This window comes from Vibrio sp. 9-16B-A1 (assembly GCF_056726165.1).
Window position 1 is genome coordinate 230414 of the sequence record NZ_JBSDZD010000001.1, and the last position, 57671, is coordinate 288084.

53 protein-coding genes (2 of these 53 running past the window's edge) are annotated in these 57671 nt (G+C 50.1%); 27 read left to right on the plus strand and 26 right to left on the minus strand.

All coding sequences use genetic code 11. From position 1 onward, the window contains the following. Positions 1–2055, minus strand: the 5' portion of a protein-coding gene (locus tag ACVB80_RS01100) for an ATP-binding response regulator (protein WP_481079408.1). The gene continues 3 nt to the left of window position 1, outside the view; 2055 of the gene's 2058 nt are visible here — the first part of the coding sequence; the start codon lies at positions 2053–2055; its stop codon lies off the left edge, out of view. 297 nt (positions 2056–2352) lie between these two features. After that, complete coding sequence (locus ACVB80_RS01105; protein WP_481079409.1) at positions 2353–3540, minus strand: acetate/propionate family kinase; 1188 nt, start codon at positions 3538–3540, stop codon at positions 2353–2355. 322 nt (positions 3541–3862) lie between these two features. Here ACVB80_RS01105 and ACVB80_RS01110 point away from each other — a divergent pair, with 322 nt between their 5' ends. Further along, positions 3863–5461, plus strand: coding sequence for a putative bifunctional diguanylate cyclase/phosphodiesterase (locus ACVB80_RS01110; RefSeq protein ID WP_481079410.1), 1599 nt, complete (start codon positions 3863–3865; stop codon positions 5459–5461). Here ACVB80_RS01110 and ACVB80_RS01115 read toward each other — a convergent pair. From ACVB80_RS01115 to ACVB80_RS01125, 3 genes are all read right to left on the minus strand, one after another. Beyond that, positions 5458–6099, minus strand: a complete 642-nt coding sequence (locus tag ACVB80_RS01115) for an outer membrane protein (protein ID WP_481079411.1) — start codon at positions 6097–6099, stop codon at positions 5458–5460. The genes ACVB80_RS01110 and ACVB80_RS01115 overlap by 4 nt on opposite strands. A 182-nt stretch (positions 6100–6281) precedes the next feature. Beyond that, positions 6282–7046, minus strand: a complete 765-nt coding sequence (locus ACVB80_RS01120; RefSeq protein ID WP_481079412.1) for a substrate-binding periplasmic protein — start codon at positions 7044–7046, stop codon at positions 6282–6284. Between the two features lie 97 nt (positions 7047–7143). Next, complete coding sequence (locus ACVB80_RS01125) at positions 7144–8187, minus strand: GMP reductase (protein ID WP_481079413.1); 1044 nt, start codon at positions 8185–8187, stop codon at positions 7144–7146. A 422-nt stretch (positions 8188–8609) separates the two neighbouring features. Here ACVB80_RS01125 and ACVB80_RS01130 point away from each other — a divergent pair, with 422 nt between their 5' ends. Both ACVB80_RS01130 and ACVB80_RS01135 read left to right on the plus strand, forming a co-directional pair. Then, positions 8610–9626: a 2-hydroxyacid dehydrogenase gene (locus ACVB80_RS01130; RefSeq protein ID WP_481079414.1), complete on the plus strand. Its 1017-nt coding sequence runs from the start codon at positions 8610–8612 to the stop codon at positions 9624–9626. After that, entirely contained in the window at positions 9626–10165 is a 540-nt protein-coding gene (locus tag ACVB80_RS01135; protein ID WP_481079415.1) for a hypothetical protein, read from the plus strand. The genes ACVB80_RS01130 and ACVB80_RS01135 overlap by 1 nt, the downstream gene beginning before the upstream one ends. Before the next feature lie 7 nt (positions 10166–10172). Here ACVB80_RS01135 and ACVB80_RS01140 read toward each other — a convergent pair whose 3' ends face one another. The 4 genes from ACVB80_RS01140 to ACVB80_RS01155 form a co-directional block, all read right to left on the minus strand. Further along, positions 10173–10619 carry a PAS domain-containing protein gene (locus ACVB80_RS01140; RefSeq protein WP_481079416.1) on the minus strand — a complete coding sequence of 149 codons (447 nt, stop codon included), beginning with the start codon at positions 10617–10619 and terminating at the stop codon, positions 10173–10175. After that, complete coding sequence (locus ACVB80_RS01145; RefSeq protein ID WP_481079417.1) at positions 10619–11626, minus strand: response regulator; 1008 nt, start codon at positions 11624–11626, stop codon at positions 10619–10621. Before ACVB80_RS01145 ends, ACVB80_RS01140 begins: the two co-directional genes overlap by 1 nt. 264 nt (positions 11627–11890) lie before the next feature. Further along, a complete protein-coding gene (locus ACVB80_RS01150; protein WP_481079418.1) occupies positions 11891–12124 on the minus strand; it encodes a hypothetical protein in 234 nt (77 codons plus the stop codon). A 160-nt stretch (positions 12125–12284) separates the two neighbouring features. Continuing rightward, a complete protein-coding gene (locus tag ACVB80_RS01155) occupies positions 12285–12641 on the minus strand; it encodes an NADH:ubiquinone oxidoreductase (RefSeq protein WP_481079419.1) in 357 nt (118 codons plus the stop codon). 586 nt (positions 12642–13227) lie between these two features. Between ACVB80_RS01155 and ACVB80_RS01160 the strand changes: the two genes are divergently transcribed. The 3 genes from ACVB80_RS01160 (at position 13228) to ACVB80_RS01170 (ending at position 16452) form a co-directional block, all read left to right on the plus strand. Next, positions 13228–14463, plus strand: coding sequence for an L-lactate MFS transporter (locus tag ACVB80_RS01160; protein ID WP_481079420.1), 1236 nt, complete (start codon positions 13228–13230; stop codon positions 14461–14463). A gap of 60 nt (positions 14464–14523) precedes the next feature. Then, positions 14524–16149, plus strand: a complete 1626-nt coding sequence (locus ACVB80_RS01165; RefSeq protein ID WP_481079421.1) for a VRR-NUC domain-containing protein — start codon at positions 14524–14526, stop codon at positions 16147–16149. Positions 16150–16269: 120 nt separating this feature from the next. After that, positions 16270–16452, plus strand: coding sequence for a hypothetical protein (locus tag ACVB80_RS01170; RefSeq protein ID WP_481079422.1), 183 nt, complete (start codon positions 16270–16272; stop codon positions 16450–16452). Between the two features lie 43 nt (positions 16453–16495). Here ACVB80_RS01170 and torS read toward each other — a convergent pair whose 3' ends face one another. Further along, positions 16496–19390 carry a TMAO reductase system sensor histidine kinase/response regulator TorS gene (gene torS / locus ACVB80_RS01175; protein ID WP_481079423.1) on the minus strand — a complete coding sequence of 965 codons (2895 nt, stop codon included), beginning with the start codon at positions 19388–19390 and terminating at the stop codon, positions 16496–16498. Between the two features lie 131 nt (positions 19391–19521). Between torS and torT the strand changes: the two genes are divergently transcribed. Together torT and ACVB80_RS01185 are read left to right on the plus strand one after the other, a co-directional pair. Continuing rightward, entirely contained in the window at positions 19522–20517 is a 996-nt protein-coding gene (gene torT / locus ACVB80_RS01180) for a TMAO reductase system periplasmic protein TorT (protein ID WP_481079904.1), read from the plus strand. A gap of 117 nt (positions 20518–20634) precedes the next feature. Then, complete coding sequence (locus tag ACVB80_RS01185) at positions 20635–21090, plus strand: methylglyoxal synthase (protein ID WP_481079424.1); 456 nt, start codon at positions 20635–20637, stop codon at positions 21088–21090. A gap of 73 nt (positions 21091–21163) precedes the next feature. On the opposite strand, the gene ACVB80_RS01190 is transcribed toward ACVB80_RS01185, so the two are convergent. After that, the gene (locus ACVB80_RS01190; protein ID WP_481079425.1) at positions 21164–21760 is read right to left on the minus strand and encodes a DJ-1/PfpI family protein; all 597 of its coding nucleotides are present in this window, start codon (positions 21758–21760) and stop codon (positions 21164–21166) included. Between the two features lie 18 nt (positions 21761–21778). Then, entirely contained in the window at positions 21779–23842 is a 2064-nt protein-coding gene (helD, locus tag ACVB80_RS01195) for a DNA helicase IV (protein ID WP_481079426.1), read from the minus strand. A gap of 184 nt (positions 23843–24026) precedes the next feature. Between helD and yccS the strand changes: the two genes are divergently transcribed. From yccS to ACVB80_RS01210, 3 genes are all read left to right on the plus strand, one after another. Further along, positions 24027–26198 (plus strand): YccS family putative transporter, encoded by a 2172-nt coding sequence (gene yccS, locus ACVB80_RS01200; RefSeq protein WP_481079427.1) that lies wholly within the window; start codon positions 24027–24029, stop codon positions 26196–26198. 119 nt (positions 26199–26317) lie between these two features. Then, positions 26318–26485 (plus strand): hypothetical protein, encoded by a 168-nt coding sequence (locus ACVB80_RS01205; RefSeq protein WP_481079428.1) that lies wholly within the window; start codon positions 26318–26320, stop codon positions 26483–26485. Positions 26486–26650: 165 nt separating this feature from the next. After that, positions 26651–27136, plus strand: a complete 486-nt coding sequence (locus ACVB80_RS01210; RefSeq protein WP_481079429.1) for a hypothetical protein — start codon at positions 26651–26653, stop codon at positions 27134–27136. 24 nt (positions 27137–27160) lie between these two features. On the opposite strand, the gene ACVB80_RS01215 is transcribed toward ACVB80_RS01210, so the two are convergent. From ACVB80_RS01215 to ACVB80_RS01235, 5 genes are all read right to left on the minus strand, one after another. Next, positions 27161–28279, minus strand: a complete 1119-nt coding sequence (locus tag ACVB80_RS01215; protein WP_481079430.1) for a sensor domain-containing diguanylate cyclase — start codon at positions 28277–28279, stop codon at positions 27161–27163. 57 nt (positions 28280–28336) lie between these two features. After that, entirely contained in the window at positions 28337–29305 is a 969-nt protein-coding gene (locus tag ACVB80_RS01220; RefSeq protein WP_481079431.1) for a TerC/Alx family metal homeostasis membrane protein, read from the minus strand. A 251-nt stretch (positions 29306–29556) separates the two neighbouring features. Further along, a complete protein-coding gene (locus ACVB80_RS01225; RefSeq protein ID WP_481079432.1) occupies positions 29557–30120 on the minus strand; it encodes an NnrU family protein in 564 nt (187 codons plus the stop codon). A gap of 138 nt (positions 30121–30258) precedes the next feature. Beyond that, positions 30259–31290, minus strand: coding sequence for an L-threonine 3-dehydrogenase (gene tdh / locus ACVB80_RS01230; RefSeq protein ID WP_481079433.1), 1032 nt, complete (start codon positions 31288–31290; stop codon positions 30259–30261). Next, positions 31290–32486 carry a glycine C-acetyltransferase gene (locus ACVB80_RS01235; RefSeq protein ID WP_481079434.1) on the minus strand — a complete coding sequence of 399 codons (1197 nt, stop codon included), beginning with the start codon at positions 32484–32486 and terminating at the stop codon, positions 31290–31292. Before ACVB80_RS01235 ends, tdh begins: the two co-directional genes overlap by 1 nt. Positions 32487–32692: 206 nt before the next feature. On the opposite strand from ACVB80_RS01235, the gene ACVB80_RS01240 reads away from it, so the two are divergent. Further along, entirely contained in the window at positions 32693–33619 is a 927-nt protein-coding gene (locus ACVB80_RS01240; protein WP_481079435.1) for a LysR substrate-binding domain-containing protein, read from the plus strand. Here the strand turns inward: ACVB80_RS01240 and ACVB80_RS01245 are convergent. Beyond that, positions 33594–34217, minus strand: coding sequence for a DUF488 domain-containing protein (locus ACVB80_RS01245; protein ID WP_481079436.1), 624 nt, complete (start codon positions 34215–34217; stop codon positions 33594–33596). The two genes, ACVB80_RS01240 and ACVB80_RS01245, sit on opposite strands and share 26 nt — an antisense overlap. Beyond that, entirely contained in the window at positions 34208–34666 is a 459-nt protein-coding gene (locus tag ACVB80_RS01250; RefSeq protein WP_481079437.1) for a hypothetical protein, read from the minus strand. The genes ACVB80_RS01245 and ACVB80_RS01250 overlap by 10 nt, the downstream gene beginning before the upstream one ends. A 253-nt stretch (positions 34667–34919) precedes the next feature. On the opposite strand from ACVB80_RS01250, the gene gloA2 reads away from it, so the two are divergent. Continuing rightward, positions 34920–35303, plus strand: coding sequence for an SMU1112c/YaeR family gloxylase I-like metalloprotein (gloA2, locus tag ACVB80_RS01255; protein ID WP_481079438.1), 384 nt, complete (start codon positions 34920–34922; stop codon positions 35301–35303). Positions 35304–35336: 33 nt separating this feature from the next. Here the strand turns inward: gloA2 and ACVB80_RS01260 are convergent, their stop codons facing one another. After that, a complete protein-coding gene (locus ACVB80_RS01260) occupies positions 35337–36080 on the minus strand; it encodes a PHP domain-containing protein (RefSeq protein ID WP_481079439.1) in 744 nt (247 codons plus the stop codon). A 53-nt stretch (positions 36081–36133) separates the two neighbouring features. After that, complete coding sequence (locus tag ACVB80_RS01265; protein ID WP_481079440.1) at positions 36134–37069, minus strand: DMT family transporter; 936 nt, start codon at positions 37067–37069, stop codon at positions 36134–36136. A gap of 92 nt (positions 37070–37161) precedes the next feature. Here ACVB80_RS01265 and ACVB80_RS01270 point away from each other — a divergent pair, with 92 nt between their 5' ends. The 3 genes from ACVB80_RS01270 (at position 37162) to ACVB80_RS01280 (ending at position 39155) form a co-directional block, all read left to right on the plus strand. Then, positions 37162–38091, plus strand: a complete 930-nt coding sequence (locus ACVB80_RS01270; RefSeq protein ID WP_481079441.1) for a LysR substrate-binding domain-containing protein — start codon at positions 37162–37164, stop codon at positions 38089–38091. Continuing rightward, positions 38088–38408, plus strand: coding sequence for a heavy metal-binding domain-containing protein (locus ACVB80_RS01275; RefSeq protein ID WP_481079442.1), 321 nt, complete (start codon positions 38088–38090; stop codon positions 38406–38408). The genes ACVB80_RS01270 and ACVB80_RS01275 overlap by 4 nt, the downstream gene beginning before the upstream one ends. 174 nt (positions 38409–38582) lie before the next feature. Beyond that, positions 38583–39155 (plus strand): PhnA domain-containing protein, encoded by a 573-nt coding sequence (locus ACVB80_RS01280; RefSeq protein WP_481079443.1) that lies wholly within the window; start codon positions 38583–38585, stop codon positions 39153–39155. Between the two features lie 109 nt (positions 39156–39264). On the opposite strand, the gene ACVB80_RS01285 is transcribed toward ACVB80_RS01280, so the two are convergent. Then, the gene (locus tag ACVB80_RS01285) at positions 39265–40278 is read right to left on the minus strand and encodes a LacI family DNA-binding transcriptional regulator (protein WP_481079444.1); all 1014 of its coding nucleotides are present in this window, start codon (positions 40276–40278) and stop codon (positions 39265–39267) included. A gap of 146 nt (positions 40279–40424) precedes the next feature. Between ACVB80_RS01285 and ACVB80_RS01290 the strand changes: the two genes are divergently transcribed. After that, positions 40425–41348 carry an aminoimidazole riboside kinase gene (locus tag ACVB80_RS01290; RefSeq protein ID WP_481079445.1) on the plus strand — a complete coding sequence of 308 codons (924 nt, stop codon included), beginning with the start codon at positions 40425–40427 and terminating at the stop codon, positions 41346–41348. A gap of 80 nt (positions 41349–41428) precedes the next feature. On the opposite strand, the gene ACVB80_RS01295 is transcribed toward ACVB80_RS01290, so the two are convergent. Beyond that, the gene (locus tag ACVB80_RS01295) at positions 41429–42736 is read right to left on the minus strand and encodes a dicarboxylate/amino acid:cation symporter (RefSeq protein WP_481079446.1); all 1308 of its coding nucleotides are present in this window, start codon (positions 42734–42736) and stop codon (positions 41429–41431) included. Between the two features lie 535 nt (positions 42737–43271). Further along, positions 43272–43844: a nucleoside 2-deoxyribosyltransferase gene (locus ACVB80_RS01300; protein WP_481079447.1), complete on the minus strand. Its 573-nt coding sequence runs from the start codon at positions 43842–43844 to the stop codon at positions 43272–43274. Positions 43845–44167: 323 nt separating this feature from the next. Between ACVB80_RS01300 and ACVB80_RS01305 the strand changes: the two genes are divergently transcribed. The 8 genes from ACVB80_RS01305 to ACVB80_RS01340 all read left to right on the plus strand — a co-directional run bounded on the left by ACVB80_RS01305 (position 44168) and on the right by ACVB80_RS01340 (position 54812). Continuing rightward, complete coding sequence (locus ACVB80_RS01305; RefSeq protein ID WP_481079448.1) at positions 44168–44740, plus strand: SOS response-associated peptidase; 573 nt, start codon at positions 44168–44170, stop codon at positions 44738–44740. A gap of 210 nt (positions 44741–44950) precedes the next feature. Continuing rightward, the gene (locus ACVB80_RS01310; protein ID WP_481079449.1) at positions 44951–45802 is read left to right on the plus strand and encodes a MurR/RpiR family transcriptional regulator; all 852 of its coding nucleotides are present in this window, start codon (positions 44951–44953) and stop codon (positions 45800–45802) included. 156 nt (positions 45803–45958) lie between these two features. Continuing rightward, positions 45959–47320, plus strand: coding sequence for a C4-dicarboxylate transporter DcuC (gene dcuC, locus ACVB80_RS01315; RefSeq protein ID WP_481079450.1), 1362 nt, complete (start codon positions 45959–45961; stop codon positions 47318–47320). A 9-nt stretch (positions 47321–47329) separates the two neighbouring features. After that, positions 47330–48568 (plus strand): peptidase T, encoded by a 1239-nt coding sequence (pepT, locus tag ACVB80_RS01320; RefSeq protein ID WP_481079451.1) that lies wholly within the window; start codon positions 47330–47332, stop codon positions 48566–48568. A 15-nt stretch (positions 48569–48583) separates the two neighbouring features. Then, positions 48584–49315: a dipeptidase PepE gene (gene pepE, locus ACVB80_RS01325; protein ID WP_481079452.1), complete on the plus strand. Its 732-nt coding sequence runs from the start codon at positions 48584–48586 to the stop codon at positions 49313–49315. A gap of 122 nt (positions 49316–49437) precedes the next feature. After that, positions 49438–51114 (plus strand): RluA family pseudouridine synthase, encoded by a 1677-nt coding sequence (locus tag ACVB80_RS01330; protein ID WP_481079453.1) that lies wholly within the window; start codon positions 49438–49440, stop codon positions 51112–51114. A 259-nt stretch (positions 51115–51373) separates the two neighbouring features. Then, positions 51374–53062: an amidohydrolase gene (locus tag ACVB80_RS01335; RefSeq protein WP_481079454.1), complete on the plus strand. Its 1689-nt coding sequence runs from the start codon at positions 51374–51376 to the stop codon at positions 53060–53062. 184 nt (positions 53063–53246) lie between these two features. Next, entirely contained in the window at positions 53247–54812 is a 1566-nt protein-coding gene (locus tag ACVB80_RS01340; RefSeq protein WP_481079455.1) for a methyl-accepting chemotaxis protein, read from the plus strand. Between the two features lie 93 nt (positions 54813–54905). Here the strand turns inward: ACVB80_RS01340 and ACVB80_RS01345 are convergent, their stop codons facing one another. Then, on the minus strand, positions 54906–55181 hold the full coding sequence (locus tag ACVB80_RS01345; RefSeq protein WP_481079456.1) for a hypothetical protein: 276 nt from the start codon (positions 55179–55181) through the stop codon (positions 54906–54908). A gap of 473 nt (positions 55182–55654) precedes the next feature. Between ACVB80_RS01345 and ACVB80_RS01350 the strand changes: the two genes are divergently transcribed. Together ACVB80_RS01350 and ACVB80_RS01355 are read left to right on the plus strand one after the other, a co-directional pair. Next, positions 55655–55882: a hypothetical protein gene (locus tag ACVB80_RS01350; RefSeq protein ID WP_481079457.1), complete on the plus strand. Its 228-nt coding sequence runs from the start codon at positions 55655–55657 to the stop codon at positions 55880–55882. A 246-nt stretch (positions 55883–56128) separates the two neighbouring features. Then, entirely contained in the window at positions 56129–56362 is a 234-nt protein-coding gene (locus ACVB80_RS01355; RefSeq protein WP_481079458.1) for a hypothetical protein, read from the plus strand. A gap of 33 nt (positions 56363–56395) precedes the next feature. Here ACVB80_RS01355 and ACVB80_RS01360 read toward each other — a convergent pair whose 3' ends face one another. Then, positions 56396–57671, minus strand: partial view of a DEAD/DEAH box helicase gene (locus tag ACVB80_RS01360; protein ID WP_481079459.1) — the 3' portion only. It continues 11 nt past the right edge of the window; the window shows 1276 of its 1287 coding nt (coding positions 12–1287); its start codon lies beyond the right edge, outside the window; its stop codon occupies positions 56396–56398.

The window sequence follows — 57671 nt, forward strand, 5'->3', positions numbered from 1 at the left end:
AACCCAGGTGGCTACTTTGGAAATAAGCACATCCTTGGATGCTGGTTTCAGAATATAGTCATTCATACCGCTTTCAGAGATCGCTTTCAATGTGCTTTCACATTTCTCACCGGTAAAGCAAATTATTGGAATTTCTTTCCCTTCATACTTATAGCGCTTGCTGCGGATCGCCTTGGTGGTTTCAATACCATCCATTTCTGGCATTTCCAGATCCATAAGAATAAGGCTGACCGGATTAGAGTTCAGTAACTGAAGGGCACTTCGGCCATTTTCCGCCTGCAGCACCCGGTATCCCTGCCGCTCAAGCAGGGTCGAAGAGTAGATGCGCAGCGAAGCGTTATCATCCACAATCAGCACAGTAGTCGCAGCGAGCGATTTACGCTGAGGCAGCGAAGAGGACTGGGGCGATTTCTGTGACTCCTCAAAAAACAGTTTATCCAGCTTAACCGCAAGGTTCTGACCGAATGTCGTGATCTCCATCAGTTCATACGGCAGGATCCGGTTGAGCTTGAAGCAGTCGAGAATGTTGCCTGAGTACAGGTAAACAATCTTTCCTTCAAAACTGCACAGTTTGCGTTCAAGTGAAGAAAAAAGCGATTCATGACCGGTAAACAGCTGCAAGTCAATCAGAACTACGTCCTGAGTGAACTCCATTTCCCCGACCATGCCCGGACTGGTCACACTCTCCAAATGATAACCGGAGAAAAATGCATGCGACTGCAATGCACTCAATACACCACTCTTTTCACCAATATAGGTCAGGGATTTATCTTTGATCAGCGAAGACTTGAGTTCGAAGACCGGCTCAGAGTTATAGCCCGGGAAAGTCAGAACAAACCGGGTACCCTCTCCAGGTTTACTTTCACACTGAATCGCACCATTAAACGCCGTCATCACTTTGCGACAGAACGGCAGGCCAAGACCAAAACCACCTTTCTTACCGGTGGTGTAAAAGTCATCAAAAATATGCCGCTGCGACTCCTCTTCGATACCGGGACCATTATCTTCCACGATAAGTAAGTTCTGACCCTCTTCAGCCCTGAGCGAAATATGGATCCGGAAACCTTTGGTGAACTTATAGTAGAACGCATTTTTCAGAAGATTGAATATCACATAACGAAGTAACACTTCGCTGCCAAAGAAATCTTCATCCTGAGTGTAATCCAGGTGGATCATGGTCCGGTCACTCTTGGCGCTGTAGTGGAACGATGCAATGGACTCTTCCAGTGTACGGGCCAGTGAGTGGCGGCGGAAACCAGACGTGGAAAGCTTATGCTCATCAATCGATGTCAGCAGCAGACTGATGGTCTCATTGCCTTTTTCAATCACCGATAACGAATCGTCCAGAATGGAGTTAATCTCATCCAGCTCTGTCGCGTCTATCTGATACGCATCAGACAGGTGCTGGGCATTACGCTCCGGAAGCAGGTGTTTGACCACTTCGATAGAACTGTAAACAGCACTGAGTGGATTACGCATCTCGTGAGCAATACCTGCACCAAAAGACTTGGCGAGTGACACCTTGGATTCGTGCTCGGCCTGGTTACGGTAGTGAAACAGGGTGCCGAATACATAAGTAAAAATGAAGATTGGCAAAAAGGTCCAGTCCAGCGAGAGGACGAACGAGTCGCCGGCCACCAGCACCACTGTAAGGTAAGCCAGCACGTAGGCAACCACACTCTGAATCGCGACGATACGGGTGTCATAAATAAGCAGGATTTGCAGAAAGATAGCTGACATCAGTGACATGACCCAAACCATGGACCAGTCGTTCATCAGCAACATAAAGGCAAAGAAATATGGCAGGCAGATCCCGAGCGAAACGATGTAATAGATATGCTGGAACTTTTTGAAAAACACAGGCATTCGATTGCGCAGCAGTATAGGCACCAGCAAAACACCGCATGCCAGCCTGAGCGCCAGATTCTCGTACCCGGTCGGGGTAAGCATCTGCCAAATGACGTAGTAGCTGGGAAAACCCAGTATCCCCATCAGGGCGACGATCGTCAGATTCGGCTCTGCATATTCATAGATCTTTTTTGCACGTTCAAACATCTGCAACACTAGCCAATAAATAGAATATTCTTATGTCTGCATATAAAACAGTTATAGCACAAGCGCTATTATCTGACACTTATCTCAGTGATACAATGCCGGTATCCTCATAGTTACAGTGATGAAAAAGCCTGGTATACAAACAACTTACAGATTCAGACATACATCACACCAGGAACAAGTTCGCCCGGTACAAAAAATCGGACGGGCAGCAATGCAAACCAAAATCCAGACAAAAAAAACCGCCGGCAAAAGCCGGCGGTAAAATCTAATCTAAGATGTGCTTGGAAGTTTAGATTAGAGAAGTGCAACTGATTCGTTTGCAATAACCCACTCTTCGTTAGTAGGGATTACCATTGCAACCGGAGAATCTTCAGCAGTGATCACACCTTCTGCACCGAAGCGAGCTGCTTCGTTCGCTTTTTCGTCTTCCTTGTAACCGAAAATCTTCAGGTTCTTAAGAATTTCGCGACGAATTGGCAGAGCGTTTTCACCGATGCCACCGGTAAAGATGATGCCGTCCAGGTTATCCAGAGCCACCATGTAAGAACCGATGTACTTAGATACGCGGTAAGTAAATACCTGGAATGCCAGAGTAGCGCCTTCATGGCCCTGCTCCATTGCTTCCAGAATGCCACGCGCATCGCTGGTCAGGCCGGAAACACCCAGGAAACCAGAGTTAGAGTTCAGCTCTTTAAAGATATCGTCCTGAGACCAGCCTTTCTTCAGCAGGAACTCGATGATACCTGGATCAAGGTCTCCACAACGGGTACCCATCATCAGACCCGCCAGTGGGGTGAAGCCCATGCTGGTGTCAACACTCTGGCCATCTTTGATTGCACAAACTGAAGCACCGTTACCCAGGTGAACAGAGATGAAGCTGCTTTCTTCAACTGGCTTGTTAACCATTTTCGCTGCTTCGCGTGATACGAAGTAGTGGCTGGTACCGTGGAAACCGTAACGACGGATGCCGTAGTCTTTGTACAGTTTGTTAGAAATTGCGCCAGTGTATGCTTTAGCAGGCATAGTCTGGTGGAATGCAGTATCGAATACAGCAAACTGTGGCAGAGCCGGGAATGCTTTAAGCGCAGCTTTAATGCCCAGGATGTTTGCCGGTGCGTGCAGAGGCGCCAGGTCACGTACAGAATCGATGTCTGCGATTACCTGCTCATCGATGCGAACGGTTTTAGAGAACTTCTCACCACCGTGAACTACGCGGTGACCTACAGCCACCAGGTCTTTGTCGAATCCGTATTCACCGACAAGGTCAACCAGACGGGCAATCGCCAGTTGGTGGTGATTACCTTCACCTTCGATTGCGATTTCAGATTTGTTACCTTGGAACTTCCAGCTCATACGAGCTTCAGGCATTCCAAAACACTCTCCCAGACCTGACAGAACTGCTTCGCCGTTTTTAGAGTCGATAACTGCAAACTTCAGAGAAGAGCTGCCAGAGTTAATTACAAGTACAAATGCGTTTTGCATGGGTTCGGTTCCTGTGGGTACTTTATCAATCAGCTGAACAAGAGATTCAACAAAAAGTGTAATGCCATTATTCAAGATTTTTTGAATCATTCAACTTTATTTTAGACCAAAGCACCAAAGAATGACATTTTTCTTGATCTGAAACAGAAAACGTTTTTTTTAGACCTTTGAAAAATAAAATGCTCTATACAGCGCACTTCTGGACTCAACTTTTTTTGAATGCTGTTGTTATGAAAATAGTTGAAATTCCCGCTAATCGTCAGGATTTTGCTAATCTTACAAGAAGATCGAAAACACTGTTTCCCTTATCTGAGAGCACTTTATGGTACTTTTTGCAGACATCCTGGTTGTACTTGGCATGCTGGCATTGCTTAAATCCATCAGGCCCTCTTTGTCTATCTGTATGAAGACCAGGGAGATCGGCTGGCAACTGTTGGCCACGCTTATCGGACTGTTTATCATAGGTTACTTCGCTTTCCTCCTTTACCTTCTCACTCTCTCCCGCGCAACTTATCTTGATATCGGAATGGCAACCCTGTTGTTTGGTGGCGGCCTGTTTGTCTACTTCGTATTACAGGCCTCCCAACACAGTATCCAGCGGACAGAGGAGCTGATCGAGCGTGAACGAAAGTCCTCCCTTCACGATGCACTGACAGGGTTACCCAACCGGCTCTATTGCAGGCAGAAGATTGAGCAGTATATCCGCCACGATACCCCTTTCAGTGTGATGTTGTTTGACCTGAACAACTTCAAAAATATTAATGATGCAATGGGTCATCAGAGCGGCGACATGCTTCTCAAACAAATCGCACTGCGACTGAAAGACGATCTGCCCGATAACAGTTTTTTTTCCCGGATTGGTGGCGATGAGTTCGTGATCCTGTATGAGACCAATGACATCAAACTGGTCGAGCATTACTACCGGTTGCTGATAGAAGAGCTCAGCCCGCGCTTTGAACTTCAGGAATTCTCTGTGCCCGTCTCAATCAGCGTTGGAGTCAGCCTGTTCCCCCATTTCAGTTCAACACACGATGGCCTGCTCCGCCAGGCCGATTCCGCCATGTATGAGGCTAAGCGTACCGGTCAGGGACTTTCCTTCTACTCAAATGCGCTGGAAAACCGCGCCAAAGAACAGCTGCGCATTGCTACCCGCATTACCAGTGCTCTGCACAATCAGGAATTTCGTCTTTATTACCAGCCTATCGTCAATACCCGCCAGCAAACCCTTTACGGCTACGAAGCATTGATCCGCTGGCCTCAGCCTGACGGCAGCTTTATTCCGCCGGATCTCTTCATTCCTGTGGCAGAACGCTCACACCTGATACGGGACATTACTGACTGGGTGGTGATACAGGTGATGCTCGACCTTCACCTGTTTGCCCACCATGGCATCATGGTCAGCATCCACCTTAATCTCTCTGCCCATGACCTGACCAGCCGGGCTCTGCTCGATAACCTCAGACAACTGGTCGAAAGCGAGCAGCTTGATTCATCCCGGGTGGTGCTGGAAGTGACAGAAAGTGACATGCTCAAAGATATTGAGAACACCAAGATAGTACTCGATGAACTGCGTCAGATGGGCTTTAAGATAAGTCTGGACGATTTCGGAACCGGTTACTCCTCACTAACGCTGCTGCGGGAGCTGGCTATTGATCAAATCAAAATTGATCGCTCTTTCGTTTCAAGCATGCATATCAGTGATGCTGACCACGCTATCGTTACCAGTTCGATATTCCTGGCGCATGGTCTTAACTGTACGGTGATTGCAGAAGGGGTAGAAGAAAGCGAGCTTATAGACCTGCTGGACAACGCAAATTGTGATTACGTGCAGGGCTATATAAACGGAAAAGCTCTGTCCATTGATGAAATCATCTACTGGACAGAGCAGCATCAGCTCAAAATGGCTTCAAACGAGGCTTAGAAGCGGTAACCCATTCCGACATACAGGCCATAAAGGTCTGACTTACCGGAAGCTGAAGAGTTATCAATGTTGTTGTGTGAACCACGCATTTCTCCGCTGAACTCGAATCCGTTACGAAGCTCGTAACGGGCGCCGATACCCCAGAGATAACCAAAGCCGGAGAAAACTTCACCAAACACTTTCTTATTTTGCTCGTTCTTAACGAAATCCTTCGCTTCCAGTCGCGCATAAGACAGCCCGGCGAAACCGTACAATGCGGTCTGCTGATTAATCATATAGCTGAGCTTGGGTGCCAGGCTGTACACCACACTACTTACCTCTTCAATCTGATACAGCGCCTGGGTATCTGACTTCTTCTTTGAGTTGTAATGCACATCCAGTCCGGCGGCAAAACCAAGATAAAGATCTGAGTTGCTGGTCCAGCGGTTAGACTCAGAAGTGTAGTCCAGCGAAAGTGATCGGCCATTTAACTGAAAATCTGTATCACCACTGATGTCGGTACCGAGCTTAGAAGCGCCCACTTTTACCGAAACAGCACGATGATCCCTGTACTGCTGACCGTCATCGGATGCCAGGGCACTGACAGTCCAGGTTCCCGCAATCAATGCACAGGCGAGAGACAAAACTGATTTATTCACTAGATTAATTCCAATACTGCGATGCACCGGTAAACGAAAGGCTGACCGGCACAAGTCATAACTAATAGTTATCATATTCTATACCAAGCCGGCCTGATTCCTATCTTTTCATAGTATTAGCTGCAAACCTGTCAGCATTTTTGTGCGCCGGAGCCAATTTCTCTCAAAACAACAGCCGATGACTAGTGTAAATCGTATCCACCCTGTTCAAACCTTGTCCGGGCCTGGCCATAGTCAGGCAGAGTCCTCAGCCGCCGCATGCCGTTATCAAACTCATCACGAAGCATCAGCGCCTCAGGAGCTTTTTTAGAAAAGAGTACGTGAAAGTCAGAAACAAACATGGGTTCAGACGCAACCTCAATCCGGGAGCGCTCTTCAGGGGTGAAATGCGTTTTGAGTACCTCCAGCCCGGCTTCCCGGCCAATCAGAAACAAGTCGACCCGCCCGGCGAGCAGCTTTTGCATATTTTGCTTATCACTGACAACAAACTCTGCCCTGACCTTTCCGGCATCCACGTCGGCAAGAAAACTCTCATCATAGGCGTAGCCTCTCGTCAGGCCGAACTTAAACCGTTTCAGGTCCTGATAGGTATGCCACTCACCCAACTGAGTATCCGACAGATGGAAAACATTCACTGACTCACTTTCAATCGCCTCTCGGCTGCAGTAAAAATCCAGCTGCCGCTCTTTAGTACAAAACCAAAAAATCGTGACCGGATATTGCCCTCTTGCGGCCTCCTCAAGGCTCCTTGGCCAGGGCATATAATGATATTCGACGGTGATCCCCTGCTGCTGATACGCCAGGGCTACAAGGTGTGAGATATAACCTTCATAAGGCAGGGACTTACCGCTGAATGGCGGGTATTCACCAGAAGCAACCGGCAGGAGACGCCCGGACTGGACCGGCAGACCCAACAGACAAACCAATAATAAGATAACTGTTCGCACTCCGCCTCCGCTCAAGAAACGTATCCCTGTGTTTTCAGTATATAAACGAACCGGATAACAGGCAGAAAAAAGGCCCGGAAAACCGGGCCTGCTTCAGTTATTCTTTGCCGAATACGTTGTTTTCCTGCTCCCGCACCCGGATAAAGGTGGTGCGCTTGGTCAGCTCTTTGAGTTTCGCTGCCCCAACGTAAGTACAGGTTGAACGAACGCCGCCCAGAATATCAGCAATGGTGTTTTCAACACTGCCACGGTATGGCAGCAGAACGGTTTTACCTTCTGCCGCGCGGTATTTGGCAACACCGCCGGAGTGCTTATCCATCGCAGACTGAGAAGACATGCCGTAGAACTTCATGTACAGCTTGCCATCTTTTTCCACTTTCTCACCGCCGGACTCTTCGTGACCAGCCAGCATACCACCCAGCATCACAAAATCCGCACCGCCACCGAAGGCTTTTGACACGTCCCCGGCGCAGGCACAACCGCCATCACCGATAATGCGGCCGCCCAGACCATGCGCAGCGTCGGCACACTCGATAATGGCTGACAGCTGAGGGTAACCCACACCGGTTTTAACACGGGTGGTACATACAGAACCCGGGCCGATACCAACTTTAACGATGTCTGCACCCGCGAGAATCAACTCTTCTACCATATCACCGGTCACCACGTTACCGGCTGAGATCACTTTATCCGGGAAGGCTTCACGCACGCGGCTCACGTATTCTACCAGGTGCTCAGAGTAGCCGTTGGCGATATCGATACAGATAAAGATCAGCTCATCACTCATATCCATGATCTGTTTGGTTTTCTCAAAATCAGCGTCAGAGGTACCGGTGGAAACCATCACATTGTTCAGTACAGCCGCTTCATTCGCAGCAACAAACTCTGCCCAGTCCTCAACCGTGTAATGCTTATGAATAGCGGTCATCACCGATTCTTTTGCCAGTGAGCGCGCCATCTCGAAGCTGCCCACCGAATCCATATTGGCTGCGATAACCGGAACACCCGACCATTGACGACCGCTGTGCTTGAATGTAAACTCGCGGGTTAAATTTACTTGAGAGCGGCTTTTAAGGGTAGAACGTTTCGGGCGAAACAGTACATCTTTGAAACCAAGCTTAAGTTCTTGTTCGATACGCATGGGATACAACTTCCTTCATCTTCATTGATTGAATGCCCTTGTGAACAGCCGGTTGGCAGACCAGTTGTTCAGGCGTTTCCGGTTTTGGCAAAAACCCGGATACGTTTTTCGGACACAAAAAAACCGGAGCGTTGGCAGACGCTCCGGTTTTCAGCATTATAGGCGGTAAAATTTGTCACACAAGACTGATATTTGTATTTTTTTTGTGTTACCTTTGAAAAGAATTCATACCCGAAACCCCTGCTCCACACCTATAACGGGTAACACTCTGCTAACCTCTCTCTTTCTGCACATATTAATTAGTTAATCATCAATAAGTTACAAATCAACCAATAGTTTTTGGCGAAAGATTGCGCACTTTTCTAACCTGTTTGTACAAGTTTTCATATACTTATAAAGAGGGCTAATTGTGGGCAACGAGCATGACAAAGATCGCATTTTTCAGTTCAAAGCCATTTGAACAGGAAGTCTTTGAACGACAAGATCTGGCAAACGATTTCCATTTTGAGTTTTTTGACTTCCAGTTAACCGACGAAACTGCGCAACATGCCAGCGGTTGTAAGGTGGTTTGCGCCTTTGTAAATGACGACCTGTCTGCCAGTGTTTTAAAGCAGCTCGCCAAACAGGGGACCAAACTGATCACCCTTCGCTGTACCGGACATGACAAAGTCGACCTGAAAGCCGCCCGGATCTATGGCATTCAGGTGGCCCACGTACCTGACTATTCTCCTGAGTCCATCGCGGAGCACGCTGTTGCACTGCTGCTAAATCTGATGCGTAAACTGCATAAAGCCCACGAACGCACCCGTGAAGCCGACTTTTCACTCGACGGGCTGGAAGGAGAAATTTTGCACGGAAAAACCGTAGGTATCGTCGGCACCGGTAACATCGGCGTGGCCGCAATCCGTATTCTGAAAGGATTCGGTATGACCGTATTATGCCATGACCCCTACCAGAATGAGGATGCGATCGATTTGGGCGTAACGTATTGCAGCCTGGACGAACTGCTGAGTAATTCCGATGTGATCAGCCTGCACTGCCCTTCTCACCACAGTAACCTGAAGATGCTAGACAGCGAAGCAATAGGAAAAATGAAAGACGGTACTGTATTGGTTAATACCAGCCGCGGTAACCTGATTGACAGTGAAGCCGTCATCGAAGCGCTGAACACAGGCAAAATCAAGGCGCTTGGTATCGATCTTTACAGCCATGAACAGGAAGACTTCTTCGCCCACGAAGATGAAGACAGTGATGAGCTGTTCCGTAAACTCTCCAAAGCCCACAACGTCATCTTTACCGGCCACCAGGCTTACCTGACCCAGGACGCCATCCAGACCATTGCTGCCATGACAGTAGAAAACATTGCACAGTTTCTGGAAAACGGGACCTGCGATAACCGGCTGTCATCCCACCCTGAAGAAAACAAGGATGAAGAATAATGACAAAAGCAAAACTGCCCCTTGCCACTTTGTGTCTGTGTTGGCTGCCTCTTACCGTCAGTGCCGGAGCGTATGTCTCCGGAGGGGTGACTGAAATCAATTATGACGGCAACAAAGTCCCGGCCGCTACCTCAACCGTTGGCTATTCCTATCCGGTGAACGACTTTATGCACGCAGATGTCAGCTACACTACATCCATCGGAAGCGGGACAAAATTCGAGTTTGAGAACAGCGAAGCGGAAATAATCGAATACAAAGCCTATAACCTGGGTATCAAGCTGGAATATGACACCCATTACCTTATCGTCAATGGTCGTACCGGCTTCAGCTACACCAATACCGAGCGCACCCTGTTCACCGGATCCACTCAGACATCCTCGGTCACCGACAAAAACTTTCGCCCGTACGCCAGCATCGGCGGGGAAATACCCGCTCCGGCAATGGAAGAACTGTCCATGCGTGCGGATATTGTTTACCAGCAGCTGACCTCCAGCATCCACACTATTAATGTGCTGCTGGGCGGAGAACTGAAATTCTGAATCCGGCTCAGGACTCAGCTGCCGCCGCGGCCAGCATTGCTTCCGGCGTTGCGTCCTGAATCGACAAAAACAGGGATTTCACTTCACCGGTCGGAGCACGCATCGGGTTAAGCGTAACATTCTGGTACATGAACTCGGCCTGTTGGGTGATTGGCCGCACGTTCCGGCACCGGAACAGATACGGCCGCTGTCGCCAGGTAATAAAGCTGCGGCAACCAAGGTTATAGACCGGTTTGGCCTTCACGATAAACCACTCTTTGGGGATCTCGGGAAATATCTCAAACAGCGATTTGCCAATGGCTTCGTGGGCCTGTTTACCGCTGTGGTGGGTCATAAATCCGTTCCAGACCTGTACCGTATAATCCCGGTCCAGTACCACCAGCCCCAGTTCGACATTCTGGACCATATCGACCATCCAGTGAAACTGCTCAAATTCTGCGGGTAAGCTTAGCATCAGAGTTCGTCCTCCATGAGGTAGGCAAGTTTGTTGTCGAGCAGGGGCAGTGACTCATCGACAAACATAAACAGAAGATCACAACGAATACTGGTGCCATCAATGAGATAGCTCACCTCAAACGTCATGGTTTTGCTGAAAGAACCCGTGGTTGATTTGATCACCGATTCTATCGGGATATGCTGACCAAGCAGAACCGGAGAGCTCTGGAAAAAACGAACTTCGGCCTGAGCACCAAGCCCGTTAAGGAATGAACCCACAAGAATGTTGGATACATCCATCAGAAGCTCAAGCTCTTCGTGCTCCGCGTCTGCCTCCTCAACCTTCATAAAGCTATGAAGATCGGTCACCGAAGAGTCACTGAGTAATACAAGAGCTTCACCGGCGATACCTTCACCACTGAAGCCCTGGCATACACCTGAAACCTGGTCATTTTCAGCCAGATCGCGCAGCGCCATGTGCAGCTCACTGACTTCAAAAATATTTACGTTAGGTAAAGGAAGGTGGACAAACACATCAAAGTGCCTGGCGAGGGCGTCTGCAGCACGACCAATCGCCACGTTTGCCACTTCCATATAGATATCACGCCGTTTCAGTACCGGCAGCTCTACCGGAGAAGGCGTATAAACCTGAGGGGCGGAAACCGGTTCAATCAGGTCACGAAGTACTGACTTAAGAAGCTCTTTATCCATCGGCTTTTTAATAAAAGCCTTTGCACCAAGCTCCATCACTTTCTGCTGGGCTTTGGGCTGAATATCACCCGAGACCACCACGACTTTAATGTCGATACCGCGCTTTTGGATCTGCTCCAGGGTGCCATAGCCATCGAGTTCAGGCATGGTCAGATCAAGAAACATAATATCGAAACGCTGACTTTCCAGCTGTTTCAGCGCATCCAGGCCATGTACTGCAAAACTGATGTCCGCACCTAAAGACGCAGGCAGCGAGCGTGCCATCTGCTTTCTTGCCAGTGCAGAGTCATCACATATTAAAACTGAGAGGGACATTGATTCACCATTGACCTGCTTTAAATTCAACGTGGTTTGTGCCGGTGCTTTGCATTATAAGACTCTCCTGTGCTGCCACAGTGATCATCACAAACCACACCAGCCTTGCGCCTGCTGCGCATCCAACTCCCTAAACTATAGAAGATTTTTTCTCATGCTGCGCCTACTGACTGCAAAAGTGCCACACTTTAACGTGCAACTGGTTACTATGCGTACAAAAAAAGCGGGCACAGCCCGCTAAATCGTTGACGCCAACAGGAAATATCAGGGCCAAAATGTCAAAGTAACGATTCTGAGCACCACAGCGAGAACAACCAGACCAATGCCAGCCCGGTACCATCTGTATTCGTTTATCTGCATCGGGATACGTTTATAAAACATGGTCACCACCCCCTGCCAGTCATGGCTGCGCCTGCCATACAAACTGACACTAAATACCAGGCTCACAATCCCGGCCAGCAATACGGCCTTTTCGGCCCAGATTAATGCTTCTGACACGCCTTTCTCCAAACCCACGTTAAGTTAATACAATGTTAACCCAATATATAACAAGACTCCGTTATACATTAGTCTAAGACACGTACCGAAAACTACGTTGTACCACTTCAAACAAAAAAGGCCTCCCGCGCGGGAGGCCTTTCTGGTTCAATTTTTTATATCAGGCATCGGAAAGCCTGTCAGGACGAGGAGTAATGCTGTCTCTGTAGGTAAACCAAAGATAAGTAACCACTATAGAGAAAAACAGATAAGAAAGTGCAAAAACCAGCGGAGATGTAATGAGCTCGGCATGCAACCCAAGCATCACGCCAGTGACCGTAACAATTACCTTTGACAACAGCCCGCAAATCAATAAAAACACCGCCAGTTCCGGAAAACGGCTGCTGCGAAATGCGAACCAGTAGCAGCTGCCAACGGCCAGTGCCGAGATCGACAGACCTAACATGAAAGAGTGCAAATGGTCCGCTGAAGCTACGCCGGCAGAGATGGAAGCGATAAGAATAAAGAGTAATTTCATAGTCGCGCCTCGTGAGGTTAAACGAGCATCCTTTCAATAATGGAATCTAACTTTTCAGCGCTATTATCCAATAATCCGCATAAGTTGCAAGCCCAAAAAGTAACCATCAGCAAGAATTATTCACGAAGAAAAATAAGCCAGAGAATCGACGCAACATCTGCCAACCCTTTCTGAAACTGACACCACCTAACCCACTGATACAAAGAATATTTACTATTTGTTAATTTTCCAGCCGATCATTGAAGCAAGATATTTTTATGAACTGTGATTCATTTCAAAGTGATACTTTCATCCATTTGGCGATGATTGAGAAAAGTGCCCCTCAAAACTCAATCATACTCACCTCCCCAATTAAAAACATACGGTTATATTTCATGCCCAAGCATTCAGGGAGCTTTCCCGCTCACAATGCAAATGAAACAAATAAAACAACCTATGACCAAATGTTACATTCACTTACAACTAACAGAATTTTTGCGATTTCCATCACACTGGTTTTGGATATAATCCGCGCGCTGATTCTCATTTATGTTGAGAAACCCCTATTTTTTTTGAGTCCCACGTACGGACAAAGCCGAGAATAATGATGAGCAAACTAGATAAAGCGATGCGTATCCTGCTGGCAGGTTTTTGTATCAACCTTTGCCTGGGCATCCTGTATGCCTGGAGTGTATTTAACAAAGCCCTGGTCAGTGACTTCGGCTGGAGTGCTTCAGACGCTTCACAGCCATACGCAACTGCAACCATTACTTTCTCTGTTTGTCTGCTGATCGCCGGTATCCTTCAGGACCGCATGGGTCCGCGTAAGATCCTTATTCTGGGTACTGTGCTGACCGGCCTGGGTATGATCGCTTCAAGCTTTGCCCAGTCTGTACTGATGCTGAACATCACCTTTGGTGTGATCACCGGTGCGGGTATCGGCTTTGGTTATGCGTGTCTGTCGCCGGCGGCGATGAAGTGGTTCCACTCGTCGAAGAAAGGTCTGGTTAACGGCCTGATCGCAGCAGGCTTCGGTCTGGCAGCGGTTTACCTGGCCCCTCTGACTTCAAACCTGATTGCCATCTACGGCATCAACACCAGTTTTATGATGCTGGGTGCCGGCGTACTTATTATTGCTGTGCCTCTTGCGTGCACCATCAACAACCCACCGGCACACTACCAGCCAAAAGCACCGGCTCAAAAAGCAGGTCAGGTTAAAGCTGCAGCGAAAAATGTGGACATTTCATGGCGCAACATGCTGAAAACGCCTCAGTTCTACTCTCTGTGGATCATGTATGCGTTTGCGGCATCTGCCGGCCTGATGATCATTGGTAACATCACTAACATCGCCAGCATGCAGGCAAACCTGCCAAACGCAGTTTACCTGGCCTCTATTCTGGCGGTTTTCAACTCAGGTGGCCGTGTTGCAGCGGGCATCCTGTCTGACAAAATTGGTGGCGTTCGTACCCTGCTGATCGCATTCGTTCTTCAGGGCGTGAACATGGTACTGTTCGCTACGTTTGAGACCGAGTTCACCCTTATCATCGGTACCGCTGCAGCGGCACTGGGTTACGGTACCCTGCTGGCAGTATTCCCGTCACTGACTGCTGAATACTACGGCCTGAAAAACTACGGTACTAACTACGGCGTACTGTACACCTCATGGGGTATCGGCGGCGCGATTGGTGCAGCGGTTGTTGGTTTCTCTATGGCACAGGACGGCGGTTACGGTCTGGCGTACACCATCTCAGCAGTAATGATGGGTGTATGTATCGTACTGGCTCTGATCACCAGGCCACTGAGCCAGGAAAAAGCACAGGAAATGCAGACTCAGGCAGCATAAGCCAGTCCCTGTCATTCTCATCCAAAAGAGCTTACCCTTGGGGGTAAGCTCTTTTTGTATATGCAGACTATGACTCCACCACCGCTCAGAACAGACTATTATCACGGCAACTTTCAAAAGCTTTTCGATAACGCCCTCAGCCGTTACCCTGACCTGCTTTTGCCCGGCGAAACCGCCTGGCTTAGCCGTTATGCTTCCCTGACAAAACCCGCACAATGCCTGCTCATCCGGCTTCTGACACGCCGCGGTGAACTGTTTCGTAGCGATAAACTGGACTATCCGGAAATCCCTGATCTCAGCGCTGCGATTTCAGAGCTCTGCACTACCCGCATGATCTGTAGCGGAGAGCCCCTGCCCGGCCCCGTGATTGCACAGCAGCTGATGACCAAACCTGAGCTGTTATCGGTCTGGCCCGGCCTCGATAAGCGAATTCGCAAAGCACAGTTACTGGACGAACTTCCCCATGATGAACTCTCACCGGCACAGGCCGGTTTCAACTGGCTGCGTGTGTGCGACAAGGAAATCATTACTACCCTGAGCGCGCTGTTTTTTACCAATACACATCAGGACCTGTCCCAGTTCGTGGTTACGGATCTCGGCGTACAAAAGTTTGAAAGCTATATCACAGACCCGGCTCAGCGTTATTTCACCAGTCGTGATGAACTTAATGCGGTTCTGAAGATAGCCCGCCTGGGTGAGTATTATTACCAGCAGGTAAAGCCATCACCAGAAGTGCTCGATGAAATCAAAAGCCAGCTTCCAGGCCCACTGCAACACGCCCGGACTGACCGTCAGCGTCAAAAACTGACCAACTTAATTGCGCGTGATTTTGAACGCCAGGGCATGCTGAAAACTGCCCTTGAGTTATTTGGCTCCACCGAAATGCCCCCCTCAAGGGAACGCCGGACACGGATCTGCCTCAGCCAGAATGACCTGGGTACCGCACAGGTACTGATAAACCAAATGCAGGATGACCCTTATGACCATGATGAAGCAGAAACAGCACAGCGACTGTCCGATCAGCTCAGGCGTAAACAGGGGGAGCGGGTACCAAGGCGGACAAAGCCTGTCCTTAACGAAATAAAACTCAGTCTGGACCTTTCCGGTCACAGGGTAGAACAGGCGGTGATCCACCACCTGGAAAGTGAAGGCTGGCAGGCTTTTCATCTTGAAAACGCCTTTCTCAATGGCCTGTTTGGTCTGTGTCTCTGGCCCGCTATCTTCTGCCCTGCCGAAGGTGCTTTTAACCATCCCTATCAGCATCGACCGCTCGATCTCTGGCACAAGGAATTTGCCGAAAAGCGTACTGTGCAGATCGAACAGTGCCTGGAGTCCTTCACCTCTTTGGGCTGGGAGCTGCTCAAATCGCGCTTTAAGGAGAAACACGGGCTCGCAAATCCGCTGGTCAGCTGGGCACTAATGAATGATGGCATTCTGGATCTGGCTGCCAACACCCTGCCCATCAGTACTCTGACTGAACTGTTCAGGCTGATGCTGACTGACCTGCGACATTTTCGTGCTGGTCAGCCGGATCTCGTCGCTTTCAGGGGGAAAGAACTGCGTCTTATTGAAGTCAAAGGCCCGGGCGATTCACTCCAGTCAAACCAGATCCGCTGGCTGACAATCCTGAATGATGCAGGGATTGATGCAAGAGTTTGTTTTGTCACCAATACGGAAAACCTGTGATTTTAACGCCGGGCAAAATTGGTTGAAATTTCGGCTTGCGTTTTATGAAGCTCAGCTATACTCGTGGTGAGGCAGGGCTGAAAACATCACACGGACACCGCCTTGCAGGAGGATGACAGTATGAACATTCGTGACCAAATTGAAGACCTTGAACAGCAGATTTTCATCGCCAGCTGCGAAGGTGATATGGAGCTGATGTACCTGCTGGAAAACCAGCTGGAACAACTGCGCAATCAGGCAAATCTCGATCTGGAAGAAGAAGTTCACGCGTTTGACAGTCGTCTTAATCGTGAAGAGCGCTAAGCGCCGCGACTCCTTCCGTTAACCTGGCTGACTCCCCTGGTAGTCAGCCACAAAGGTTGTTACGCGCAAAATCATCCAGTGCCTGACAGGATTCGCCCAACAGTTCCGCCATCTGTTCTTTGTTATCCATTGCCGCCTGCAACGGATTTTCAGCAGCTTCAATTTCCTGACACGCCTTTTGCAGAGCGCGCAGGCCCATACCCGCCGCAGAGCCTTTCAGTTTGTGCGCCATGGATTTTACCAGTGCGGAGTTTCCATTAAGCAAAGCGTTCTGCCACTCCTGCCAGATCTCCTCACTGCTCTGCTTAAACAGCGCGATCAGCTGCGCCAACTTTTCATCGCCCAACACATGGAGATCCTGGCGAAGTACACTCACGTCCAGCGTCTCACTTTCAACCAGCGTGCCGGCCGGGCGCGATTCAAACTGAGGCGATGGTAGCTCCCCACCCAAGTGGGCTGCCATTACAGCGGCAAGCGCTTCTTTCTCAACAGGTTTTGGTAAGAAGCCATCAAAACCGGAACGCAGATATTCGGTCACTTCTTCTGCAAACACATGGGCCGAGACTGCAATCATCGGCACCCTAGTTACAGCGTCACACTCCATTTCCCGGAGCGAACGCATTAACTCAACCCCATCACCATCCGGCAGGTTAATGTCAAGAAGCGCAAGGTCAAATGTTTCTCCGGCAAAAAGCTCTTTGGCCCGGGCGCAACTGGTCGCGGTGACCGTCGTATGACCAAGACTTTGTAGAAAACCCTCTGCCACCAGGCAGTTTACCGGATTATCTTCGACCAACAGGACTCTGGCAGCCCGGCATTTTTCCATAACAGGCAGTGGCTGACTGACTTCTTCTCCATCTTCAAGCGGCAGCGAAAACCAGAACCGGCTACCTTCGCCCGGCTCTGAACTGAGCCCTATCGTACCGCCCATGGCATCTGCGATACGTTTACAAATCGCCAGTCCGAGACCGGTTCCCCCCGGGGTGTGCCGGCCATCTGTGGCCTGAGTAAAGGCGTCAAACAGGGTTCCCTGCTCCTCCTTCGCAATACCGGTGCCGGTATCACGCACTTCAAACAAGATGTAACCAGCGTTGTCAGGATCCACACAGACATAAACGTCCACCTCCCCGTCCGGGGTAAACTTGATGGCATTTCCAACAAGATTGGTCAGCAGCTGCGCGATCCGGGTTGCGTCACCAAGTTTATAACTGCCAACCTCCGGATCCACCTGCACATACAGCGCCAGCCCTTTTTCATGAGCTTTAACCTCATGCAGGGCACAGGTCTCTTCAACCAGCTCAAGTAAATCAAACGACTCACGGCCGATTTTCAAATGACCAGCCTCAATTTTGGAGTAGTCGAGCACGTCATTGATGATTGACAACAGATGCGTACCACTGCGACCAATGATGTCCACATAGCCGGACTGGACGGTGTTCAGGCCACTCTCTTTCAGCAGCCTTGCCATACCCAGCACACCATTCATCGGAGTACGGATCTCATGGCTGATGGTGGCGAGAAAAGCCGATTTGGCGCGGTTTGCCTGCTCTGCCTGATTGCGTGCCCTGGCGTGATTAAGAACCTCCACGTTAAGTTTGTCGTTGGTTTCGCGCAGCTGATGCGTGCGTTCATCCACCAGCTCTTCCAGGTGCTCTTTATGCTGTTCCAGCTCACTTTTGGCATCCCTTTCCCGCTGGGCAACAATCTGGAGTGTTTTGGCGGTATCGCGGGCGTTTATGATCGCCCGTCCCATCGACGCCATTTCATCCTTGCCCTCCACACACACTTCGACGTCAAGATCGCCTTTGGCGATGCCCCTCAGCGCCCCTGAATACTCGCTAAGACGAGCCACTACTCTCAGGTACACAACCCGCCAGACAATGAAAATCACCGCGGCCAGACCCAGCACCGATATCACCACCAGAGTCCAGTGCGCATAAGTCAGCGTCCGGCTCACCTGCGACACCGCGATTGCGGTTCCCCGGTTAGAATCATCAATAAGGCGACTGACGATCTGGTTGAGCTCAGCAAAGTGCTGGCCTGTCTTCTCATTCAGCAGCATGGTGCTCTGCCCGTTCTCATAGCGCTGAGCCAGCCAGTCAAACAAAACACTGCGCTCCTGCAACTCACCGATAAGCGCGGTCATCTTCTCAGAGCGGGATGGATCTTCAACCGAGCGGACACGTCTTGCCATAATGGTCAGATTCCGTTCAAACTGCTGCTGCAGGGTCCGGATCCGCTCAAAGTCTGTTACGGTTTTTGCTTCTTCAATCTGGGTCAGCAACCTGAATGCGAGCAGATGCAACTCATGAAGACGTTCAGACAGGTCAAGGTCCACCTCTATCAGGCTGTCGAGGTTGTCATACACGGCTTCTTTATCGTTGCTTTCGAGCAGATCGTACATATGAGTGATATTGGCGACAGTAACGGTAGAGGCATTGAGTACCTGGGTGCGGGTCAGGCCTTCGAGCTCATTGGCTTTTTGCTGCATGCTTTCCGCAGTCGCGATAATAAGGCCGGTCAGTTTCAGGCGCTGATCAACCGACATACCCAACCCGGCAAAGTTGTCGATGATGTCCTGAACATTATTTTCCAGTTGATCGAGCAACGCCGGATCAAACGAATCGGAACCGAGAGCACGGATATGATTGAGCAGCGCATCGAGCTGACGAAACAGCTCCGTACCGGCCGCTTTACTTTCCGCTTCGGTCTGCGCTCCGGCAAAACGCTGAGAAGTACTGATGATCCGTGCACTAAGCTCAGACACCTGACGTGCCTCTATCATGGACGGGATCGCCTGATTCACCACCCGGCGTTCAGTCTTGGCGACAAAAGAAAAGCCTGCTACCCCAATCGTTGATGCCAGAATCATCAGCAGGGTAATGGCAATAAAGGAGTACAGAAGCTTGCTGCCAATGCTTCCCGGAGATAACAGCATAAGTTCCTCGCATAACGGGTGTTTTTCTCAGTACGGGTCAGGTATATTTTGCAGTGTATTGACTCAGGATGCCAATGGCGACAGCGAAAATGCGCAACCATCACTTTAATTCGTCCTCACCGAACAGGCTGATGCACCGCATCATGCTCGGTTCGCTGATGCTTTCAGCTACTCTGGCCAGCGCTACTGCACCGGCTCAGACCCGGCTGTGTGCGATCTACCCTCACCTGAAAGACTCTTACTGGCTGTCGGTTAACTACGGCATGGTGACCAAAGCCCGGGAACTCGGAGCCGAACTGAAAGTGCTCGAGTCCGGCGGTTATCCCAATATTGAAAAGCAGCGTCAGCAACTCAGTGACTGCGCTGACTGGGGCGCAGATGCCATCATTCTTGGTACGGTATCCCCAACGGCATACGATGAGCCGATCGCCGGGCTGACCGGTGACATACCGGTCTTCGCTACAGTCAACAAACTCAACGTAACTGATGCAAACACCACTGTTATTAAAGGCAAGGTCGGCGTTGACTGGTACTGGATGGGGTATCAGGCCGGTCAGTTTCTTGCCAAACGACATCCTGCCGGCAGTGGCATTACTCATATTGCATGGCTGCCCGGCCCACAGCACCGTGGCGGAACCAAACCGGTTGCTGAAGGTTTCCTTGACGCAGTCGAAGGCAGCGACATTCGCATCCGTTATTCACTGTGGGCAGATAATGACAAAGAACTGCAGCGCAACCTGATCCAGCAGGTGCTGACTGACTCCAGTGACATTTCTTATATCGTTGGCAGCGCCGTAGCCATCGAAGCGGCAATCAGTGAGCTTCGCAGTGCCGGAAAACAGCAGCAAATCGCGCTGGTCTCTACTTACCTCAGTCACGGGGTTTATCGCGGAATACGCCGTAACCGGGTACTGTTCGCCCCGACGGACAAAATGGTTTTGCAGGGCGCGCTTTCGGTCAGTCAGGCTTATCACTATCTGAATGATAAATCGGAATTTAAACCTGAATACAGCCCGGAAATTGAAGCCCTGACGCCTGACCACCTTCCGAAACAGATACTCAGGGAATCGCTGTCTCCGCCAGAATTTCGGCCTGTTTATCAGACAGGCAACACACAAACGCGTTGAAAATGATAACCCGCTAACGGTTATTAATATTAATCGCACCAAAATCTCTCAGACTTGGCAGAATAAGGCCATTCGACCAGAGCTGCGCCTCTGGTGAGTTATGTGAAGGAGCATTGAATGCAAAAAACAACAAGAACACTGCCAGCAAACAAACACATCGCGCTGGTTGCCCATGATAACTGTAAAGCTGAGCTGCTGCGCTGGGTTGAGGAAAACAAAGAGAAACTGCAGGGCCACTTCCTGTATGCCACCGGTACCACCGGCCACATGCTGAGCAAACAGACCGGCCTTGCGATCCGCAGTATGATCAGTGGCCCGATGGGCGGCGACCAGCAACTGGGTGCCAAAATCTCCGAAGGTGAAATCGATGTAATGATCTTCTTCTGGGACCCGCTCAATGCCGTACCACATGACCCGGACGTAAAAGCCCTGCTGCGTATCGCCAGCGTGTGGAACATTCCTGTAGCGACCAACCGGGCTACCGCCAACTTCATTTTTGATTCATCGCTGATTAACCAGCCGACTGAAATTGAAATTCCTGATTACCAGGCGTATCTGGCCGAGCGTACCTGATCCAGTCACATCGTCAGACAATAAAAAAGCCCCCCGGACCCAGGTTCCGGAGGGCTAATTCCCATCACTCTATTTAATAGGCGACAACGTGTTCGTCACGCCACTTCACATCAATGAGCTGCGCTGTTGTTTTCGCCAGTGCGTTTTTCGACAGACGACTAATCAACTGCAAACTCATATCGATTCCTGCTGACCCGGCGGAAGTCAGAACCTCTCCGTCTTCAACCCAACGTACATTTTTGACCACCTGAAGCGCGGGGAACTGTGCGGTCAGGGTGTCTGCGTGTTGCCAGTGCGTTGTGACACGCCGTCCTTCGAGCAGGCCGGCATTTGCCAACAGGAATGTACCACTGCTTACTGCAGCCATGACCTTAACGTGCTTCGCCTGTTCCTGAAGCCAGTCAATGACTGCCGGTTTTCTGATTTCCTGGTTAAAAGCCCCGCCAGGAATAACTAACACATCCAGAGGCGGGTGATTATTGAATGATCGGTGTGGAAGGATCTGGAAACCATGACGCGCGGTCACCGGATCACCTGTTTCACTGATCAGATAGGGGGTAAAACTGGTGTTGTATGCTCCAGCGTGTTTATTTGCTGTTGCAAACACCTCGTACGGCCCGGAAAAATCAATGGGCTCAGCGTTTTCGTACACAAAGATGCCAATATTCATGGTCTAGTCTAGCCTATTTTATTTTTTTATGACCGGGTAACCTCCCATACGCAATTCATCCACAAAGCCAGACGGATGTGCGCCATACACGACCCAGACGCGTTCCTTCGCCCGGGTAAGAGCAACATAAAACAAGCGCCGCTCTTCTGCATGGGGGAAAGACTCATCAGAACGCAGCAAGGCATCATTCAGATGCAACTGCCTTTCCACCGCAGGAAATTGCCCTTCGTCAACATTTAACACAAATACGAAGTCGGCCTCTCGGCCTTTGCTTGCATGACACGTCATGAACTTCAGAGACAAGTTACCAAAGCGCAGTTGCCACTCAGCCAACTGTGAGGGTAGATGGTAGTGGTTGCGTCCCAGCAACAAGACTTCTTTCCGTGTCTTTGCGCTGTCGTTAAGTTTCGTTAACGACTCTTCCAGTATAGACGATGAAATTAACACCACATTCTTTTGTTTAACCGTTCGGTGGCTTTTGAGCTCTTTTTGTAACTGAATTGGGTTTTGCATCACAAAGCTGGAAGCGACTTCACCAATTTTGCTGTTAAAACGATACGTAGTCGACAGACTGTGTATGGTTGCGCCCGGGAATCGCTGCTCAAATCCGGTAGTCAAACTGACATCTGCACCAGCAAAACGATAAATCGCCTGCCAGTCATCCCCTACCGCATACAGCGATGCCTGCTGGCCTTTTTTGCCGTGACAAAGTGCTTCAAGCAGTTCAAGACGGGCCGGTGATATGTCCTGATACTCATCAACCATAATGTAACGCCAGCGGCCCTGATACTTACCTTTCTTAACATAATCAACAGCTTTGAAAATCATGCTGTGGAAATCAATTTGTCCGCTCTCTTTAAGCATCGCCTGCCAGGCCTGATAGCACGGCCAGGCAAGCTGAAGCTCGCTGTTCAGTCGCGGGTACTCATCGTGATCAACGATGTTTTCCTGAATCTGCTTTTTGGTCGTATAGCAGGCGTTGAGCTGATCAAGCTGCTTCTCCAGCCAGGCGATCAACTTCGGGTTCTCTGTTTGCGAGCCAAGCTCCTCGTCACCTTTCAGATAGGCAATCGGCCATTTGGACAGGTGCTTCTGCCAGCGTTTGAAGTTATTTCCGGTCGCCCAGTGGTTTTTCAGCCACTCACTGCACCAGGCCTGGCGTGCCTTGTCGTTAGTGGCAAGCTCGGTGATCTCCACAGGCTGCGTTTCGCATTCGCGAATGATTTCAAGCCCAAGGGAATGGAAGGTTTTAACGCTGACGCCCTGAGCCGCCGCACCCAGGCGGTTATCCAGCCGCTCTTTCATTTCTGTTGCAGCATCTTTACCGAAAGCCACCATCAGCATCTCTTCCGGCTGCGCCTGATGACTCTGAAGCAAATAGCCGACTCTCGCACTCAGCACTGAGGTTTTACCACTGCCTGCACCAGCCAGGATCAGGTTGTGGTCATTGTTCAAAAGCACTGCCTGCTGCTGCGATACGTTCAGCGGACTTGATTCACATTGCTCGAACAGTACCTTCCAGTACTCTCGCTCGTTTTCCAGCCAGCACAGGTTACGCTCATACTGCTCTTCCCTGCCCGCTTCCAGCCACAGACGGATATCCTGCATATATTTCGGCATCATCTGACACGCTTCATCCAGAGTCATCTTCAGGTCAGTCAGCCCTTCAGCCACAACCTGCTGCCACTGAGTCAGCTGGGAGGAAGCCAGGTAAGAAGGCTGCTTTTGAAGCCTAATAAGCGCCTCACGCCACTGCGGGAGCAGAGTGTTGAGTTTCTCGCACTGAGAATGATGCCAGTGCTGATACTGACTCTGCACAAAACGCGCAAACGCACGACACTCCTGCCAGGGCACCCCCTGCACCAGCCAGGCCATTTGCCTGCCGTCTTTGATGTGTGAATGGAACAGCAGCTGACCCCACACCAATCCACGTGACACCGTCACACGTCCATTCCAAACAGAAAACGGGATATGTTCATCGCTTCCGGCACAGGATAACACCAGGGTGTCCTCCTCTGTTCTGACCTCATTGTATTCATTCTGAATGAAAAAGCGCGCGGTGCGGGATGCCGACAACTGCATGAAATGTCCTGATTCCGTTGACTATAATAAAGGACAAATCTTAATACACCCCGACAGCCTCAGCAACGAATCACCGTATTTACGTTTAAGAAACGAACACTTGATGAAAATATTGATTTGTGTGGCTAATGATTCGCTGCTGGTTTTGCTAAACTCTTGTTTTTATCTTGCTTGCAGAATTCCGGTGTCCCTAATTTCTGAACTGCGCCATTACTGGGCCAATAAAACCATTAACTACAGTGTCCGTGTTGCTATCGCCCTGATGGGGGTGGTTGCCGCCAGTTGGTACTTTGAACTCAATGACGCAATTATTCCGCTTATTCTCGGAGTGATCGCCGCTGCACTGGCAGAAACCGATGACAGCTTCTGGGGCCGGATGCGCGCCATAACCCTGACGTTTATCTGCTTTGCGTTTGCAGCGCTTTCCATCGAGCTGCTGTTTGATTACCCGCCCCTGTTTGCCGTGGGGCTTTTTCTGTCTTCGTTTGGCTTTATCATGCTTGGTGCAATCGGCCCCCGTTATGCAAGTATCGCGTTTGGCTCACTATTGATCGCGGTTTACACCATGCTGGGCGCCCATAACAGTCCCAATATCTGGTTCCAACCGTTAACTCTGGTCACCGGAGCCGCCTGGTATTACCTGATTTCTATGGTATGGCAGATCTTCTGGCCAATGCAGCCAGTACAGCAGAGCCTGGCGACTGTGTTCTCGCAACTGGCCAACTACCTGGATTCCAAAAGTGAGCTGTTTCACCCGGTAAATGAGCTGATCCCCCAGCCACACCGTATCCGCGACGCCAGCCTGAATGCCATTACGGTTCAGTCACTGAACGCGACCAAGCAAACCCTGCTGTCACGCTCACGCCGTGGCCAGGTTGATGGCCCGAGTGACCGTTTCCTTAATATCTATTTCCTCGCCCAGGATATCCATGAGCGGGTAAGCTCGACACACTATCGCTATCAGGATCTCGCGCAGCAGTTCTATCACAGCGATGTGCTGTTTCGCTTTAAACACCTGCTGCACACTCAGGCCAACGCCTGCCGGGCAGTCGCCAAGTCCCTGACGCTGGGCACCCAATACCAGCACCAGCCAGCCAGTGCTGCCGCGCTGAACGAAGCCCAGGATGCGGTGCGATTTTTGTCTGACCAACAACGAGCCGACTGGAATCCGCTGCTCAACCAGCTTCACTACCTGTTCCAGAATCTGGCCACGGTCGAGCAGCAGCTGTCTAATATCAGTAACCCGGATGTAAAACAGAACGAGCACGATGACATTCTTTACGACACGACCGCCCATACGCCCAAAGCGATGTGGCAGCGCATCCGGGCCAACTTCAGTCTGGAGTCCGTACTGTTCCGTCATGCTGTGCGCATGTCAGTTGCACTGACCGCGGGTTACGGCATCATTCAGGGCTTTAATATTGAGCACGGTTACTGGATTCTGCTGACAACTCTGTTTGTCTGCCAGCCAAACTACAGCGCGACCCGCCAGAAACTCACCGCCAGGGTGCTTGGTACCCTGGCCGGTTTGCTGCTTGGCGTACCGCTGCTGACCTTCTTCCCTGGCGCAGAAAGCCAGCTGGTATTGATCGTTATCTCCGGCATTCTGTTTTTTGCCTTCCGTATCAATAATTATGGCTTCGCTACTGCCTTTATTACCCTGCTGGTGCTGTTCTGCTTTGCCCAGCAGGGAGAGGGTTATGCCGTGGTGCTGCCGCGCCTGACCGATACCCTGATTGGCTGCGCCCTGGCAGTACTGGCGGTAGTGTATATCCTGCCGGACTGGCACTCATCAAGGCTGCATAAAGTGATGGCCGGCTCTGTTCAGGCAAACCAGGGTTATCTGGCACAAATCATCGGCCAGTACCGGATTGGCAAGCGTGATACCCTCGCCTACCGCATCTCACGGCGTGACGCTCATAATAAGGACGCGGAGCTCAGCTCTTCAATCAGTAACATGCTGGTTGAACCCGGTAAATACCGCGCAGCCGTAGATGAAAGCTTCCGTTTCCTGACCCTGAATCACGCCCTGCTGAGCTATATCTCAGCTCTTGGTGCGCACCGGACACGAATTGAAGACGATGCGGTTCACCACCTGATCATGAAAGCGCACAGGGTTATCCACCAGCACCTGGAAGTCCTGCACCGCCAGCTCAACGATCACTGCGAGTACTGTGAAACTGAGCTGCCAGTCGATGAAGAGATTGAACGCAGGCTGTCTGAATGGCGGGATGAAGATGAAAGCTCAGTAAAACTGATACTGCAGCAGTTGCACCTGATCTACCGGATGTTACCCGAGCTTCATCAACTGGCGGCTATGTTTGCTGATCGGGTTCATAACAAAAATCAGGTTTGATACGGTACTTTTTGCCCCATCCTTACGTACCAGACAATTTCCTGACAAAAACTGAACAAAAGTTAACGCACAAAATTATATAGTGGTTGCAGATTTACCAGTGCAGAGAGGCAGCCACTATGCCAACGCAGCAATTTGAACAGTTAAGGTCGAAAGTAGCCGAACTGTCGCCGCAGCAGCTGAAAATGTTGCTGGCAGAAATTGAAGGCAAGCTTACGCCCAAACAACCGGAAGTCGAACTGACTGACGAAGAGCTCCAGGCTCTGACCCGGCTTTTTAACAACTAATACCCGCGCTTTTCTCAGGCTCAAAGGAAGAAAGGCCGCGGGTATTTGCATTTCAATATATAACCACCACTAATAACACTTCCCCTTTCAGACAAACCCGTTATAAAGAGTTGCGCTGCAACTGTACAAATATTACTCTATTAGTAGGTGTACAGGAGAAGCAGTATGGCCGTTTCCTCAATTCAGTCAGGTAATGCGATCCTTCAGCAGTCCCAGAACCTGGCCACAAAAGCGACAGAGGAGCTTAATGAACAGGCTCGTCTCGAACGCCTGCGCACCGAAGAAGCCCGCCTTGAACGCCAGCGCATTGAAACTGCCCGCCTTGAAGAGACCCGTCTGGAAAATCAGCTCGAACGTGCCCGTGAAGAAACCGCAAGGCTTGAAGAGCTGCGCGAAGAACAGGAACGGGAAGAAAGAATGCAGGAAATGGAAGCAGCGGAAAATCAGCGTGTGGACAACCTGCCTTCAGCTCAGGAGCAGCGCGAGATAAACACCCGAAAAGAACTGGCCGAAGCCAAACGCGAAGAAGCCAAATCCATGACGGAAGCCGCCACTAAACTCAATCAGGCAAAAAGCTACAACAGTGTGGGCACCAGCGTGGTTCAGCGTAACAACGATATGATTGGCAGCATGCTCGACGTATCTGTCTGATTACGTCACTACAGATGGTCCCTGCTACAAATAGTCACTCGAAACGCAGCGGTTTTTCCCGCTGCGTTTTGCATGGTACATGGCCGAGTCTGCGTTCTCGACCAGGGTCATTTTGTCGGTCAACTGTCCTGCCTGTGTAGCGATACCGATACTCAGGGTAATACAATCTGCCACGGTTGAGTTTTTATGCTCGATAAACGCTTCCTGAACCGAGCGGCGGATCTTTTCGGCCACATACATCGCACTCACGTTATCGGTATAAGGCAGGATCACTACAAACTCTTCGCCGCCATATCGGGCCACAAAATCGGTGCTGCGCATTAGCCGTTCCTGAATTTTCTGTGCCACTCTTCGCAACACATCATCACCCTGCACATGACCATAATGATCATTGTAGAGTTTGAAATCATCAATATCGATCATCAATACAGAAAGGGGTGATTCTGAGCGCCGGGCCGCCCGGACTTCATGTTCAAACGTCCGTTCATACACCATGCGGTTAGGAATACAGGTAACGGAATCAACCTCAGAAAGCCGGCGCAAACGCCAGTTAGCAACTTTGAGCATCCGGGTTTTGCGCTCAACCAGCCTTGCCTGCTCTTCAAGGGCTTCCAGCGCCTGTTTTTGGTGGGTGATATCGAGATGCGTACCGGTCATGCGTACCACTTTATTGTTTGCATCCCACTCTACTGCTTTGCCCGTCACCAGCACCCAGACCCAGTGACCATCCCGGTGACGCATCCGGCATTCGTGAACAAACTGTTCTGTTTGCCCTTTCCAGTGCGCGATAAGCCGTTCGACTGATGCCTTGCGATCTTCCGGGTGAGTAAACTCCTCCCAAAGATTAATGCTGACAGGCTCAAAATCGTGCAACTCATGCCCCAGCATCGAAGCCCAGCGTTCATTCAGCACCAGTGTTCCCTGACTTACGTCCCAGTCCCAAATCCCTACTCCGGTGGACTCCATCACCAGGTTAAGCCGCTCTTCATTGAGTTCATGAAGCTCGGCTTTGGCCGTGATCACATCCAAAAGCAAATTGAGATCTTCAAACACCCAGCGCGAACACTCGCGCTCAAGATTGAGTTCGAGATCTTCGGTTAACTGGGCCAGTTTGGTTCTCAACTCCTGGAAATCACTCGACATAATGCAGAACAGCAAGACTATGGTTCCATACTTGAACCATAGCCTTTATCCGGCGTATTACAAGCGCGGTTGCTCTGCCAGCTTGTCCCGGTTCTGAGACTGGTAGCGAATTACTGAGGCAATGATCGCGCCGCCCATCACTACTAATAACACCGTAAGTGATACTGCCGTAGGAATCGCCCACGGGGTTTCCACCAGTGCCATTTTGATACCAATGAACACCATGATGAACGCCAGTGCCGGTCTCAGGTAAACGAACTTATCTATCATGCCCTGCAGAACAAAGAACAGTGAACGCAACCCAAGCAGCGCGAACACGTTCGCCGCCAGAACCAGGAAAGGTTCACGGGTTACCGCAAAAATCGCCGGAATAGAATCCAGAGCAAACAGCACGTCCATGGTCGCAATTACCGCAATAACCAACGCCATTGGAGTCAGCCACCAGCGGCCATCCTGCTTAACTGCAAGCGCATGACCGCGAAAATCATCCGTCACTGGTGCGATCTTACGCAACCATCTGTCAGACGCCGGACGTTCTGGTTCCTGCTCCTCTTTTTCCGGCAAGGCCAGTTTGATACCGGTCCAGACAAGAAAAGCCGCAAACAGATACAGTATCCAGTGGAAGCTTGCGAGCAACTGAGCGCCAACCGCAATCATCATTGCACGCAGGATCAGTGCACCAATTACACCCCACAACAGCGCACGCGGACGCAGATGTGACGGCACCAGATACTGGTGGAATATAATGGTGAACACAAACAGGTTATCGACACTCAGGGATTTCTCCAGCAGATAACCGGTCATAAACGCGGTTGCTGCCTGTTTGGCGGTATAGTCGCTGTGCGGCGCATACCACTCCCAGCACCACAGGATTGAGGTACCAAAAGCCACCGCCAGAATTACCCAAAAGACACTCCAGATAGCGGCTTTTTTAACTGAAACATTGCCACCACGGGTTTGCCAAATATCCAGTGCAACCAGCACCAGAGTAAACAGGCCAAATACAAAATACACAGAAGGGTTCATACGAAATCCTCAGGGCGCGGAAGTACAGGAACTGACACAGACTTCCGCAAACAAAACCACCCGCTGTATACAATATGCAGCGGGAACTGTTGCGTTGGTCTCGTCGAGGTGGCGGGTCTGCCACCTTTGCGCGCCGGATAGGCTGGGACACCTAACGGGATGACGACGTGCAAATTCTCATCAACTACTCCCCAAGACAGGGCGATATTACGCCCGATTTCAAAAGCGGTCTACTACTATTTTTTATTCCTTTAAATCAGTGGAATGCCAGATAAATAACGATGTAAATAAACCAGTGTAACCCCATAGAGGATGACACCTGCAACCACCGCAATTACATCTGCGCTGACTCCACCTGTATCCGGTTTAAGCCATTCTCCTTCCCTGCGGTTAATCAGCCAGATCTCCAGCAGCGCCCATACCCAGATGCCACCAAACAGCAATATCGAGCGATCTTCGCCGTTACTCACCAAATGAGAAAAGGCCCACAGCTGCACCGCTTTGAGCTGCGGATGGCGGATGGTGCTGCGAAGCCTGGTCGGAAGGAGTGAAGAGGTCATCAAAATGTACGCCAGCAGCATCAGTGGACCGGTCATTCTGGCCATTCCTGGAGTCGGGTAATAGAGGACACTTCCAATACCATCGCGCCAGCCAAAAACCATCAGTGCTAAAGAGATCAGTACAACCAGACTGAACAGCCCTTTGTACCCACCCTCACCCACAGCCCCAATCCAGGCCTGCCGACGCGCCGGTGCCAAAGCAGGAATGAAGTGTACTGCAGACCAAAGAAGTATCCCGAAAAACAGCATCAACATATTGGTCTCCTGTGACACCAATAATTCTCAGACGATATTCATACTGTAGCAGCTAAGCAGTTAAAAAACCGGGCAGTAAAAAAAAACGGGCAGAAAAAAACCGGGCAATGCCCGGCTTGGTATCAAAGTCAGAAAGGCTTACTGCCAGTCCAGAATCACTTTTCCTGACTGACCAGAGCGCATCACATCAAAGCCCTGCTGGAACTCATCAATCTTGTAGTGATGAGTGATGATTGGGGTCAGATCCAGACCGGACTGGATCAGGCTCGCCATCTTGTACCAGGTTTCAAACATTTCTCGACCGTAGATGCCTTTGATGATCAGACCTTTGAAGATCACCTGGTTCCAGTCGATGCCCATGTCTGATGGCGGAATACCCAGCAGTGCAATACGACCACCGTGGTTCATTGCTGTCAGCATGGTGTTGAATGCAGCCGGAACACCGGACATTTCAAGACCCACATCGAAGCCTTCGGTCATGCCCAGTTCATTCATCACGTCATCCAGGCTCTCTGTGGCAACGTTCACCGCACGGGTAACGCCCATTTTACGGGCCAGGTCCAGGCGGTATTCGTTCACATCGGTGATCACCACGTGGCGTGCGCCAACATGACGGGCAACTGCCGCAGCCATGATACCGATTGGGCCAGCACCGGTGATCAGCACATCTTCGCCTACCAGGTCAAAAGAGAGTGCTGTGTGTACTGCGTTACCGAACGGGTCAAAGATAGACGCCAGGTCATCAGAGATCTCAGCCGGGATCTTGAATGCATTGAACGCTGGAATCACCAGGTACTCAGAGAACGCACCGGTACGGTTTACGCCAACACCAATGGTGTTACGACACAGGTGAGTACGGCCGCCACGACAGTTGCGGCAGTGACCACAGGTAATATGACCCTCGCCCGATACGCGGTCACCAATCTCAAAGCCGCGAACTTCCTGGCCAATACCGACCACTTCACCCACGTACTCGTGGCCCACAACCATAGGAACAGGAATGGTCTTTTGTGACCACTCATCCCAGTTGTAGATGTGAACGTCAGTACCACAAATCGCGGTTTTCTTAATCTTGATCAGCAGATCGTTGTGGCCAAGCTCAGGCATGTCCACTTCGGTCATCCAGATGCCTTCTTCAGGCTTCAGTTTTGAAAGTGCTTTGATTTTCATTAGTCGATCAGCCCCATGTCACGGCCTACTTCGATAAAGGCGTCAATTGCACGGTCCAGTTGCTCACGGCTGTGTGCTGCAGACATCTGGGTACGGATACGCGCCTGACCTTTCGGTACAACAGGGAAAGAGAAGCCGATTACATAGATACCTTTCGCCAGAGCGCGCTCGGCAAACTCAGCCGCAACTTTCGCATCACCCAGCATAATTGGGATAATTGCGTGGTCAGCACCCGCCATGGTGAAGCCTGCTTCTGTCATACGGGTACGGAAGTGCGCCGCGTTTTCCCACAGACGGTCACGCAGTTCACCGCTCTCTTTAAGCAGGTCCAGAACGCGGATAGAAGCGTTAACGATCGCTGGTGCCACTGAGTTAGAGAACAGGTATGGACGCGAACGCTGACGCAGCCAGTCGATCACTTCTTTCTTACCTGAGGTGTAACCGCCTGATGCGCCGCCCATCGCTTTACCAAGCGTGCCGGTAATGATATCGATACGGTCGATAACGTCGTGGTATTCGTGAGTGCCTGCGCCGGTTTTGCCCATAAAGCCAACTGCGTGAGAGTCATCGACCATCACCAGTGCGCCATACTTGTCAGCCAGGTCACAGATAGCCGGCAGGTTTGCAACCACACCGTCCATTGAGAACACGCCATCGGTCACGATAAGAGTGTTACGCGCGCCCGCTTCTTTTGCTTCGATCAGTCGCTCTTCCAGCTCAGCCATGTTGTTGTTGGAGTAGCGGAAACGCATCGCTTTACACAGACGCACGCCGTCGATAATAGAAGCGTGGTTCAGTGCGTCAGAGATGATCGCATCTTCTTTACCAAGAATGGTTTCGAACAGACCTGCGTTCGCATCAAAACATGAGGTGTACAGAATAGTGTCTTCTTTACCCAGGAACTCAGACAGCTTCTTCTCAAGCTCTTTGTGGATGTCCTGAGTACCACAGATAAAGCGTACAGACGCCATACCAAAACCGTGAGTTTCCATGCCCTCTTTACCCGCTTCAATAAGCGCAGGATGGTTCGCAAGACCAAGGTAGTTATTGGCACAGAAGTTCAGAACTTCTTCACCGGTTGAAATCGCAACCTGAGCCTGCTGCTGAGAGGTAATTATGCGCTCAGACTTGTACAGACCTTCGTTTTTTACTTCTTCTAATTGATTTTGGATTTGCTGGTAAAAGGCAGAAGACATGCTCTTGTTCCTTTTTAATTGGATTGTCTATTGTTTGGGCGGAGCCCTTGATTTATCTTGATTGTAATCGATTCCCGACCGGTGAATTAGGCGTTACTGCGGAAAAACATTAGTGAACCTCAGGCACAAATAAAGCAAAAAGGCGCATCCAGTTCACAAATTTGAGTTATGATGTTGACTCATTGTCTCACTGCGGGTCGTATTCCATGATCAATACCAAGCTGATCACCCTTCTGCCTGATCTGGCGTCTTTTATCATAGTCGTGAATGAGGGCAGTTTTACCGCTGCGGCAAAAAAACTGGGCGTTACACCTTCAGCGCTGAGTAAACTCATCACCCGTCTTGAGCAGGCGCTGTCAGTCAAATTGTTTGAGCGCACTACCCGGACGCTGCAAATCACTCATACCGGCCAGAAGATTTACGACCAGAGCCTTGTCATGGTTAACGCTGCCCAGCAGGCCATTGATGTTTCCACCATGGACCACGAATCCCCCTCCGGCTCCCTGACCGTCGCGGCACCGGAAGCATTCCTTCATTCCGTACTGCAGCCCCATGTAGTGCCTTTTCTGACCCGCTACCCGGATATCCGCCTTAAATTACGAGCGGTTGATGGCGATATTGACCTGTTTCGCCAGAACATCGATATTGCGTTCAAACTGACCGATAAGCCCGATGAAAACCTGGTGATGAAGGAGATCAGCAAAACCAATCTGGTACTCTGCGCTTCGCCGGATTACCTGAACAAAAACGGGACACCTGTTCATCCAACCGAGCTTGGCAGTCACCAGTGCCTCTACCTCGGCGAGACCACCAGGGATAATGTCTGGAACTTTATGAAAGGTGATGAGTTTCTAACGGTAAAAGTGAGCGGACGATACGCAGTAAACCAGTCTCAGATGCGTCTTCACGGTGTCAAACAGGGACTGGGGATCGGCATCTTCCATGACTTTGTGGTCAAAGATGCCCTGCAGCACGGGGAAGTCAGGCAGGTGCTTGGAGACTGGACGATCAAAAGCAACTACTATGGTGCGGTTGCGATGCAGTATGCCCAGACCAACTATATGCCCGCACGGCTACGGGCATTTATTGACTATTTCAGCGATAAACTCAGCGTTGCCGCTGACGCATTTTAGCGTAACTTTTCAGCCCCTCCCGCGCGACTTTATCTGCCGTGCAATGGTAAGCCCAGTCGAGAATCTCTTCCGGCAATGCCATCTCCGGCGGGGGCGAAAGTGTCCTTCTTTTCACCCGGTTAAGGCAGCGCTGAATCATCGCTTTTTCAAACTCACAGGTGCTTCCGGCCTGCCTGCCATCATGATGGCTCACTTCGAGCTGATGCATTCTCAGCAGGCGACTGAGTACAATAAAGCGATGACAACTCAATGGATCCGCTTTCGATGACATAAGAATGCCACCCGGTGAAAGCCGTTTAAGCTCTTCGATTCCCTGCTGGTATCGCTCCCGCTTCAGCACTTCCTCATACTTCACCTCTCCCCGGTGCAGCGGAGCCTTTTCATCGTGGTTTCTTGGTCCCAGCAGATGACCAAGATAGTGATACTCCCAACCAAGGGATTCGAGGTTATGACACAGGCGGCTGCGGTTAAACTGCGGAAACATCCGGCTGCCGGGAAAGCTGCGAATATCTATCAGCACTTTGCTGGTTTGTGTGCCACTTATCAGCGAGAAAAAGTGGTCAAACGAGTGATTCGAGTGTCCAATTGTTACCCACATGTGCCCCTCCTTTGTACCGGCGCAAAGTCCGGCATGCTGTAGCTCTTAAACACCACCCAATGACTAAACGGCACCACAAGATAAGCGACGACAATCCCAACCGGCACACCCGCCAACATTGCTTTAAGCAGGATCACTATATCGAAGCCCACCCGAGGGATCAGGGCAAACGGCACCATGATAATGCTCATCACAACAGACATCAGTACACAGAACGCAAAGTCTTTAAGTGGTTTTGCAAGCCCGGGGGCATAGCGTGCAAGCAGAAGTGAAACAGAGATGCCGACAATCGCTCCCGCCGGAATGGTCAGGGGCAACTGCATCATCCAGTTAAGCAGGTTGAAAGGCTGGTTATATGCGGTAAGAAAGACGAGGTTCATCACCAGCGAAAAGGTGACCGAAACCAGAAGACCGAATTTACGGCGTTGTTTGTTGTTATTGTCAGACATAAAAAAAACTCCCAATCAGATTAGATCGGGAGCAAACTTATACTAACAAAAACAAAATTATCAGTCTGGTATTTTTTTGAATAATTCCTATTAGCAACCAGCTTTTTTATAGTAACAGGCTGATAAATAACAAATACCAACAATTGCCCCTGCATTTATCATGGAATTATATTGTGATCTTGATCAAATTTTAATTTACCCGACATCAGCCAGGTTGAGTACAATCTGCAGTACTCAACCAATGGGAGTCACCATGCTTAAGAGAGTCCACCACGTTGCCATCATCGCCTCTGACTATCAGCGTTCAAAACGTTTCTATACTGAGATCCTTGGCCTTGCCATTGTGGCTGAAACCTTCCGCAGCGAGAGAAACTCATACAAGCTCGACCTCGCCCTGCCCGATGGCAGCCAGATTGAGCTGTTTTCATTTCCCTCCCCGCCTCCAAGACCAAACAGTCCGGAAGCTCAGGGGCTTCGTCACCTGGCTTTTGCGGTCGATGACGTTCAGGCCTGTAAGCACGAACTGGAAAGCAAAGGGATCGCAGTAGAGCCAATACGGGTTGATGAACTGACGGGCAAAGCATTCACCTTCTTCAAAGACCCGGATCAATTGCCACTTGAGCTGTATGAAGTATAAAAAAGCCAGCTAATTTGCTGGCTTCATTCTGAATTAAAGTTCTGCGTACTCCGCTATCGCTTCCCTTCTGCGGCGCTCCAAAAAATCCAGGAACTGACGCGGCGTGTGGGTGATCACCTGCTCCGGCGGCATGGCGATTTTATCCAGCATATCGGATACCAGTGGCAGTTTGCCGATATCCTGACAGAAATGCGCATCTGAGCCGGTAGTAATGTATGCGCCGTGCTTTTTGGCGGCCAGGGCAATCTGCTCACAGCGGCTGATACTGCCAACACGGCTGGTGCCGGTCAGTGAGGTATTGTTGATTTCAACCGCCACGTTGTGCGCTTTTGCCTCTGCCACTACGGCGTCAAAATCAAAATCGAAGTTAGGGTTACCCAGGTGGCCAAGCGCGTCAACGCGCCCGGAGCGGATAACGTTGATCAGGGCTTCAGTATGCGTTTCCCTGTTTGCCGGATGAAAAACCGGCTCATGGAAGCTGGCAATAACCCAGTCCAGGTTGCGGTCTACCGAGGGGTGAAGGTCAATCTCTCCTTCAACATTCAGGATATTGGTCTCTGCCCCACGGATCACCGCCACCCCTTCAAGAAAACGTGGCAGCACGCGCTGGTTACTGAAAAACCAGTAGTGAGGAGCGCCAGGCATGGATTCGGTATGGTCGGTGGTACAAAACATCTTCAGCCCGTTCTCTGCAGCCGCCCTGGCGTTTTCAATCAGGGTGCTGTAAGCGTGACCGCTCGCGTATGTATGGGTATGGGTATCGACCAACAACTTCATAATCTCTGCCTTGTTCTCATGCTGTCTGCTTCATCTGGTTGCGCATTATAGCATTACTGTGTGGCAGATGAATGATTGTTATAGCTTCCGCTAAACCAGACTTTAATCCGGGGATAAAAGGTATTAATCACGCTTGCTGCCACAATCAGCCCCAGTCCGAAATACTTGTCCGGGCTCAGCAGTTCATCAAACAGCAGCCACTGCCACAACAAGCTGAACACCAGATTGGTATAAATCAGGGGGGCCAGTGAAGAGCCGCTTTCCGCCAGTCGGTAGGCTTTGGAGCGAAACATCTGGGTATTAATGATAAGCAGGCTCATTGCAAACAATCCCCAGATTACCCAGCTGCTCTCTGAGGCCGGCGTAAACACGGCAATATCAGTCGCAGGCATCCCATATAGCATCAACACAGGAAACAGCAGCATCGCAGCTACCAGAAAGCACCAGAAATTAACGCTGACGGCGCTGACTTTGTACTGGCTGGCGCGATAGAGACTCAGCTGCGACCCAGCATTGAACAGCCCGGCCGCCAGGCCAAACGCCACTTCTGGTTTTAGGGTAATTGACCCCGGATTACCGGCCAGCATCAGCACACCAGCAAAGGTCAGGCAGAGACACACCATCGTGACAGCTTTTATCCGAACCTGAAACAACAGTTTTTCTAACAGCGGAATAAACAATGGTCCGGTACCAAAAAGCACAACGGTCTCCACCAGTGACAGCACGGAAATCGCGTGTATAAAACAGATCTGGCTTCCCGCCAGGCACACACCCCGGACAAGAAAACTGCGCCAGAGCGCCTTCTCAGGAAGCCGGATCTTACCGGCAATCATGGGCAGGACAAGCAACAGTGCAGGAATAAAAAATCGCGCAAAAGCGTGCAGTTGGGTACTGATTTCTGTGCTGATGAACTTAGCGAACACGCCGGTAAGGGAAAGACTGAGAGTGGACGCCAGCATAAACAGCGTGGCGGAAAAACTTTTGGACATACTGCGCTCCTGTTGTTGTTTTCTATTCTGGATCGCATTCCGCTAAATTAAAATCGACTATATTTAACCTGTCTTGTTAAAAATACTTACACATGAATATACCACTCAAATCTCTGTATGCTTTTGTGGCCGTTGCTGAATCCGGCAGCATGACTGAAGCCGCAAAGTGGCTTAATGTCAGCCACTCTGCCATCAGCCAGGCAATCAAAAACCTGGAGCAGTATCTCGGTCAGCCTCTGCTGATCAGAAACGGACGAAAAGTCAGCCTGTCTGCAAAAGGTCAGGTCTATTACCGTAAGATTGCCCCAGCTCTGGAGCAGATTTCCGACGCCACAGCAGCGATACGTAAACAGCACACCAGCAACCGCCTGACTCTCAATATGATCACATCGCTGGCCATGCACTGGTGGATCCCGAGAATGAATGAGTTTCAGGCCATGGCACCCGATGTGGATGTGCGCGTATCAAACCTGGTAGGCAGTTTCGATATGGAGATGCAGGGCGTGGATGCTGCGATTATTCACGGCCACCCGGATGACTGGCAGGACTACTACTGCGAGAAACTCAGTGATGACGAAGTCGTACTGGTTGCCAGCCCCGACCTTGTAGACCGGCGAATAGGTCTGACCGATATTCTGCGCCGTTTCCCGGCTATCTATGTCAGTAACGACAGGCGAAAAAACGACTGGGAAATCTGGTGTAGCGCCCAGAACCAGCCCATCCCAAGACAGCAAAAGAGTCTGAGTTTCAGCACCTCCGTTCAGGGAGTCCACGCAGCTATCCGTAAACTGGGCATTTTGGTGACCCACCGCCAGTTTGTCCGGGATGACATCAGCAGTGGCCTGCTGCTGGAGCTCGGTAAACCGGTTCTCAACCCTTTACACAGTTTCTATTTTGCCTGCCCGCCAAGGGCACTCAAATCAGAAGCTGTTCTCACATTACGAACCTGGCTGCGGAACGAATTTAATCCCCATCAGTCTGATTCTGATAATCACCAACAATCAAAGCAGGAGCAGCTATGATAGTCACTACCACACAAAGCGTCGACGGTAAGCGAATCACTCAGTACAAAGGCGTCATCGCAGGCGAAGCCATACTCGGCGCAAACCTGTTTAAAGATATGTTTGCCGGAATACGCGACCTGGTCGGAGGCCGCTCGGCAACCTACGAAGCAGAACTGCAAAAAGCCCGCGAAATCGCACTCAGGGAGCTCGAGCAAAAAGCACTGGAACTGGGTGCCAATGCCGTAGTTGGCGTAGATATCGATTACGAAGTGCTCGGACAGAACAACGGCATGCTGATGGTCAGTGCCAGCGGCACTGCGGTTGTGGTCTCCTGACAACCAGGAGGCTCCGGCCTCCTCTCCCCAGCAATCCAGCAACCCAGCATATACCGTACACCCATCCATAACATGGAATCTATTATTCCACGCCAAAATAACCGCCAGCCCTTTTATTCCGTGCAATAAAGTGGATAATACACGCCATTCATACACGTACAGGTGACTTTATCTATGTCTGTAGAAGCTACTATGCTTGAACGCTGCGGTTCTAAATGTGAACTTTGTGGCGCTGAATCTCCACTTAAACCTTATGCTGTTGCACCTCACTCTCAGGTGACGGTTGACCACGCAATCATGCTGTGTGACACCTGCCAGGATCAGGTTGAAAACCCGGACAAGATGGACGTGAACCACTGGCGCTGCCTGAACGACAGCATGTGGAGCCAGGTTCAGCCGGTACAGGTTACAGCATGGCGTCAACTGACCCGCCTGACTAAGAAAGGCGAAACCTGGGCTCAGGATCTTCTGGATATGATGTACCTGGAAGAAGAGACCATGAAATGGGCCGAGACCGGCATGGATGAAGACGGTGCAAAACACGTTGACTGCAACGGCGCTGAACTTCAGGCTGGCGACAACGTAACCATCATCAAAGATCTGCCGGTAAAAGGCTCAAGCATGGTGGTTAAGCAGGGCACTATGGTTCGCGGGATCAGCCTGAGCAAAGACGACGTTGAACTGTTCTCAGGTAAAGTTGAAGGCCAGTCCATGTGGCTGCGCTGCGAGTTCTGCCGTAAGAAGTAACTCAGCACAACTGACATAAAGATGAAAGGCGCCCATTGGGCGCCTTTCGTTTATCCGGGCTGAAAAAGAGTTTGCGGATAGCTGCAAACGTTCCGAAAACCTGCTGTTATCAGCCCGGATCCGCAGCACTTGCCCGCCGTATATGTAACCTTGCGGGTACCCGGTGGCGTTGCTGCGTATCTGAATTAGACAACTTCCCGCTCAGACAATCAAATACCAATTGGGCGATCTGCTCACAATCCTGCTCAATTGAGTCAATTTTGTACGGCAGACAGTCCAGAATCGAATAATTATCAAACGTTGCGATACGTGTTTTACTTACATCCAGTTCCGGATTCTGGGCCAGATACTTCAATACCCCCTCCAGCAGCGAGTAAGATGCGGTAAACAGGCATTCGGGAGCGCGGCCAAGCCGGTTAACACACAGCTCCATCATCTGGTATCCGGATTCTGGCTGATAATCCCGCTGCAACACCCACTCAGGGTCCACAGAGAGGCCAAGCTCAGACAATGCCCTGCTGTAACCGGCAAGGCGCTCCCGACTCGGGGACAGCGCATTCTGACCCCCAATAAAAACGCACTCTTTCGTGCCACTCATCAGCCCGGTTAACAAACAGCATACCGACTGCTCAGCATCCGACACCACAAAGCTTGCTTCAGGGTAGTCAAACTCACGGTCAAAAAAAACAACAGGAACAGAGATATTAAGCGAGCGATAAAACTCAGCACTGGTATGGCAGCTTGCTGCCATCAGGCCATCTACCTGACGGTCAAGCAGATTCTTAACTGCTTTTTCTTCAATACCCTGGTCATCTTCGGTGGACGCAATCAAAAGCTGGTAGCCCTGTTGCACACAGAGTTTCTCCAGCTTACGGGCAATTGTGGCAAAACCCATATTGGTCAAATCCGGAATAACCAGACCAAAAGTAGCGGTTCGTTTGGACTTAAGTGCCCGGGCAACAGAGCTCGGTGCGTAATTATGCTCATTTACCACAGCCATCACTTTTTCGACGGTTGACTGTGGAATTCGGTGCTTTTCGGCATGGCCGTTTAGCACAAAACTGACGGTTGATTTGGATACCTCTGCCAGCGCAGCGATATCAGCGAGTTTTAGTTTCTTCACTTATCGGACTCTGATCCCTGATGTACCTGGATCCTGCTCAGGATCACAATTTTGCAGCTTTGCATCATACTCTAACTTGAATGCGATTGCTTTGCTAAACCGGTTTAGTAAACTGCGATCAGGATTAAATACGAGAGGTTTTTCACATGAGCAAAGTTTGGGTAACCGGAGACGCGGTTGTTGACCTGATCCCTGATACAGATTCAACCTACCTGAAATGCCCGGGCGGCGCGCCGGCAAACGTAGCCGTTTCCATCGCCCGTCTCGGTGGGGAGAGCGGTTTTTTTGGCCGTGTGGGCCACGATCCTTTGGGGCGTTTTATGAAGCGGACCCTTGGCAGCGAAAATGTGGATACTACCGCGATGCTGCTTGATGAGGATCAGCGCACCTCAACCGTCATCGTCGACCTGGATGACAATGGCGAACGCAGCTTCACCTTTATGGTAAAGCCAAGTGCCGACCAGTTTATGCAGGTCAGCGACATTCCTGAGTTTAAAGCAGGTGAATGGCTGCACGTCTGCTCTATTGCACTGGCAAACGAGCCGAGCCGCTCTTCAACACTGGAAGCGATGAAACGCATCAGACAGGCGGGCGGTCAGGTAAGCTTTGACCCTAACCTGCGAGACGAAGTTTGGGCCAATCCGGAGGAGATTATCCCGGTCGTGCGCCAGGCAGTTGCCCTTGCCGACGTAGTCAAGTTCTCAGACGATGAACTGATGTTCCTGACCGAAGCCCAAAGCCTTGAACAGGGCATCGCAGCCCTGTCTGAATTCGATAATCAGCTGATACTGATCACGCAGGGGGCCAAAGGCGCGCTGGTGATTACAGATGAAGGTCAGAAGCTTGTATCCGGAATAGCAGTGAAGCCGGTGGATACCACTGGTGCGGGCGATGCCTTTGTTGGCGGTCTTCTGACCCGTCTGGCACAGAGTGAAAACTGGACCAGCAAAGAGGAAATCCATGAGGCGGTTCGCTGGGCTAATGGTTGCGGCGCACTGGCGACAACCCAAAAAGGGGCAATGACCGCCCTGCCCGGCCGGGACGAACTGACCCACTATATCGGACTGTAACTTACATATATAAAAACACCCGCCGGTTTTGGCGGGTGTCTTTATTTTGCTGAACGGAACAGATTATCTGTTAACGCTGTTTAGTTCTGATGGCTGTAAGAAAGATGGACTTCTTCTTCCTTCTCGCCTGCTTTCGGGTCAGCAAAGCGGGATTCGTCCAGATCACCTTCAGATTTCGCGACAATCACACTCACTGCACTGTCACCGGTGATGTTAACTGCAGTACGGATCATATCCAGCAGACGGTCAACACCCATAATCAGAGCGATACCCTCAAGTGGCAGACCCACCTGGTTCAGAACCATCGCCAGCATAACCAGGCCTACACCAGGAACACCTGCAGTACCGATAGACGCCAGTGTCGCGGTGAAGATCACCGTCAGGTAGTCACCCATGGTCAGATCGATGTTATAAGCCTGAGCAATAAACGCCGTTGCCACACCCTGCATGATCGCAGTGCCGTCCATGTTAATGGTCGCACCCAGTGGAACCGTAAACGACGCTACGCGGTTCTTCACGCCAAGACGGTTCTTCACAGTTTCAAGGGTAACCGGAATAGTCGCGTTAGAAGATGCAGTAGAAAATGCGAACATAACAGCATCTTCCATCTTACGCAGGAACACCAGCGGGCTCAGACCGGTAAACGTCTTCAGCATTAAACTGTAAGTCACCAGACCGTGAATAATCAACGTTGCCGCCAGCACCAGGAAGTATTCCGCCAGGTTAATGATCGCATCCAGACCCAGGCCGGTAAACAGCTTAGCCATCAGACAGAACACACCGTATGGTGCAAGGTTCATCAGAAGCGCAACCAGCTTCATGATCACTTCATTCAGGTCTTCAAAAATCGCCGCAATACGCTCGCCTGGCTTACCCGCCGCACTAATAGCAATACCAAACAGCACCGCGAATACGATCACCTGCAGGGTTTTACCTTCTGCCATCGCGCTGATTGGGTTAGTCGGGAACATACCGATGATCACTTCACCCAGAGACGGCGCTTCAGCAGATTTGAAGCTGCTCGCTGCAGTCAGGTCAGCACCAGCGCCTGGCTGGAACAGGTTACCCATTGTCAGTGCAAGGGTGATAGCTACGGCTGTGGTCACCAGATAAAAGGCAAGAGTTTTGCCACCCAGGCGGCCAAGGGTTGTAATGTCTTTAAGAGAGCTGGTGCCACACACCAGAGAAACAAATACCAGAGGAACCACCAGCATCTTCAGGCTGGCAATAAAAATCTTGCCTCCGACATCCAGTAAACCGTTGACGATATAGGCATCAACAAATCCGTTTTCAGCAAACAGGGCGCGGATTGCAAACCCCGTCAATATGCCGGCAACCATACCCAGAATCACGCGTCCGGTCAGCGACATTGGCTTGGTATTCTTCATGAACACTCCTTATTTTGTATACTTCGACATCATTCAAAGCGACAGGGAGATTAGCAGCCACAGCAAATTTTTCTGAAACAAAATTTCTTTTGCGAATCATTAACGTGATCAAAATCACTATCGGCACGCCGACCACATACAAAAACACAACAGAAAAACCACCAAAAAAACGAAAACCAGCATTAGTTGTAACTCATGATTAAATGTGCGATATATTTCACTGATCACCGGCAACATACGGAACCGTGTGCATAGTAATTAAATTACAGGATCTTGCGCACGCTGTTTATACCGAAAATGGTTATAGAACAAGCAGAGTGTCTGATAGGAGATTCTGGAAAAGAGATAAGAGAACAGAGAACAGAGAACAGAGAACAGAGAACAGAGAACAAAGAACAAAGAACAAAGAACAAAGAACAAAGAACAAAGAACAAAGAACAAAGAACAAAGAACAAACAAAAGATACAAAAGAAACAAAAGAAACAAAAGAAAAACAGCGGCATGAGTGGAGCCCACAATGCCGCTCAATGGTTCATCAGGCCGCTTGTTCGTTCAGATGGTCACGGATCTGTTTCAGGCACTGCTCAAAGCCAAGCAGTTCACTGTATAGCGCATCTTCTTCAACCAGGTTATGGATGACAATCCCCTCTTCGACCGCATGATCCAGCATCAGGTTATCCACCAAACCAAAGTTCTCAATCGTCATTCCATTGTTGTCTTTATAATGCTGTTTACCATCATTGCTGCTCCCCTCAAGAGTGGCCAGACTGCGCTGCAAAAACAGACGATTGTCATTGGTATAAGCGAAAACCGGCTTGCCCATTCCGCGAGCCAGTCCCATCTCATACGCTGTACCCACATCACAGCTGGCACTCCGGAAAGGCGTCATATTGGCAATGACCACATCAGCCTTTTCAATCAGCTTCTCATTACCAAAGGCGATTTCCATACCACACTGCTGTGGCGTTTTGCCATCAAAGCAAACGTGATTGTCCAGAGGGAACAATCCTTCAAATCCGTACAGTTCACACAGCTTGCGTTTCATCTCCCCCATTTCAAACGCGTTTTCCAGAAAGACTTCCGGACCAGCTAAGTAGATTTTCATCATTATCGGGCCTTGTACCTGTAGTGTCCGACATACCCACATAAATCCAGTGTCAAAAGGCGTTACCCATTCAACGGAAATGGCCTTCTCATGCAAGCATAAATGTGCATTATGTCAATAAGTTAGATCGAAGCCGGATTACACCACAACATTCTGCAGGCCAAAGTCAATTTTATGTCAAACGTTTGCACAACAGACTCAGCACTCACAAGAGGAGACGTTTGCACGCCATTTGCTAACTGCTTTTTATTTTCTGTTCAGAACGGACATTTTTTTGTCAGGCCTGAATGACAAGCGGCTACACTGTTTAATAAGCGGAGGAAATTATGTGCGGACGACTCAATATCATTCAGGATCCGGTAAACCAGTTTTTGTCAGACTTACTGGGTGTAACCCTGCCCGTGGCAAAAAGGGGGGAAGTGTTCCCTTGTGAGCCGGTTTCCTCACTCACCTACCGCTTCAAACAGCCCGGATGGGTCAACCTGTTATGGGGAATACATCCGCCCTGGGCGAAAAAGCTGATCATCAATGCCCGGGCCGAAACCGTGTCGTCCAAGGCCACTTTCCGTCAGGCATTTTCTTCTCACCGGGTACTGGTTCCCTGCTCAGGCTGGTACGAGTGGGTGACCGACAATAACGGCCTCAAAACCAAGTACCTGATAACATCTGAAACCCCGCTACTGATGGCCGGTATTCAGATTGATCAAAACCTGGTAACCCTGACGGTGGAGTCCGATCCTGATTACGCACCATATCATTCCCGTAAACCCCTGCTTATTTCACCGGACGACCTCGAAGCCTGGTATTCCACCCCCGCCGCTTCGCTGCTTAAATCTCCCTGGCAGCCGGAGCTCATCATCACCCCGGAATCAAAAAAACCATTAACAGGCTTGTTTTAATAACAGCTTAAAATGTGTCGTTAAAACACTTCATTAACAATAATATTAACTCTTATTTACCTTGCTGGAGTCTGTTCAGAGAAAAACTTTTTCCCGTTATATTTATTTATCCCGATCACAGTTTAAATATGGGAAAAATATATTCCCTTGTTAATCTCACTCACTTTATTGGAAAATTCTCCCATAAGAACACAGGAGTGGGAAAAGACGATGAACAAACAGGAATTTATCGACAGCGTCAATAGCATTGATAACCTGACCGCGACGGATAAAGTCATCGTCAGCTATTTTATTAAGCACTATCCTATGCTCCCCTTTGCCCGGATTGATGAACTGTGCAAACAGATAGGTGTGGGTAAAGCCACCCTCGGGCGTTTTCTCCAGCGACTTGGTTTCAAAGGCTTCATTGCATTTAAAAAAGCCGTTTCTGACGATCTTGTTCAGGAACTGACAACCCCGATTGACCGCTGCCGTCAGGATCGATCGGGCTCGGATAACAACGCCCTTCTGGCCACTCACTATCAGGAAATCATGGCCAATATGCAGGCCACCTGGGAAGCGATTTCCCACGCCGACTTCGACCAGGCGATTGACTGCATGCAGAACAACAAAGGCAAACTTTACGTGATGGGCAGTGCCTCTGCGGAAGCCCTGTCCAACTACTTCTATCTGCTTGCCCGATATCTGAGAAAAGACGTAGTGTTACTGCGTGCCGATGCGTCCACCCTTCCCCACCAACTGGTAGATGTCACCGAAGACGATACCCTGCTGGCTATCTCTTATCACCGTTTTTCCAGCATTACCGTAAGACTGGTTCGCTGGTTTTCTGAAAACGGCGGAAAAATTGTGATGGTGACGGACCAGCAGGTAAATCCTTTTGTCGGCTATGCCGATATAGAGTTTTGCGTAGAAAGCGCCAGTGATGGAATATTTAATAACCGCACTGCGGGCTTTTCCCTGATTGAAGCTTTTATTAAAGGCATGTCCGGCAAACCGGATAAAGATCCCCGTTTTTCCCGAATCGAAGGAATCTTTTCAGAATTCGATATATTTAAAAACTAACTTTTTAATTTGCTTGCTATTTGACCGTCCCGGATTTTCCCGGCGACACCTTATTTTTATTGAGAGCCATACTTTTTATTCCATTATTGTTATTCAGTTCTGATTTTCAGAACGAAATGGAACTAAAGGTGTAACAGTTTATTTCAGAGGTTTAAGATGGTTACATATTTAGCGATACCTATTATCTTCTTTGTCGGTTACTTTATCGTCAAGAAATACAATACCCAATCCGTTCTGCTGCTGGCCGGTCTGCTGATGATTGCCCTTGGGGTACTCAGTGGCAACGAGGAGTTTATGCCCAAAGGTGGTAAACCAACCGGCTCGGTGATCGTGGACTTCTTTGAAGTGATCAAAGTTATCGCCTCTTCAACACTGGCCAAACTGGGTCTTATCATTATGGCCGTTGGTGGTTTCTCCAAGTACATGAGTCATATTGGCGCGGCTAACGCCATGGTAAAGATCGCTACCAAACCACTTTCACACATCAAAAATCCTTACCTGGTTCTGGCGATGGCTTACATTATTGGTCAGCTGATCAATATATTCATTCCAAGTGCCACCGGTCTTGCGCTGCTGTTACTGGTTGCCATGTACCCGGTACTGGTCGGTGTAGGCTGTAATCCTGCTGCTGCCGCGGCAGTAGTAGCAACCACCGGCTGTCTTGACCTTGGTCCTGCCTCTTCCGCTGCTAACAAAGCAGCTGAAGTAGCTGGGATCGATGTGGCGACCTACTTTGTCAGCTACCAGCTGATGGTTGCCGGTATCTCGATGCTGGTTATTGCTGCACTGCACTTTGTCTGCCAGCGCTACTTTGACCGCAAAGATGAGGAAAACGGCGTTAAACACGAGTTCAGCCTGGACGAAACTGCCCAGCGTAACGCACCTAAGTGGTTCGCCATTCTGCCGGTTCTGCCACTGCTCCTGCTGCTGACTTTCAGTAAGTTCGCTATCACCAGCATCAAAATGAACGTGGTCACTGCGATGTTTATCGCCCTGTTTATCGCTATGGTATGCGACTTCATCTTCACCCGTGACGGCAAGAAAGTCGCCGCTTCGCTTAAAGTCTACCTGGATGGCATGGGTGCAGTCTTTGCCAGCGTGGTCAGCCTGATCATTTCGGCAAAAGTGTTTGTAACCGGCCTGAGCTCAATTGGCTTTATCGGCCTGCTGCTGAACTCGGCTTCAAGCTTTGGTTTTGGCTACCTGGCGATGGTTCTGGTACTGGTTCTGATCATTACTGTGGTTACCCTTCTGTCTGGTTCTGGTAACGCCTCATTCTTCAGCTTCTCTAACCTGGCTCCGGATGTGGCCGCTCAGGTTGGTGCCTCTGCTGCTGCCGTTGCCCTGCCAATGCAGCTTGCATCAGGCCTGATGCGCTCCGCTTCACCGGTTGCGGGTGTGGTGATTGCCTGTGCAGGTGTTGCCAATGTATCGCCTATCGAGCTTGCCAAACGTACCGCTATTCCAATGCTGGGCGGCCTGGCAACCGTACTTGTCTGCTCTCAGCTGCTTATCTAAGGAGGAATCATGGATATCGTCAGTCGCTTTCTGAGTTACACCAAAGTCAACACTACCACCGACCGTGCTAAGGGTGCGGCGGGAGTAATGCCCTCTTCACCGGGCCAGATGGAGCTGGCCCGTAAACTGGAGCAGGAGCTCCGCGGACTGGGGCTGGACGATATCCACCTTTCTGACAAGGCCATACTTACGGCCACCCTGCCATCCAACCGTGACAGGTCGCTGCCCACGGTTGCCTTTTTCGCCCACCTGGATACCAGTGCGGAGCAAAGTGGTGATACCCACGCACAGATCCTGACCCATAACAAAGAGTCACTCTGCCTGAATGAGGATCTCGATATCTGGCTGCGCGAAAGTGAGTTCATTGAGCTGGCTGACTACAGGGGCCAGGACATTATCGCCACCGATGGCACCAGTTTGCTTGGTGCCGATGATAAAGCCGCAATTGCAGCAATCATGGATGCACTGCAATACTTCATTCAAAATCCGGACGTTGAGCACGGTGAAGTCAAAGTTGCTTTTTTACCCGATGAAGAGCAGGGACTGCGCGGTGCCAAAGCGTTCAATGTTGACAGCTTTGGTGCCGATTTTGGCTACACGCTGGATTGCTGCGGTATTGGTGAATTCGTATGTGAGAACTGGAACGCCGGTAACGCAGAAATCACCTTTACCGGTCAGTCGGCCCACCCCATGTCGGCCAAAGGCAAACTGAAAAACTCACTGTTAATGGCCCACAAGTTCATCTCTATGCTGCCAGCCGGTGAAGCGCCCGAATACACCGAAGGTCGCGAGGGTTATTACTGGGTTAAAGAGCTCAGTGGTAACAGTGCCAGGACTGTACTGAAACTCGATATCCGCGATTTTTGCCAGCAGGGCTACCGAAACCGGATGAACTTTCTTAAGCAACTGGCTGAAAACTGCAACCAGCTCTGGAAAGGGGTAAGCATCGAGCTCAGCGACCGTTATGAAAACGTAGCAAACAGCCTGGAAGGAGAAAATGCCTACCCGATCACAATTGCGCAGCAGGCCTACAGGCAAAATGACATTGCCATGAGCCGCGTGCCAATGCGCGGTGGTTATGATGGCGCAGTACTGTCTCAGAAAGGTCTGCCATGCCCCAACCTGTTTACCGGGGCGCACAATTTTCATTCGATTTACGAGTACCTGCCGGTTGAGTCACTCAAAGCGGCAGGCAACGTAGTGCGGGACATTATCCGCATTACAACTGACTATCCCAAAGCCAAGTAGTTGGAGCTTTAATTTATGAACATCATGCTATTCAGTAACGGCAAACTGCCGGGCAATTCTCTGGTTCTTGAATATGGTCTGGACTGGATCAAAGCCGCCGTTGAGCGCACCGGTGCAAAGAAACTGTTGTTTATCCCATACGCTGTGATCCGCGGCAGCTATGACGAGCGTACCGCTATGGTGCAGGAGTCCCTGGGGCAGTTGGGCTGTGAAGTCACCGGTATTCATCAGGCCGAAGACCCGGTTAAAGCCATCGGGGAAGCGGACGGTATTCTGGTCAGCGGTGGCAACACCTGGGTTCTGAACAAGATGCTGCATGATAACGGCCTTGTTCGCCCGCTGCGTAAAGCAGTACTGCGAGAGAACAAGCTGTATATCGGCTGGAGTGCGGGCACCAACGTCGGTACCCCTACGATTCGTACTACCAACGATATGCCTATCGTGACGGCAACCATTCTGCCGTCTCTGGGCCTGGTGCCATTCCAGATCAACCCTCACTATATCGAAGCATCGATTTCAGGCCACATGGGTGAAACCCGTGACGAACGTATTGAAGAGTTCCTGGTGGTCAATCCACACGAAATCGTGGTCGGTATACCGGAGGGCACCATGCTGCAGGTAAGCGGTGAAACGCTGAGCTACCACACCGCTACAGACGCTCCGCTGAAACTGTTCCGCCACCAGCAGGAAGCAGAATACTACAACAGCCATGACGATATTCAGTTCCTGATGGAACACGGCTGCTGACAGATTGCCGCTACTCTCAGTATTGGGAGTGGCGGCACCTCCTACTCCCACTCAATCACAGTACTGGCATTCAGCCGATAAACCAGTACAATCGCCGCTCTGTTTCAGCAAAAGTCCGAGTTATGCACTTTTTTACCCCGTTCCAGTCCCCGGTATCTGATATTTCAGTGCCGGAGCAGTTTACTTTTCCGTTCTATTATCAGCCTCATCCCCTTTGTGAGCTGGCAGCGGCTGAGCTTCAGCAGCATCTGCGTGAGCAGAGTCAGTGGCAGCACAATTTTGGCATCCCCGGAGAAGAAAGCCCTGAACAGAGCGGGAAAGCAACCGGCAAAATGTTCGGTGTACTGGTGGTAAAAAATGCCCTGGGTGAGCTGGGTTACCTGAAAGCCCACTCGGGCAAAATTGCGGACTCCAACCAGCTGCCAGGCTTTGTGCCACCGGTATTTGATATGCTCGATCAGGATGGCTGGTTCCGCACTGAAACGAACCAAATCAATGAGATCAACAGTAAGGTAAACGCCCTGAAAGCATCTCCTGAACTTGCATCCCTGAAGCTGGCACTGGCTGAGCAAACAGAGAAAGGCGAAGCAGAAATCGAAGCGTTTCGCCAGAAGATGATCGAAGGCAGGGCCAGGCGCAAGAAGCTGCGCGCTGAAGCGGAACAGAATCTGTCCGGGCAAGAGCTGGAAACAGTCATGAGCGGGCTTGGTAAAGAGAGCATCGCCGAGAAATACCACATCAAAGATCTTAAGCGTGACCACCAACAGGCGCTGGATGATATTCAGAGCGAGCTTGACCAGATTCAGGGCGCCCTGTCAGCCCTTTTACAGGAAAGGGCCAACCGCTCTAATGCGCTGCAACACAGATTATTCTCAAACTACTGCTTCCTTAATGCCCGCGGTGAAAACAAAGCACTGACAAATATTTTTGCTGATGAGACCATTCCGGCAGGCTCCGGTGAATGCGCTGCGCCAAAGCTGCTGCAGTACGCCTATCAGAACCAACTGGAGCCGGTTGCCATGGCAGAGTTCTGGTGGGGCGTCTCACCTAAATCAGAAGTCCGCCAGCACGGGCGTTACTACCCGTCCTGCAAAGCCAAGTGCGAGCCAATCCTTGGCCACATGCTGATTGGCCTGGATGTAGAGCCCAATCCACTGCTCGAAAACCCGGCTGAAGGTAAGGAAATAGAAATCCTCTATCAGGATGAAGCCATGGTGGTGGTCAACAAGCCCGCGGAGTTTCTTTCCGTACCAGGCAAACACATCAAAGACTCGGTTTATACCCGTTTGTGTGAGCAGTTCCCGGATGTCGAAGGGCCGTTTGTGATCCACAGGCTGGATATGTCCACCTCAGGGATCCTGGTGTTTGCTCTTACCCGCCGGGCGAATAGAAGTCTGCAAAAGCAGTTTATCACCCGCGAAGTAGGCAAGCGCTACGTGGCTAAGATTGAAGGCGAACTGGCAGCTGATACAGGTGAAATCCGCCTGCCACTTCGCGGTGATCTGTATGACCGCCCCCGTCAGCTGGTCTGCTACGAGCACGGCAAACCAGCCCTGACCAGCTTTGAAGTCATCGAGCGTAAAGATGGCTTCACCAAACTCTGGTTGCACCCGCATACCGGCCGTACCCATCAGCTGCGTGTACACTGTGCCCATCATGAAGGACTGAACATGCCGATCATTGGTGACGATCTGTACGGAACAAAATCAAACCGCTTGCATCTGCATGCTCAGAGGCTGGAACTGGCCCACCCTTACACCAGGGTACCCATGGTATTTGAAACGGAACCAGACTTCTGAAACCACTGATATAAGATTTTTTGTTCAAAAAGTTACAACAAACGGCCGGTCGTGCACCGGCCGGTAACCGGCAACTCTTCCGTACATAATTATCCGCTTCTGTTTTCAAAAATAAGACTATCAAATCCAACCAAAATCACGGTCATTTCTCGTCTATAGTCTATAAGATATCAATGTTGTTCAATGGCTTATGATTGTCATTCCGAACAGCCGATCGGCAGACGTATCTGCTCTGGTTTCAAACGAAGGAATGAATGAAATGAAGAAACTGCTTCTTGCTACGGCAATCAGTGTCATCAGCAGTTCTGCGCTGGCTGGTGCCGATACCATTTTCTATAACGGCAAAATCTATACCGTTAACGATGCGCAACCATGGGCGGAAGCATTCGCCATTGAAAACGGTAAGTTTGTCGCTGTAGGTACACTGAACGAGGTAAGCCGTCTGAAAGGTGCGGATACCAAAATGGTCGACCTGAACCAGAAAGTCGTTATGCCCGGTATCGTCGATGAGCATATCCACCCGGATATGGGTGCTGACAACTACCTGAACATTTTTGTTTCCCCAACAGACAGCTGGGAGACAGTGACGAAAACCATTAAGGACTACCGAAAAAACAACCCTGAGAAAAAGTGGATTTATGGCGGTAACCTTAACTGGCTGAAAGACAACGGGGAAAACATCGCTGAAACCGACATTCCATCACATAAGTCTTCTCTGGATGCCATCGTTAATGACCGCCCTATCGCGCTGTACGATCAGGGGGCACATGCTATGTTGCTGAACTCCCTGGCACTGAAAGAGCTGGGGATTGACAGAAATACACCGGATCCGGAAGGCGGAATCATCGTAAGAGATGACAGCGGAGAGCCAACAGGTGTGCTTCGTGAGACCGCCACTGACCTTGCAACTTCTGCACTGGATAATCCGGACACCACAACCTGGTCTGAGAAAGGGCTTAAACCCTTCCTGAAAGAAATGCACTCATACGGTGTGACTGCCATGACGGATGCATACGGTATGCAGCGCAACTTTGATGCGTACCGCTACCTTGAAGAAGAAGGCGAGCTGCATACCCGCATGCATGTATGTATCTCTTCTCCGCTGAACTTCCCTACACCTGCTGGCAAAGCTGCTCAGCAGGCCCTGATAGATAACTATCAGGCACTGACCACTGAGCTCGTTAATCCTCATTGTATTAAGTACATTCTGGATGGCTCTGCTGCAGGACGCACTGCAGTAATGCTTGAGGCATTTAACAATACGGATTTCCGTGGCGACCTTCGGATTCAGGCAGAACCTTTGCAGAAAGAGATGCGCGAGCTGGATAAGAAAGGCTTCGTGTTTAAATCTCATGCCATCGGTGACCGGGCCATCCGCCTGCTGCTGGACAGCTATGAACAGTTGCCACGCCACAACGATGGCCGCTATCACAGTATCGCCCACGCAACGTTTGTCCACCCGGATGATTTCGTTCGTTTCTCAAAGCTGAATGTAGTGTATGAAGCCTCCCCAGCCCTGTGGTTCCCAAACCCAGGAATGGGCGTGATTGAAGCGGATATCGGCGACCGGGTAAAACGCATGTGGCCGGTCAAACAGTTACTCAAAAAAGGCACTCTGGTTTCCTACGGCTCAGACTGGACCGTAGCGTTCTCGCCAAACCCATGGCAGGCAATTGAGACCATTATTACCCGGGAGAAACCCGGCGGTTCTGTCGATACTGCATTTGACTTCAGCGCAATTTCCGTTGATGAAGCCATTAAAATCTTCACGCTCAATGGTGCCAAAGCCATCGGCATGGGCGATCAGCTTGGCTCTATTGAGAAAGGCAAATACGCAGACTTCCTGATCCTGAAACAGGACATTTTCAACGGTGAAGTCCGCAGGCTGCATAAGACCATTGTTGATAAAACCTTCTTCAACGGGCAGCAGGTTTACCCGACCAAATAACTAACAAGGCTCTTCGGAGCCTTTTTTTATGCCATACGCCCAGCATTTTTCTGAAATTATATCCTGATAATTTCCAGTTTTTGATGTGTTTATCAAATTCACACTGTCAAAGCCTTACAATGAAGTCCTGCTATCTGATTTTCTTATGTTTTTTCATTTAACTATAAACACAGCAGGTGTCAGCATGAAGAAAGCCCTTCTTTTGATCGTTTGCATTATGTTTGGTATAGCCATCGCAGCTAATGTAATTACCACATCACTGATCTCAAATGACGAGATCGAGAAAGTCATCCTTGAAGAGTCCTACGGAAAAGTTTCCCTTCTCTCTTCCAACGCTGAATATATTCTCAGTCATTCTGAAAACCCGCTTGAGGACATGCAGCAAATGGTCCTGGCCCTGAAAGAGAGACCAGACATTACTTACGCTATCCTGATTGATAAAAACGTCCAGGCCGTTGCTCACAGCGACCCGCAAAAGCTTAATAAAGTTTATAAAGATGATTACACTGTCACCGGCGCAGGCCACGGCAAAATCCAGCACTCCAAATGGTATGCTGATGTTCAGGAGGTCTGGGTCTATGACATGATGTATCCTGTCTATATCAATGGTGAACTGTATGGCACCTTTGATGTGGGCTTTCCCATCACCCAGGTTGAAGACGCGTCAATGAACATTGTCCTGTCTCAGGTCACCGCGACCCTGGTCGTCACTGTTATCTGCATCACCTGCCTGCTCTACCTTATCAACCGTTTCCTTAAACCATTAAACAACCTTCAGCAGGCACTGGAAGACATTTCACGGGGAGAAGGAGATCTGAGCGCCAGATTACCGGTCCGTGGCAATGACGAAATTGCCGGCATCTCACATGCTTTCAATACGTTCGCAGAAAAAATCCAGCAGATCATCGCCCAGGTCGCCAAAACCGGTCATGATTTGACAGCAACGTCTGAACAGCTTCGCCTCATTGCGCATCAAACTACCGACCGCGGACATGATCAACATGAGCAGACACTGCTGGTCGTCACTTCCATGAACGAAATGAGCGCAACGGTTAACGACATCGCGCAAAATGCCTCCCAGGCTGCTCACAGTGCTGATGCGGCCAGCAGAGAAACCCGTTCAGGACTAGAAGTACTGACATCAGCCAACGATTCAGTGAGCCAGATGACCAGTGAGATGGAAGAAATGTCTCAGGTCGTAAATTCGCTGGCAGAACGCTCACAATCTATTGGCGGTATTCTGGATGTCATCCGTGATATTTCAGACCAGACCAATCTTCTGGCTCTGAACGCAGCGATTGAAGCTGCACGTGCAGGAGAGGCTGGTCGTGGCTTTGCCGTTGTTGCAGATGAAGTGCGAAACCTTGCCAGTAAAACATCACAATCCACTAACGAGATTCAGATGATGATCAACGAGCTCCAGAGCAAATCACAACAGGCTGTTTCCTCAATGGAGACAAGCCGTGCTTTGGCCCATGAAGGTTCTGACGCCACGTCAAAGGCTCAGTCCAGTCTGGATGAAATCCTTAATCAGATTAATCAAATAGTGGACATGAACACCCAGGTAGCCACTGCCACCGAACAGCAGTCTTCAGTAGCCGGTGAAATAAACGTGAACATGGATACCGTAAACCGGTCCGTGAACGAGACTCTGGAATCAAGTACACAACTGGAGCAGTCCAGTCAACGCCTGACTGAACTCGCTGCTGCACTTGATAAGCATGTAGGAGCGTTCAAACTCCAGCAGTGATTACGGTTAAACTCACAAAAAAACCGGCTCATCCAGAGCCGGTTTTGTTTATTGTATTTTTATTAATTATTTTTAAGGGGGAGTGGTGACGAGTTAGCTGATCGACAAAGCGGCTTTACGCTGCTCGGCAGATTCAATGGCGTTAAACCAAACCAGTTTGTTCCAGTTACCTGTAACCTGACTGGTTTTGATTTTCACCGGTTTACCAACCAGGTCAAGTGCATGCTGATATACACTGTCAGCAGACTCTTCATAGCTGGCGATACTCATTTTTAGTTCCCGACCCTCTTCATTCGATACTAATACAAACCGCTCATCTTTATTTACATGATTCAGAACGCCGAAATTAGTCCAAATGTAGTTTGTCATATCATTTCCTTGTATCAATCAACTGTTACATTAGTTCATCATTAAACCAACTGACTTAATGATACCCGTTCTTGCAAGCTTGTGACACTAAAGATCCGTGCCTGGTTCACAATATGAAACTAAAGCCACTTAATAGTGATACACCACCTACAAAGCGTGATCAAGTGCATAGATAGAAATGCATGCTAATAGCATTTCTATCACTAACCAAATCGTCCACCGGACAGATCCGTGAAACGCACCGCAAAGCCCCGCACATCCTGCTGTCAACTTGCGACAAACACGACATTTTGTCTCAGAACTGGCACTAAGCCCCTGTAATTGAAACCTATTTGTTAAACCACACAATTTGTAATTTCTTTATGGAATAAGACAGGCCGAACTGGTTAATAATTAATCTATAACTCCGTTTGACGCTTTTCAGGATGACTCCTAGGCTAAATAACTAGTGTCATCAACAGGAGGTCATCGAAATGAAACGAGCAAGTGCGTCATATCGTCTGAAACTGATAAAGGAAGTAGCAACCCGCAAGCAGCGACTGTGCAGTGGTGACCCGATGGCCAGTCATATTCAGCGACTTTTGGATTCCAAAACCATTAAAGGCAAGAAAGTCGCAGAGAAGATTACCCGTTTCAGCGGCTTACATTTCGATGAACAGGCAGGAGGTTGGGTCAGTGATAACTGGCCAATGCGTTCCTGAGGACTCTATTCCTTCATATCACTCTGCTGAAAGCGTCCTTTGGGCTGTTTTCAGCAGATTTCAAAGTAGTTTGCAATAAAACAATACCCTTCCCTCCCCCTGATTTCCAGGGCAGAATCAGGATGTGACAATTTTATTAGCAGGGTCACATTAACTTAATGAAAACTGTGACAAATTAGAAAACTCTTCAGTAGCGCTTTAAGGAAGCTACCGCAAGTTAATATACGCTTATAAGGAAGTCAGTGTATGACGAAGGCTTTTCAACTGGGACGGAGTACTATTCAGGATCCGGCTGCGCTTGAATACGAGTGGGTCAAAAACCACCTGCAGAAATACCCTGACGACGATATTATCGCCTCAATACAGCATTGCTTTGGCGGCAGTGAAAAGACAGCGGAACTCTTCTGTCAGGTAGCGATGGGAGAAGCGACGAGGAACGATCTGATTCGTCACCTTGAAAAAACAGAATGGGAGCACTAGCTCCCATTTTTCATTAAACCGAAATAGCCTGAATTACTTCTTGCGATTGCGCAACTGCTTGATGATTGCCATCCGGCGCTCTGCACCACCCTGATCCGTTGCCGACTGATTCGGGTTGTTCTGACGACCACGACGGTTTTTAAACGCTGGCTTGCTGTGCAGCTTAACCAGATACGCATCACGGGATTTTGGCTCATAACCTGACAGCTCAACACGGCGGATACGCTGTTTGATCAGCTGTTCAACCTGCATCAGGGTCAGCTCTTCTTCACGGTTAACAAAAGACACGGCATGTCCCTGCTGACCCGCACGGCCGGTACGACCAATACGGTGAACATAATCTTCTGCCAGGAATGGCATATCGTAGTTGATCACATGAGGCAGACCAGCAATATCAAGACCACGGGCCGCCACGTCAGTCGCAACCATAACGCGGGCTTTGCCTTCTTTAAACTCACTCAGAGCACGGCGACGGGCACTTTGTGCTTTGTCACCATGGCACAGTACTGCTTTAATACCATCAAGCTTAAGCTCTTTAACCACTTCGTTGGCGGTTTCTTTGTAGTTTACAAACACCAGTACCTGCTGCCAGTTCTTACGGCCAATAAGCTCAGAAAGCAGCTCGGTTTTACGCTCCTGATCAACCGGGTAAACAACGTGTGCTACGGTTTCAGCAGTAGTGTTCGCCGGAGCAACCTGAATACGTTTCGGTTTACGCAGAATATCCGCCGCCAGAGTGTTCAGCTGTGATGAAGTCGTGGCTGAGAACATCATGATCTGCGGTGAGGTTTCTACCTGCGCCATCATATCGCGCACCGCATTGATAAAGCCAAGATCCAGAATACGGTCAGCTTCATCGAATACCAGGAACTCTAGCCGGGCAATAGACACATTCCCCTCTTCCAGGTGTTCAGCCAGACGGCCAGGTGTCGCCACCAGAATATCCACGCCTTTTTCCAGCTGACGGGTCTGGGAAGACATCTTCGCGCCCCCATAAACCGCGCACACGTTCAGCGAAGTGTATTTGGCGTACTCTTTGATGTTATCTGCAATCTGCGCCACCAGTTCCCGGGTCGGTGCAAGGATAAGAGCACGCGCAGTTGCAGCAGACGGTTTAACTCCGCTGTCGAGCAACTGCTGGATTACCGGCAGCGAGAAAGCTGCAGTTTTACCGGTACCGGTTTGCGCTGTTGCCAGCACATCATGGCCTTTGCGCGCGACTGGAATCGCTTTTTGCTGAATTGGCGTAAGTTTCTCATAGCCGCATTCATCAAGCGCTTTAACAAGCTCCGGGGCAAAACCCTGTGAA

Bases quoted from the DNA above. Each gene is read 5' to 3' on its own strand.
- ACVB80_RS01130 (WP_481079414.1), top strand. From the start codon at position 8,610: ATGACAAAGATCGCATTTTTCAGTTCAAAGCCATTTGAACAGGAAGTC.
- ACVB80_RS01220 (WP_481079431.1), bottom strand. From the start codon at position 29,305: ATGAACCCTTCTGTGTATTTTGTATTTGGCCTGTTTACTCTGGTGCTG.
- torT (WP_481079904.1), top strand. From the start codon at position 19,522: ATGCACCGCATCATGCTCGGTTCGCTGATGCTTTCAGCTACTCTGGCC.
- ACVB80_RS01165 (WP_481079421.1), top strand. From the start codon at position 14,524: ATGCAGACTATGACTCCACCACCGCTCAGAACAGACTATTATCACGGC.
- ACVB80_RS01155 (WP_481079419.1), bottom strand. From the start codon at position 12,641: ATGAAATTACTCTTTATTCTTATCGCTTCCATCTCTGCCGGCGTAGCT.
- ACVB80_RS01280 (WP_481079443.1), top strand. From the start codon at position 38,583: ATGTCTGTAGAAGCTACTATGCTTGAACGCTGCGGTTCTAAATGTGAA.
- ACVB80_RS01305 (WP_481079448.1), top strand. From the start codon at position 44,168: ATGTGCGGACGACTCAATATCATTCAGGATCCGGTAAACCAGTTTTTG.
- ACVB80_RS01260 (WP_481079439.1), bottom strand. From the start codon at position 36,080: ATGAAGTTGTTGGTCGATACCCATACCCATACATACGCGAGCGGTCAC.
- ACVB80_RS01335 (WP_481079454.1), top strand. From the start codon at position 51,374: ATGAAGAAACTGCTTCTTGCTACGGCAATCAGTGTCATCAGCAGTTCT.
- pepE (WP_481079452.1), top strand. From the start codon at position 48,584: ATGAACATCATGCTATTCAGTAACGGCAAACTGCCGGGCAATTCTCTG.
- ACVB80_RS01205 (WP_481079428.1), top strand. From the start codon at position 26,318: ATGCCAACGCAGCAATTTGAACAGTTAAGGTCGAAAGTAGCCGAACTG.
- ACVB80_RS01345 (WP_481079456.1), bottom strand. From the start codon at position 55,181: ATGACAAACTACATTTGGACTAATTTCGGCGTTCTGAATCATGTAAAT.
- ACVB80_RS01355 (WP_481079458.1), top strand. From the start codon at position 56,129: ATGACGAAGGCTTTTCAACTGGGACGGAGTACTATTCAGGATCCGGCT.
- ACVB80_RS01110 (WP_481079410.1), top strand. From the start codon at position 3,863: ATGGTACTTTTTGCAGACATCCTGGTTGTACTTGGCATGCTGGCATTG.
- ACVB80_RS01270 (WP_481079441.1), top strand. From the start codon at position 37,162: ATGAATATACCACTCAAATCTCTGTATGCTTTTGTGGCCGTTGCTGAA.
- ACVB80_RS01105 (WP_481079409.1), bottom strand. From the start codon at position 3,540: ATGCAAAACGCATTTGTACTTGTAATTAACTCTGGCAGCTCTTCTCTG.
- pepT (WP_481079451.1), top strand. From the start codon at position 47,330: ATGGATATCGTCAGTCGCTTTCTGAGTTACACCAAAGTCAACACTACC.
- ACVB80_RS01185 (WP_481079424.1), top strand. From the start codon at position 20,635: ATGCAAAAAACAACAAGAACACTGCCAGCAAACAAACACATCGCGCTG.
- torS (WP_481079423.1), bottom strand. From the start codon at position 19,390: ATGCTGTTATCTCCGGGAAGCATTGGCAGCAAGCTTCTGTACTCCTTT.
- ACVB80_RS01290 (WP_481079445.1), top strand. From the start codon at position 40,425: ATGAGCAAAGTTTGGGTAACCGGAGACGCGGTTGTTGACCTGATCCCT.
- ACVB80_RS01330 (WP_481079453.1), top strand. From the start codon at position 49,438: ATGCACTTTTTTACCCCGTTCCAGTCCCCGGTATCTGATATTTCAGTG.
- ACVB80_RS01310 (WP_481079449.1), top strand. From the start codon at position 44,951: ATGAACAAACAGGAATTTATCGACAGCGTCAATAGCATTGATAACCTG.
- ACVB80_RS01190 (WP_481079425.1), bottom strand. From the start codon at position 21,760: ATGAATATTGGCATCTTTGTGTACGAAAACGCTGAGCCCATTGATTTT.
- ACVB80_RS01275 (WP_481079442.1), top strand. From the start codon at position 38,088: ATGATAGTCACTACCACACAAAGCGTCGACGGTAAGCGAATCACTCAG.
- ACVB80_RS01225 (WP_481079432.1), bottom strand. From the start codon at position 30,120: ATGTTGATGCTGTTTTTCGGGATACTTCTTTGGTCTGCAGTACACTTC.
- ACVB80_RS01140 (WP_481079416.1), bottom strand. From the start codon at position 10,619: ATGCTAAGCTTACCCGCAGAATTTGAGCAGTTTCACTGGATGGTCGAT.
- tdh (WP_481079433.1), bottom strand. From the start codon at position 31,290: ATGAAAATCAAAGCACTTTCAAAACTGAAGCCTGAAGAAGGCATCTGG.
- helD (WP_481079426.1), bottom strand. From the start codon at position 23,842: ATGCAGTTGTCGGCATCCCGCACCGCGCGCTTTTTCATTCAGAATGAA.
- ACVB80_RS01125 (WP_481079413.1), bottom strand. From the start codon at position 8,187: ATGCGTATCGAACAAGAACTTAAGCTTGGTTTCAAAGATGTACTGTTT.
- ACVB80_RS01235 (WP_481079434.1), bottom strand. From the start codon at position 32,486: ATGTCTTCTGCCTTTTACCAGCAAATCCAAAATCAATTAGAAGAAGTA.
- ACVB80_RS01340 (WP_481079455.1), top strand. From the start codon at position 53,247: ATGAAGAAAGCCCTTCTTTTGATCGTTTGCATTATGTTTGGTATAGCC.
- ACVB80_RS01350 (WP_481079457.1), top strand. From the start codon at position 55,655: ATGAAACGAGCAAGTGCGTCATATCGTCTGAAACTGATAAAGGAAGTA.
- ACVB80_RS01160 (WP_481079420.1), top strand. From the start codon at position 13,228: ATGAGCAAACTAGATAAAGCGATGCGTATCCTGCTGGCAGGTTTTTGT.
- ACVB80_RS01170 (WP_481079422.1), top strand. From the start codon at position 16,270: ATGAACATTCGTGACCAAATTGAAGACCTTGAACAGCAGATTTTCATC.
- ACVB80_RS01295 (WP_481079446.1), bottom strand. From the start codon at position 42,736: ATGAAGAATACCAAGCCAATGTCGCTGACCGGACGCGTGATTCTGGGT.
- ACVB80_RS01240 (WP_481079435.1), top strand. From the start codon at position 32,693: ATGATCAATACCAAGCTGATCACCCTTCTGCCTGATCTGGCGTCTTTT.
- dcuC (WP_481079450.1), top strand. From the start codon at position 45,959: ATGGTTACATATTTAGCGATACCTATTATCTTCTTTGTCGGTTACTTT.
- ACVB80_RS01210 (WP_481079429.1), top strand. From the start codon at position 26,651: ATGGCCGTTTCCTCAATTCAGTCAGGTAATGCGATCCTTCAGCAGTCC.
- ACVB80_RS01145 (WP_481079417.1), bottom strand. From the start codon at position 11,626: ATGTCCCTCTCAGTTTTAATATGTGATGACTCTGCACTGGCAAGAAAG.
- ACVB80_RS01265 (WP_481079440.1), bottom strand. From the start codon at position 37,069: ATGTCCAAAAGTTTTTCCGCCACGCTGTTTATGCTGGCGTCCACTCTC.
- ACVB80_RS01215 (WP_481079430.1), bottom strand. From the start codon at position 28,279: ATGTCGAGTGATTTCCAGGAGTTGAGAACCAAACTGGCCCAGTTAACC.
- ACVB80_RS01245 (WP_481079436.1), bottom strand. From the start codon at position 34,217: ATGTGGGTAACAATTGGACACTCGAATCACTCGTTTGACCACTTTTTC.
- ACVB80_RS01250 (WP_481079437.1), bottom strand. From the start codon at position 34,666: ATGTCTGACAATAACAACAAACAACGCCGTAAATTCGGTCTTCTGGTT.
- ACVB80_RS01135 (WP_481079415.1), top strand. From the start codon at position 9,626: ATGACAAAAGCAAAACTGCCCCTTGCCACTTTGTGTCTGTGTTGGCTG.
- ACVB80_RS01300 (WP_481079447.1), bottom strand. From the start codon at position 43,844: ATGATGAAAATCTACTTAGCTGGTCCGGAAGTCTTTCTGGAAAACGCG.
- gloA2 (WP_481079438.1), top strand. From the start codon at position 34,920: ATGCTTAAGAGAGTCCACCACGTTGCCATCATCGCCTCTGACTATCAG.